The sequence below is a fragment of the Sporosarcina sp. G11-34 genome (assembly GCF_026931025.1).
In genome coordinates this window covers 1-57,671 of the sequence record NZ_JAHNZW010000005.1, presented here as the reverse complement: position 1 = coordinate 57,671, position 57,671 = coordinate 1, and the positions used below count along the sequence as shown (strand labels likewise).

49 protein-coding genes (1 of these 49 running past the window's edge) are annotated in these 57,671 nt (G+C 37.9%); 40 read left to right on the top strand and 9 right to left on the bottom strand.

Annotated elements, in window-relative coordinates:
* The 7 genes from KSU66_RS08380 to KSU66_RS08350 all read left to right on the top strand — a co-directional run.
* Positions 1–358: the final stretch of a carbohydrate ABC transporter permease gene (locus KSU66_RS08380; protein ID WP_269050992.1), read on the top strand. Its footprint begins 539 nt before the window's first position; only the last 358 of its 897 coding nucleotides appear in the window; its start codon lies beyond the left edge, outside the window; the stop codon is at positions 356–358.
* 114 nt (positions 359–472) lie between these two features.
* Positions 473–2,062 (top strand): extracellular solute-binding protein, encoded by a 1,590-nt coding sequence (locus KSU66_RS08375; RefSeq protein ID WP_269050991.1) that lies wholly within the window; start codon positions 473–475, stop codon positions 2,060–2,062.
* A gap of 279 nt (positions 2,063–2,341) precedes the next feature.
* Positions 2,342–2,959, top strand: a complete 618-nt coding sequence (locus KSU66_RS08370) for a YesL family protein (RefSeq protein ID WP_269050990.1) — start codon at positions 2,342–2,344, stop codon at positions 2,957–2,959.
* 187 nt (positions 2,960–3,146) lie between these two features.
* A complete protein-coding gene (locus KSU66_RS08365) occupies positions 3,147–4,229 on the top strand; it encodes a Gfo/Idh/MocA family protein (protein WP_269050989.1) in 1,083 nt (360 codons plus the stop codon).
* A gap of 139 nt (positions 4,230–4,368) precedes the next feature.
* Positions 4,369–5,352 carry a Gfo/Idh/MocA family protein gene (locus tag KSU66_RS08360; RefSeq protein ID WP_269050988.1) on the top strand — a complete coding sequence of 328 codons (984 nt, stop codon included), beginning with the start codon at positions 4,369–4,371 and terminating at the stop codon, positions 5,350–5,352.
* A 209-nt stretch (positions 5,353–5,561) separates the two neighbouring features.
* The gene (locus tag KSU66_RS08355; protein ID WP_269050987.1) at positions 5,562–6,614 is read left to right on the top strand and encodes a Gfo/Idh/MocA family protein; all 1,053 of its coding nucleotides are present in this window, start codon (positions 5,562–5,564) and stop codon (positions 6,612–6,614) included.
* Between the two features lie 33 nt (positions 6,615–6,647).
* Positions 6,648–7,406, top strand: a complete 759-nt coding sequence (locus tag KSU66_RS08350) for a sugar phosphate isomerase/epimerase family protein (RefSeq protein WP_269050986.1) — start codon at positions 6,648–6,650, stop codon at positions 7,404–7,406.
* A gap of 89 nt (positions 7,407–7,495) precedes the next feature.
* Here the strand turns inward: KSU66_RS08350 and KSU66_RS08345 are convergent, their stop codons facing one another.
* Positions 7,496–8,479, bottom strand: coding sequence for a LacI family DNA-binding transcriptional regulator (locus tag KSU66_RS08345; RefSeq protein ID WP_269050985.1), 984 nt, complete (start codon positions 8,477–8,479; stop codon positions 7,496–7,498).
* Positions 8,480–8,849: 370 nt separating this feature from the next.
* Here KSU66_RS08345 and KSU66_RS08340 point away from each other — a divergent pair, with 370 nt between their 5' ends.
* From KSU66_RS08340 to KSU66_RS08310, 7 genes are all read left to right on the top strand, one after another.
* Positions 8,850–9,935 (top strand): Gfo/Idh/MocA family protein, encoded by a 1,086-nt coding sequence (locus KSU66_RS08340; RefSeq protein WP_269050984.1) that lies wholly within the window; start codon positions 8,850–8,852, stop codon positions 9,933–9,935.
* A 202-nt stretch (positions 9,936–10,137) separates the two neighbouring features.
* A complete protein-coding gene (locus KSU66_RS08335; RefSeq protein ID WP_269050983.1) occupies positions 10,138–11,106 on the top strand; it encodes a sugar phosphate isomerase/epimerase family protein in 969 nt (322 codons plus the stop codon).
* 182 nt (positions 11,107–11,288) lie between these two features.
* Positions 11,289–12,155, top strand: coding sequence for a sugar phosphate isomerase/epimerase family protein (locus tag KSU66_RS08330; protein WP_269050982.1), 867 nt, complete (start codon positions 11,289–11,291; stop codon positions 12,153–12,155).
* A gap of 379 nt (positions 12,156–12,534) precedes the next feature.
* Positions 12,535–12,750: a hypothetical protein gene (locus KSU66_RS08325; protein ID WP_329958797.1), complete on the top strand. Its 216-nt coding sequence runs from the start codon at positions 12,535–12,537 to the stop codon at positions 12,748–12,750.
* A gap of 45 nt (positions 12,751–12,795) precedes the next feature.
* Positions 12,796–14,070, top strand: a complete 1,275-nt coding sequence (locus KSU66_RS08320; RefSeq protein ID WP_269050981.1) for an alpha-L-fucosidase — start codon at positions 12,796–12,798, stop codon at positions 14,068–14,070.
* Positions 14,071–14,224: 154 nt separating this feature from the next.
* Positions 14,225–15,223 (top strand): Gfo/Idh/MocA family protein, encoded by a 999-nt coding sequence (locus KSU66_RS08315; protein ID WP_269050980.1) that lies wholly within the window; start codon positions 14,225–14,227, stop codon positions 15,221–15,223.
* Positions 15,220–16,203: a Gfo/Idh/MocA family protein gene (locus tag KSU66_RS08310; RefSeq protein ID WP_269050979.1), complete on the top strand. Its 984-nt coding sequence runs from the start codon at positions 15,220–15,222 to the stop codon at positions 16,201–16,203. Before KSU66_RS08315 ends, KSU66_RS08310 begins: the two co-directional genes overlap by 4 nt.
* Positions 16,204–16,572: 369 nt before the next feature.
* Here the strand turns inward: KSU66_RS08310 and KSU66_RS08305 are convergent, their stop codons facing one another.
* Positions 16,573–17,511 carry a Gfo/Idh/MocA family protein gene (locus KSU66_RS08305; protein ID WP_269050978.1) on the bottom strand — a complete coding sequence of 313 codons (939 nt, stop codon included), beginning with the start codon at positions 17,509–17,511 and terminating at the stop codon, positions 16,573–16,575.
* A 398-nt stretch (positions 17,512–17,909) separates the two neighbouring features.
* Between KSU66_RS08305 and KSU66_RS08300 the strand changes: the two genes are divergently transcribed.
* The 6 genes from KSU66_RS08300 (at position 17,910) to KSU66_RS08275 (ending at position 25,003) form a co-directional block, all read left to right on the top strand.
* On the top strand, positions 17,910–18,932 hold the full coding sequence (locus KSU66_RS08300; protein WP_269050977.1) for a substrate-binding domain-containing protein: 1,023 nt from the start codon (positions 17,910–17,912) through the stop codon (positions 18,930–18,932).
* Positions 18,929–20,359 (top strand): sensor histidine kinase, encoded by a 1,431-nt coding sequence (locus tag KSU66_RS08295; RefSeq protein ID WP_269050976.1) that lies wholly within the window; start codon positions 18,929–18,931, stop codon positions 20,357–20,359. The genes KSU66_RS08300 and KSU66_RS08295 overlap by 4 nt, the downstream gene beginning before the upstream one ends.
* Positions 20,359–21,783, top strand: coding sequence for a response regulator (locus KSU66_RS08290; protein WP_269050975.1), 1,425 nt, complete (start codon positions 20,359–20,361; stop codon positions 21,781–21,783). Before KSU66_RS08295 ends, KSU66_RS08290 begins: the two co-directional genes overlap by 1 nt.
* A 95-nt stretch (positions 21,784–21,878) precedes the next feature.
* Positions 21,879–23,162 carry an ABC transporter substrate-binding protein gene (locus KSU66_RS08285; RefSeq protein ID WP_443028959.1) on the top strand — a complete coding sequence of 428 codons (1,284 nt, stop codon included), beginning with the start codon at positions 21,879–21,881 and terminating at the stop codon, positions 23,160–23,162.
* Positions 23,163–23,243: 81 nt separating this feature from the next.
* Entirely contained in the window at positions 23,244–24,182 is a 939-nt protein-coding gene (locus KSU66_RS08280) for a carbohydrate ABC transporter permease (RefSeq protein WP_269050973.1), read from the top strand.
* Complete coding sequence (locus KSU66_RS08275; protein WP_269050972.1) at positions 24,182–25,003, top strand: carbohydrate ABC transporter permease; 822 nt, start codon at positions 24,182–24,184, stop codon at positions 25,001–25,003. The genes KSU66_RS08280 and KSU66_RS08275 overlap by 1 nt, the downstream gene beginning before the upstream one ends.
* A gap of 129 nt (positions 25,004–25,132) precedes the next feature.
* On the opposite strand, the gene KSU66_RS08270 is transcribed toward KSU66_RS08275, so the two are convergent.
* From KSU66_RS08270 to KSU66_RS08255, 4 genes are read right to left on the bottom strand one after another with little or no spacing between them, the layout of a single operon-like run.
* Entirely contained in the window at positions 25,133–26,170 is a 1,038-nt protein-coding gene (locus KSU66_RS08270) for an aldose epimerase family protein (RefSeq protein ID WP_269050971.1), read from the bottom strand.
* Positions 26,167–27,660 carry a UDP-glucose--hexose-1-phosphate uridylyltransferase gene (galT, locus tag KSU66_RS08265; protein WP_269050970.1) on the bottom strand — a complete coding sequence of 498 codons (1,494 nt, stop codon included), beginning with the start codon at positions 27,658–27,660 and terminating at the stop codon, positions 26,167–26,169. The genes KSU66_RS08270 and galT overlap by 4 nt, the downstream gene beginning before the upstream one ends.
* A complete protein-coding gene (gene galE, locus KSU66_RS08260; protein ID WP_269050969.1) occupies positions 27,660–28,661 on the bottom strand; it encodes a UDP-glucose 4-epimerase GalE in 1,002 nt (333 codons plus the stop codon). The genes galT and galE overlap by 1 nt, the downstream gene beginning before the upstream one ends.
* On the bottom strand, positions 28,662–29,843 hold the full coding sequence (locus KSU66_RS08255) for a galactokinase (protein ID WP_269050968.1): 1,182 nt from the start codon (positions 29,841–29,843) through the stop codon (positions 28,662–28,664).
* Between the two features lie 154 nt (positions 29,844–29,997).
* On the opposite strand from KSU66_RS08255, the gene KSU66_RS08250 reads away from it, so the two are divergent.
* From KSU66_RS08250 to gndA, 7 genes are all read left to right on the top strand, one after another.
* Positions 29,998–30,969, top strand: a complete 972-nt coding sequence (locus KSU66_RS08250; protein ID WP_269050967.1) for a Gfo/Idh/MocA family protein — start codon at positions 29,998–30,000, stop codon at positions 30,967–30,969.
* Positions 30,970–31,217: 248 nt separating this feature from the next.
* Positions 31,218–32,402, top strand: a complete 1,185-nt coding sequence (locus KSU66_RS08245; RefSeq protein WP_269051216.1) for an ROK family transcriptional regulator — start codon at positions 31,218–31,220, stop codon at positions 32,400–32,402.
* Positions 32,403–32,431: 29 nt separating this feature from the next.
* On the top strand, positions 32,432–33,346 hold the full coding sequence (locus KSU66_RS08240; protein WP_269050966.1) for a DMT family transporter: 915 nt from the start codon (positions 32,432–32,434) through the stop codon (positions 33,344–33,346).
* 58 nt (positions 33,347–33,404) lie between these two features.
* Positions 33,405–34,415, top strand: coding sequence for a Gfo/Idh/MocA family protein (locus KSU66_RS08235; protein WP_269050965.1), 1,011 nt, complete (start codon positions 33,405–33,407; stop codon positions 34,413–34,415).
* A 193-nt stretch (positions 34,416–34,608) separates the two neighbouring features.
* Positions 34,609–35,454: an ATP-dependent sacrificial sulfur transferase LarE gene (gene larE / locus KSU66_RS08230; protein ID WP_269050964.1), complete on the top strand. Its 846-nt coding sequence runs from the start codon at positions 34,609–34,611 to the stop codon at positions 35,452–35,454.
* 233 nt (positions 35,455–35,687) lie between these two features.
* On the top strand, positions 35,688–37,085 hold the full coding sequence (uxaC, locus tag KSU66_RS08225) for a glucuronate isomerase (RefSeq protein WP_269050963.1): 1,398 nt from the start codon (positions 35,688–35,690) through the stop codon (positions 37,083–37,085).
* 57 nt (positions 37,086–37,142) lie between these two features.
* Positions 37,143–38,552, top strand: coding sequence for an NADP-dependent phosphogluconate dehydrogenase (gndA, locus tag KSU66_RS08220; protein WP_269050962.1), 1,410 nt, complete (start codon positions 37,143–37,145; stop codon positions 38,550–38,552).
* A gap of 62 nt (positions 38,553–38,614) precedes the next feature.
* Here gndA and KSU66_RS08215 read toward each other — a convergent pair whose 3' ends face one another.
* Positions 38,615–39,814, bottom strand: coding sequence for an ROK family protein (locus tag KSU66_RS08215; protein ID WP_269050961.1), 1,200 nt, complete (start codon positions 39,812–39,814; stop codon positions 38,615–38,617).
* Positions 39,815–39,953: 139 nt separating this feature from the next.
* On the opposite strand from KSU66_RS08215, the gene larC (KSU66_RS08210) reads away from it, so the two are divergent.
* The 6 genes from larC (KSU66_RS08210) (at position 39,954) to larC (KSU66_RS08185) (ending at position 46,386) form a co-directional block, all read left to right on the top strand.
* Positions 39,954–40,733: a nickel pincer cofactor biosynthesis protein LarC gene (larC, locus tag KSU66_RS08210; RefSeq protein WP_269050960.1), complete on the top strand. Its 780-nt coding sequence runs from the start codon at positions 39,954–39,956 to the stop codon at positions 40,731–40,733.
* A 440-nt stretch (positions 40,734–41,173) separates the two neighbouring features.
* Positions 41,174–42,442, top strand: a complete 1,269-nt coding sequence (locus KSU66_RS08205) for a lactate racemase domain-containing protein (protein WP_269050959.1) — start codon at positions 41,174–41,176, stop codon at positions 42,440–42,442.
* A 21-nt stretch (positions 42,443–42,463) separates the two neighbouring features.
* Positions 42,464–43,234, top strand: coding sequence for an SDR family oxidoreductase (locus tag KSU66_RS08200; protein WP_269050958.1), 771 nt, complete (start codon positions 42,464–42,466; stop codon positions 43,232–43,234).
* Between the two features lie 107 nt (positions 43,235–43,341).
* Positions 43,342–44,814 carry a gluconokinase gene (locus KSU66_RS08195; RefSeq protein WP_269050957.1) on the top strand — a complete coding sequence of 491 codons (1,473 nt, stop codon included), beginning with the start codon at positions 43,342–43,344 and terminating at the stop codon, positions 44,812–44,814.
* A 343-nt stretch (positions 44,815–45,157) separates the two neighbouring features.
* Positions 45,158–45,913: a nickel pincer cofactor biosynthesis protein LarB gene (gene larB / locus KSU66_RS08190; RefSeq protein ID WP_269050956.1), complete on the top strand. Its 756-nt coding sequence runs from the start codon at positions 45,158–45,160 to the stop codon at positions 45,911–45,913.
* Positions 45,914–45,915: 2 nt separating this feature from the next.
* Positions 45,916–46,386, top strand: a complete 471-nt coding sequence (gene larC / locus KSU66_RS08185) for a nickel insertion protein (RefSeq protein WP_269050955.1) — start codon at positions 45,916–45,918, stop codon at positions 46,384–46,386.
* Between the two features lie 121 nt (positions 46,387–46,507).
* Here the strand turns inward: larC (KSU66_RS08185) and KSU66_RS08180 are convergent, their stop codons facing one another.
* Positions 46,508–47,374 (bottom strand): Cof-type HAD-IIB family hydrolase, encoded by an 867-nt coding sequence (locus KSU66_RS08180; protein ID WP_269050954.1) that lies wholly within the window; start codon positions 47,372–47,374, stop codon positions 46,508–46,510.
* 226 nt (positions 47,375–47,600) lie between these two features.
* Here KSU66_RS08180 and KSU66_RS08175 point away from each other — a divergent pair, with 226 nt between their 5' ends.
* The 6 genes from KSU66_RS08175 (at position 47,601) to ptsP (ending at position 55,354) form a co-directional block, all read left to right on the top strand.
* Positions 47,601–49,334 carry a phospho-sugar mutase gene (locus KSU66_RS08175; RefSeq protein ID WP_269050953.1) on the top strand — a complete coding sequence of 578 codons (1,734 nt, stop codon included), beginning with the start codon at positions 47,601–47,603 and terminating at the stop codon, positions 49,332–49,334.
* A 33-nt stretch (positions 49,335–49,367) separates the two neighbouring features.
* Positions 49,368–50,669: a glucose-6-phosphate isomerase gene (locus KSU66_RS08170; RefSeq protein WP_269050952.1), complete on the top strand. Its 1,302-nt coding sequence runs from the start codon at positions 49,368–49,370 to the stop codon at positions 50,667–50,669.
* A gap of 243 nt (positions 50,670–50,912) precedes the next feature.
* On the top strand, positions 50,913–51,803 hold the full coding sequence (locus KSU66_RS08165) for a PucR family transcriptional regulator (RefSeq protein ID WP_269050951.1): 891 nt from the start codon (positions 50,913–50,915) through the stop codon (positions 51,801–51,803).
* A gap of 146 nt (positions 51,804–51,949) precedes the next feature.
* Positions 51,950–53,047 (top strand): ABC transporter ATP-binding protein, encoded by a 1,098-nt coding sequence (locus KSU66_RS08160; RefSeq protein WP_269050950.1) that lies wholly within the window; start codon positions 51,950–51,952, stop codon positions 53,045–53,047.
* Positions 53,048–53,372: 325 nt separating this feature from the next.
* Positions 53,373–53,639 carry a phosphocarrier protein HPr gene (locus tag KSU66_RS08155; protein ID WP_269050949.1) on the top strand — a complete coding sequence of 89 codons (267 nt, stop codon included), beginning with the start codon at positions 53,373–53,375 and terminating at the stop codon, positions 53,637–53,639.
* The gene (gene ptsP, locus KSU66_RS08150) at positions 53,639–55,354 is read left to right on the top strand and encodes a phosphoenolpyruvate--protein phosphotransferase (protein WP_269050948.1); all 1,716 of its coding nucleotides are present in this window, start codon (positions 53,639–53,641) and stop codon (positions 55,352–55,354) included. The genes KSU66_RS08155 and ptsP overlap by 1 nt, the downstream gene beginning before the upstream one ends.
* Before the next feature lie 300 nt (positions 55,355–55,654).
* On the opposite strand, the gene KSU66_RS08145 is transcribed toward ptsP, so the two are convergent.
* On the bottom strand, positions 55,655–56,257 hold the full coding sequence (locus KSU66_RS08145) for a GNAT family N-acetyltransferase (RefSeq protein ID WP_269050947.1): 603 nt from the start codon (positions 56,255–56,257) through the stop codon (positions 55,655–55,657).
* A 603-nt stretch (positions 56,258–56,860) separates the two neighbouring features.
* On the opposite strand from KSU66_RS08145, the gene KSU66_RS08140 reads away from it, so the two are divergent.
* Complete coding sequence (locus KSU66_RS08140; RefSeq protein ID WP_269050946.1) at positions 56,861–57,091, top strand: hypothetical protein; 231 nt, start codon at positions 56,861–56,863, stop codon at positions 57,089–57,091.
* Positions 57,092–57,671 lie beyond the last annotated feature (580 nt).

Genomic DNA, 57,671 nt, shown 5'->3' with positions numbered 1-57,671 from the left:
TGCCTCAATATTTTATTTCTTTGCTAAAGTTGTCTTACCATTATCAACACCGATTATTGCGGTTATGGCTTTATTTTACGGCGTGGATCACTGGAACTCTTACTTTAACGCTATGATTTATATATCGGATATAAGTAAATATCCATTGCAATTAGTTTTACGTGAAATTCTCGTATTACAAGAGATGTCCACAAGTGTGAATAATTTAGATGGTGCAGCACTTCAGAACCAAGCTAATATTGCGGCAATTATGAAATACGCAGTTATGTTAGTTGCCACATTACCCTTGATTATTGTATATCCATTCATGCAACGCTTCTTTGTTCAAGGCGTTATGATTGGTTCAGTAAAAGGTTAAATAAAAGACATAAAGAGAAAGTGTGAAAACAAAGGAAAGGGGGTGATAAGAGGTAGGGGTGAAAGCTGTTCTTTTGGTTTTAATAACTTTGAAAAATAGAGGGAGTGTATCAAATTGAAAAATCTTAAATTTTTAGCTATATTCGTTTTACTGATTGGCTTATTAACGGCTTGTAATTCGGATAAAGAAAAGAAAGAAGAGGTCTCTGTCGAGCCAGACGATAACTTCAATGCTGAAGGTTACCCAATTGTAGATGAAAAAATTACAATCTCGATGTTTGGTACAAAAGTAGGGGATACGGATTGGAAAGACATGGAGTTTTTCAAAGCTATGGAAGAAAAAACGAATATTAACTTTGAATTTAGAACTCCCAATTTAGATAGTCTCGCTACACAGAAAAACCTAATGTTCGCCAGTGGTGACTATAGCGAAATTCTATTTGCTGCTGATTTATCCAATGAAGAGCAAATTAAAAATGGCGGTCAAGGAACATTAATTCCATTAGAAGATTTAATTGAAAAGTATGCACCAAATCTTACAAAATTATTTGAAGAAAATCCAGAAGTTAAAAAATCAATTACGGCAAGAGATGGTCATATTTATGCTTTACCACAAGTTGCACAGGGTGAAAACTGGTACCGTGGTCCACTATGGTATAACGCAGCATTTTTAGATGCACTTGATGTAACTGAACTACCCGAAACAACTGATGAAATGTACGAATTATTAAAACGTTTTAGAGATGAGGATCCAAATGGCAACGGTAAAGCAGATGAAATTCCGCTTACTGCCAATGGGATGGATGATGTTAGACAATTCTTCATGGGAGCATTCGGTGTACTTGATAGTTCTACCGGTGCTTACGTAGTTGATGGAAAGGTTCAACATAGCCGAAACCAACCAGGTTACAAAGCGTACTTGGAATACATGAAGATGTTATATGATGAAAAACTTTTCGACTCAGAAAGTTTCTCACAAACAGATGAGCAGAAAAAAGGTAAAGGTGGAGAAAATCGGGTTGGATTATTTGCCGATTGGTTCCCGTTCTTTACATTAGGAACGCCTGAAAATGGAACTGAAAACCCAATGATGAAACCTATTAAGAGCGATTTAGTCGATGAGCCAACGATTCCAATGGGATCAGGTATCACGCCGGGGACATTCGCAATTACAGATAAAAATAAATACCCAGCAGCAAGTATTCGTTGGATTGATTTCTTCTATTCAGAAGAAGGTTATGCGGTACTCAACATGGGACCAGAGGGTAACTTCTGGGATTGGACAAATGATGAAAAAACAATTAGAACGCAAAATGACACACCAGCTGAATTCACTTCTGCTGAAGATTGGCGCGGATCACTTACGCCAGATTATGGAATTGCAACGCCGAAATTATCATTCGATTTGGATTTTGATAAAGAAAACTTGTTCTCTGATTGGATAAGAAAAGAAACAGAAGAGAAAATTCATCCTGTAGGACATGTACCGCTACCACTCTTGTTCTTGACAGATGAAGAGCAGAAAGAAATTAATAGAATTAGAACTGACATCGATCCTTATGTAGAACAAATGGAAGCGAAGTTTATCGCGGGACAAGAGCCAATGGAAAACTGGGATAAATATTTAGAAACGCTTGAAAAAATGAAAGTTGATAGACTAGTTGAACTATACGATGCAGCTTATCAAGACTATAGCTCAAACTAATTATTAAAATCAGTTCAATTATGCTTTGGCACTTAGGGTTGTCTTAGGTGGGAAGACTGACAGTAATGAACTATCAGTCTTCCTACTACCACTACTTGAAATAGGTCTTTATGAAATACTTGTAAACTAAACAATTTGGTTGTTGACTATAAACATTCAGTAGTGCATGTATCGAAATTCATGCTTATCCGGTTGTAATCTTGACAAAAGATGAAACTATTTTTATGATAGACAAGGTTCAGATAATAATATCATCATCATTTTGGGAGTGTAATCACCATGATTAACAATATTGTTGAACGGATTCTTGGGATTGGCAACTGGTGTGCTCGAATAATTTATCTTCAGCTTCTTTGGATTGTTTTTACTATATTAGGACTCGTACTATTTGGAGTGATGCCGGCAACAACCGCAGTGTTTTACGTGATACGGAAATGGATGGAAGAAGATATAGATGCCCCCGTATTTGAAAACTTTTACAAGGGTTATAAAAATCACTTTGTAAAATCAAATATTCTTGGCCTTGTGCTCCTTGGTATTGGGATGTTACTCTATTATGATTTTAGTATTTCAAAACTTGAAATCGGAATTCCTTTTCTTCATTTCATCATAATGGTTATTGGATTCTTTTATTTCATTATGCTGTTATACTTTTTCCCGGTGTTTGTTCGTTATGAGTTTAAGTTGTTTGAGTACTATAAAAAACCATTTCAACTAGCACTTGGACGACCGTTTGAAACTTTCGCAATGATTATTAGTTATGTTTTATTGTATTATTTCTTTCATATTTTCCCGTTGTTCTTTGTCGTTGCAGGTGTCCCGCTACTTGCCTATCCTTCCATGTGGTTTGCACATAGAGCCTTCTCACAGATAGAGGCAGGGGCCAAAGCCAGTTAAGACGGCCTATTATATAGGAGAGTAAAGGGAATATAAATTGTTCACTATGTTGGGATTATTGAATGTAAATTCCCTAAAGAGATAGAAAATGTCTGACATAGTGAGCTATTATTTTTTTTAAAGTATTAGTTTCAAATTGTAATCGTTTACACTTAATATATTAGATCTAATAATAGGAGGAATTTAAATGACTAAGAGTTTAAAGTTAGGTATTATCGGCTGTGGAGGAATCGCGAATGGTAAACACCTTCCAAGTTTAAGTAAATTAAAAAAGGTTGAACTTGTTGCGTTTTGTGATATTGAAGTAAGTAAGGCCGAACAAGCGGCAAAACAATACGGGACTGTAGATGCAAAAGTCTATGAAGATTATAGAAATCTATTAAGTGACGATTCAATTGATGTTATCCATGTTTTGACACCTAATATTTCTCACGCTGAAATTTCAATTGCAGCAATGGAAGCTGGTAAACACGTTTTGTGTGAAAAGCCGATGGCAAAAACATCAGCAGAAGCGAAAGAAATGCTTGAAGCTGCAGAACGTACGGGTAAAAAACTAACAATAGGCTATGACAACCGTTTTAGACCAGATAGTCAACACTTACACAAAATCACAAGCCGTGGTGATCTTGGTGAGATATACTTCGCTAAAGCGCATGCAATCCGAAGACGTGCGGTGCCAACATGGGGAGTATTCTTAGATGAAGAGAAACAAGGTGGCGGTCCACTAATTGATATTGGTACACACGCGTTGGATTTAACATTATGGATGATGAACAACTACAAACCAAAATCGGTTATGGGTTCTGTTTATCATAAATTAGGAAAAAATGAAAATGCAGCAAATGCATGGGGACCATGGGATCCAGAGAAATTTACAGTTGAAGACTCTGCATTTGGATTCATAACAATGGAAAATGGTGCAACAATTAGCTTAGAGGCAAGCTGGGCACTAAATACACTAGATGTTGATGAAGCAAAATGTACCCTAAGTGGTACGGAAGGCGGAGCGGATATGAAGGATGGTCTGCGCATTAACGGGGAAGATATGGGTAATCTCTACACCACGAAAGTGGAGCTGGGTGCAGGAGGGGTTGCTTATTACGAGGGCGCATCTGAGAGTAATGCAGATCTTGAAGCGCGACTATGGATTGACAGCATCATAAACGATACGGAGCCAACTGTAAAACCTGAACAAGCTTATGTTGTAACGCAAATTTTAGAAGCAATTTATGAATCTGCTAAAACTGGAAAAGCCGTTTATTTTGACTGATTGATTATACTAAGGTTTATTTTTAATAATTAACAAAGGTGCTAAAGAGGGAGTTCACTTTAGCACCTAGTATTGTTGGTAAGATTATTTATTTCAACCTAGATAGCCACAAAAAATTAATGAAAAGTGAGTGGTATAAATGATTAAAGTAGCAGTATTAAGTAGATGGCATGTACATGCGGATGATTATGCGCGGGATATTAAAGAGAACACCGACTTATCAATCGAAATGGTTTGGGATGAGGAAGTTGAGCGCGGAGAGGGATGGGCAAAAGAACTGAATGTCCCATTTGAAAACGATTTAGAAGCAGTTTTATCGAACCCAAACATTGATGCAGTCGTTGTCAATACGCCAACAAACATGCATAAAGAAGTTATCATTGCGGCAGCAAAGCATAAAAAACATATTTTCACTGAAAAAGTTTTGGCATTTACAGTAAAAGATAGTGAAGAAATTTACGCGGCTGTTAAAGAAGCTGGGGTTGAGCTTATGGTTTCTTTACCAAGACTGACAGATAACAACTTCCTATACGCTGAAAAATCAATCAACGAAGGTTGGATTGGAAAATTAACAATGGTCCGTTGTCGCTTTGCACATAACGGTGGTGTTGCTCCTGAAGGACAAGCCAATGGATGGTTGCCAAAACGCTTCTATGATAAAGAACAAGCGGGTGGAGGCGCAATGATGGATCTTGGGGCACACCCAATCTATCTGACAAACCGCCTAGCAGGAAAAGCAGCGGGCGTATATGCACGTCTTCACAAAGAAGGTAATACCTCTGTAGATGATAACTCTGCTCTTCTAGTAGATTATGAATCAGGTGCACTTGGAATTATTGAAACCAGTTTTGTGTCTAACGGAAGCCCATTCCAGTTAGAAGTTTACGGAACTGAGGGAACATTACTAATCAGTGATGATAAAATCCGTATTAACAGTGCAAACGTTGAATCACAAGATCTAACTGAAGTTTTACCTGGACTACCAATACCAATGGTGCAGTGGGTAGAGTCAATTAAAACAGGGGCAACGCCAACAATTACCAAAGAGGATGTTATCAATCTAACAGCAATTAATGAAGCTGCATTGAAATCCCATGAAGAAGGCCGCAGAATTGAGCTATAGGACTGGTTAAAACAAAGAATTCAACTAAAGTTTTGTGGAGCTAAAAAGAGCGAGCTTTCATTATATAGATATTCACCTATATAATGAAAGGAAAGTTATACTATATGATGTATTAGCAGCTATGGCCAGCACATTTGATTATAAACTATGTTTATAAGGATCTTGCTGGTCTTATTACATTTTTATCTATATATAAAGGAGTAGATCATATGTTAAAAGTTGGAGTCATTGGGGTAGGATCGATTTCTGAGATGCACATCAAACCTTATTTAAACAACAAAGAAGTAGAATTAGTCGCATTTTGCGATATTCACGAAGAACGCCTGGCAGAAAAAGGAAAGTTATTTGGAGTTGACCAGCTATATAATAGCCATCAGGAGCTCCTGGAAAATCCGAATATTGATGCGGTAAGTATTTGTACGTGGAATAATAGCCATGCGAAGATTGCTGTTGCGGCACTTGAGGCTGGTAAGCATGTCTTGGTCGAAAAACCAGTGAGTATGACTGTTGAGGAAGCACTAATGGTTGAAGAGGCAGCTAAAAAATCAGGTAAAATTGTTCAAGTTGGTTTTGTAAGAAGACATGCTGATAATGTGAAAATCCTGAAGAAATTTATCGATAATGATGAACTTGGCGAAATCTATTATGCAAAAGCATCCTACCTAAGGCGACTGGGAAATCCCGGGGGATGGTTTAGCGATCAAAAAAAATCGGGTGGGGGTCCACTCATCGATCTCGGTGTGCATGTAATAGATATTGTTTGGTACTTAATGGGGAAACCACGTCCAGTGTCCGTAAGCGGTAATACATATCATAAATTGGGTAACCGCAGTCATATTGAAAATTTATCCTCCTATCAAGCGGCAGATTATGATCCGAAGCTAAATGATGTAGAAGATTTAACGAATGCACTGATTCGTTTTGAAAATGGTGCATCTCTCTATGTTGACGTGAGCTTTACACTACATGCAAAAGAGGATGAAACAACGGTTAAGTTATTTGGTGAAAAAGGTGGTGCTGAAATTGAGCCGGCATTGGCACTTGTTTTAGAAAAACACAATACAATCTTAAATGTTGCACCTCAAATTGATACATTAGGTTTTGATTTTGCGAAAACATTTGCAAATGAAATCAACCACTTTGTTGAATGCTGTCTATCAGGTGACGAAACAATCGCGCCGATTGCTGATGGGGTGGAAGTAATGAAAATGCTAAATGCAATTTATGAATCTGCAAAGACAGGAAAAGAAGTTTATTTATAATAATAAACATATAAATTAAAGGAGGAAAAAATAATGGGGAAATTAGGAATACAATTATATTCAATTAAAGAGGAAGCCGAACGGGATTTCCTAGGTGTGCTGGATAAAATCTCTGGGATGGGCTATGAAGGTGCCCAGTTTGCAGGTTTCTTTGGTCATACCGCACAAGAAGTTAAAGCTAAAATGGATGAGGTCGGTATTAAAGCGGCAGGTGCACATGTTCCGATTGAAGATTTCCAAGGAGGACTTGATGATTTGCTGAGCTATCACGACATTATTGATAACCGACTTCTTATTTGTCCCTGGCTATCAGAAGATATGCGTACAACAGCAGATGATTATAAACGCACAGCTGAATTATTCAACAAAGTCGGTGAGAAAGTAGCAAAAGAAGGGTTTTCATTTGGCTATCATAACCATGCATTTGAATTTGATTTATTTGATGGGAAGTCTGGTTTTGACATCCTATATGAAAACACTGATCCAGAGTATGTGAAAATGGAATTAGATTGTTTTTGGGCTGTACATGCGGGCTATGAGCCAGCAGAAATTATTAAGAAATATGCAGATCGCTGTATATCACTGCATATAAAGGACCTTAAATTAGTTGAAGGGAATCCTGTATCTACAGAACTAGGTGCAGGAACGATTGATATTGGCCAATTGATAAAAGCAGGTAACGAACATAAAGTGGATTGGTTCGTTGTTGAACAAGAAGATTTTATAGGTGACCCAGTAGAGAGCGTAGCACAAAACGCAAAAGCGTTAAAGAGAATTATCGAGTCAGTTTGAATATGAAAAAGACCTTAAGGCCAAAGTGGCTTTAAGGTCTTTTTCATATATACTTTCGGACTTCCCACTTCTTGGTGTTTCCGTTACTCCTAGGTAGAGTCACGAATGACTAATTCATGATCTAAAATAATACTATCCACAGGTATCCCTTTAATTTTATTAATAAGCATTTTTGCGGATGTGAAACCCATTTTATATCCTGGTTGAGAAATCGTAGTCAATGTTGGATGTGTCATGTTTGAAAAGCTGATTTTATCAAATCCGATAATTGCCATGTCATTGGGTACATGTAATCCATTTATATTAATTTCCTTTAGGGCACCAATCGCAAGAATATCAGAGACGGCAAATACGGCTGTTGGTTTTTCTGGTAAGGTAAGAAGCTGGCGCATTGCCAGTTGCCCATGTTCAAATCCCAAATCATCCGTATTATAAATCCAATCCGGATTTACAGCTAGGTTAGATTCGTTCAAAGCCTTTTCAAAACCTTGGCGACGTTCCCGTGCATATAAAAACTTATTATGCGAATTAAGAAGGGCAATTTTTGTATGTCCAATTTTAATTAAATATCGGACTGCATGGTAGGCTGCTAGTTCATTATTAATGGACACATAAGAAATATTACCACCTTCATCATATTCGCTACATTGAACGACAGGATATTTATCTGCAAGCTCGAGTAATTTAGCTCTGTCAACAGTGGGATCCATAGAAATGATACCGTCGGCAAGCCTGCTTCTTAGTAAATTAAAATAAATTTTTTCCCTTTTTGGATCAGAACCTGTTTCACAAAGTAGAATATTATAACCTTGTTCAATGGCAGCATTTTCGATACCGTTAATAATTTCTGTGTAAAAGGGGTTGGAGATACTTGGAATAAGTGCTAATAGTATTCTACTCTTAGCAGTTCTTAAATTACGTCCAAGTACGCTAGGCTCGTATTTTAGTTCTTCAATAGTCCGTTCGACTTTTAATCTTGTCGCCTCTTTTACAACACTCGGATTATTAAGGACTCGGGAAACGGTAGCAACTGAAACACCTGCTTTTTTGGCAACCACTTGTATTGTGGGCATAGAATCATCTCATTTCTTATTTTAATTAATTTAGTAAACGATTACATTTTGAGGAAATTGATTATATAAGTAAATCTTATGATTTTATCCGAAATCTATATAAGAAACCTTAAACAATTGGGAAACCCCAAATTGTCGTAGCTAATCTAATATGAATATCTAATTCAGTATTTATATAAAAGAATACCCTACCTCTATTATAGAGAATAAATAAGGAAAGTGTTAGATTTATCTAAAAGTATTTTATAAGTGGTTTTCAAAAGTATTATTCTGAAAGTTGGGCTACTACTGGACATTAAAATACTGTACAAGTAAACTAAAAATAGTAAATAAACCTATAACTATGCAATTTTATTTGGGGGAATAATTAATGATGAAAGTTGTTAAAATTGGAATTATTGGTAGTGGTGGAATTGCTGGAAGCCATGCAAGCGCGTATTTGGCAATGGAAGGTGTTAAAATTGTAGGGGTAGCAGATGTTGTACCGGGAAAAGCACAGAAGTTTATTGATGATTTGGGCATTGAAGGTGCCGAAGCATTTGAAACTCATCAGAAAATGCTTGAGTTAGATATAGATGGCGTCAGTATTTGTACGCCAAATGTATTCCATCATTTAACGAGTATTGACGCTTTACGTGCAGGCAAACATGTCCTAGTGGAAAAACCGTTGGCAGTTACACTTGAACAAGGAATTGAAATGGTGCAAGTTGCGGAGGAAACCGGTAAAATGCTTTCTGTTGGTTTTCAACCTCGCTATGACCCGAATATGCAAAAAGTAACAAGCATTGTTCAGTCGGGAGAGCTTGGTGACGTATACTATGTAGAAGTAGGTGGTGGACGTCGTCGTGGTATGCCGGGTGGAACGTTTATAAATAAAGAGTTGGCAGGTGTAGGCGCTATGGCCGATATTGGAACGTATTCGTTAGATCTGGCTTTAAATGCATTAGGGCATCCAAAGCCACTAACTGTCTCGGCATATACATCGAATTACTTTGGTACAAATCCACAGTATCATCCTGAAGCAGATAAGTTTGAAGTAGAAGACTTTGGTGTTGCGATGATTCGCTTAGAGGGTGGCATCATTCTAAACTTTAAAATATCTTGGGCAATGCATATGGACACTTTAGGGCCAACGATTTTCCTAGGAAAAGATGCAGGTCTAAAGCTAACTTCAGCTGGTAACGGACCATGGAGCGGTGTTTGGGATGGTGGAATTGGATCAATGAGCATGTTCCATGACGTGGATAATGAGCATACAGAAACAATGATACCTATAGTAGAGCATGAGCTTAACATTTTTGATGAAAAAGTACAGGACTTCGTTGTCGCGATTAAAAAAGGTAAGCCAGCTCCTATCCCAGGGAAAGAAATCTTAATTAACCAGGCAATAATAGATGGTATATTTAGGTCATCTAAAGAGGGAAGAGAAGTCGATATTCAACTACCAAAATTTTAACTTTATCAAACTGCTTCATCCGGGAAACACCGGGTGAAAGCAGTTTTTTTTCTAGGGTTAATTCTGGATGCTTTCAGATAATGCACGGAACATAGGTAAGTAGAAATATTGCAATTAAAAGTTATGTAAACGATTTCAATTGACTGTGAAATGAAGTATAATAAGGACTATATTTGATTTGAAAACTGGAGGGAAAGTAATTATGAAGTTAGGTGTATTTACAGTATTATTTTCAGAAAAATCGTTTGAAGAAATGTTAGATCATGTTCAAGCATCTGGATTGCAGGCAGTAGAAATTGGAACAGGTGGGTATCCGGGTAGTGCGCATTGTAATTTGGATGAATTACTTGCAAGTGAAGAGAAACGGAAAGCATATCTTGAACAAGTGCATTCACGCGGATTAATAATAAGTGCATTTAGCTGTCACGGCAATCCGATTTCACCAGAGGCTGAATTTGCAAAATCCTCAGATGATGCATTAAGAAAAACAATTAAATTAGCCAAATTACTAGGCGTGCCAGTTGTAAATACATTCTCAGGAACACCTGGGGATCACGAAGAAGCAAAATATCCGAATTGGCCTGTAACCCCATGGCCAACGGAATATAGTGAAATTTTAACGTGGCAATGGGAAGAAAAACTGGTGCCTTATTGGAAAGAAATTGGACAACTTGCTGAAGAAAATGATGTTAAAATAGGATTGGAATTGCATGGGGGATTTTTAGTTCATACGCCGCATACAATGCTCAAGTTGAGAGAATTAACTTCACCTGCAATTGGCGCAAACTTGGACCCAAGTCATTTATGGTGGCAAGGAATCGATCCAGTTGCGGCGATTAAAATATTAGGGAAAGAAAATGCCATTCACCATTTCCACGCCAAAGATACATATATCGACCCAGAAAACGTCAATATGTACGGTTTGACGGATATGCAACCTTACGGCAATGTGCAATCACGCGCATGGACATTCCGATCTGTCGGATGTGGTCATAGTATCCAGGAATGGTCGGACATGATGAGCGCTTTACGCACATATGGCTATGATTATGTTGTCAGTATAGAACATGAAGATCCGTTAATGTCGATAGATGAAGGATTTTCACGTGCAGTTACTAATTTGAAGTCAGTGCTAATAAATGATCAACCTACTGACATGTGGTGGGCGTAAATATCGTAATATTTAGTAAAGAAGACTACTAATAACTCCCAGAGGCTAGGGAGGGAGTGTGTGATATTACACTCTCCCTCTATGCCTTAAGGATGTATCCGTTAGATAACATGGAATCATAATTTAAAACGTATATATTATCAAAAACTTAAGAAATCGGTTTAGTAAAGGGGGACAAATAAATGAAGCTTGGTTTAAGTTCTTACAGCCTTTTAGGTGCATTAAACAGTAAAGAAATGTCGATTATCGATGCAGTCCAGTGGGTGGCAGATCAGGGTGGGGAGCATGTTGAAATCGTTCCTAATCTTGGGTTTAACTTCGAAGAGGATCCAATGTTAATAGATAAAGTTCGTGAAAAGGCTGCAGAAGTAGGAATCGATATTTCCAATTACGCAATTGGAGCTAACTTTATTACTGACAGCGATGAGGATTTTCAGGCGGAAATCGAGCGAGTTAAGAAAGAAGTTGATATTGCGAATCGTCTTGGCGTAAAATTCATGCGTCATGACGTGGCATCCCGACCGATTCCAGAAACGACAATCCAACAATTTCAAGCTGATTTACCTAAATTGACAGTTGCTTGTAGGGAAATCGCTGATTATGCCAATCAGTATGGAATTATAACGAGTGTTGAAAACCATGGTTATTATATTCAAGCAAGTGACAGGGTGCAAACTTTAGTTAATCACGTAGACCGCCCTAACTTTAAATCGACATTAGACATAGGGAACTTTTTATGTGTAGATGAAGATCCAGTAGTTGCCACAAAGAATAATATTGCATATGCTTCCGTAGTGCATTTTAAAGACTTTTTCCATCGCCCTGCACATCTTAACCCTGGCGAGGGATGGATGCAAACTGCCTCTGGAAATTATTTAAGAGGTACGATTGTTGGGCATGGGGATATTGACATAAGAGAAGTGATTAAGGTTGTCAAAGCGGCTGGATTCGATGGGTATATCTCTGTTGAATTTGAAGGAATGGAAGAATGTAAACAGGCATCGAAAATAGGTATGGCAAATGTTCGTCGATTATGGGATGAGGTTTGAAGGGAATTAAATCATAAGTTCAACATGTTTTATGTAAACAGGCATCGTTCCCTCGAAAAATGAGCGAATGATGCCTTTTGAATATATCTATTGAGGAGGGATACATGAAGAGCAAAGATTAAGTTTTAATGATATTTGGCGTTTTCAAAGAGAGTTGGAAATCGATAATAAAATGTACAAAATCCCAATCTAAAAGATTGATCCTAGCGACAATTAATTTTCCACATGACTTGAGTATCGAGTTGGACTTCAATCCGAATACGTTGGCTATTTAGATAGTGGGATTGGTTGGTATCGGAAAATATTTATCACTCCTTCCACTATGAATGAAATAAAAAACTATCAATTATGACGAGGCCTACATGATTATTTCAAACATATTATCGAGAAAAGACTTGGAAAACCTGCAAGAATCCGATTAACTGTTGATTGGGATGTACTTAAAGTTGATGGGAAAGAAGTATCTTTTATTACGAATGATGTTATGGACGGTGAGGGGTATATTGTTCCAACTGCTGGCAACTTAGTTATGTTAAGTCTACCGGCAGCAGGTGAACTGATAGGTGTCGACAATGGGAATGCAACGAGTATTTAAAACCTTAATAAAAGGATTACTTAAAGTTCACTGTGGAGGGAATACGTGGAAACCAAACAAAGAGTTAAGCCTACAGATAGGCAACTTGAATTTCAAGAGTGGGAGTTTGGATTATTTGTTCACTTTGGATTACGGACTTTTTACGAAGGATATGTTGATTTTGATAAAAAGCCGATGTCACCAACCAAATTTAATCCGAAAAAATTGGATTGTGAACAATGGGTAAGAACTGCCAAGGAAGCTGGGATGAAATATGCAGTTTTAACTGCGAAGCATCATGACGGTTTTTCAAATTGGCCTTCAAAGTACACAGACTTTTCAGTGGCACAGTCCCCATGGAAAGATGGCAAGGGTGATATTGTTCAAGAATTTGTAAGTGCATGCCATAAAAATAGTATTAAACCGGGATTATATTATTCACCTTTTGATGGTGCATCGGATTTTTATAATAATAAAGATGCAAAAGCGTATGATAATTATTTTATCAATCAAATAACAGAGTTGCTAACGAATTATGGTGATATTGACATTCTATGGTTTGATGGAGCTGGGTCTGAAGATCATGAATATGATTGGAAGCGAATCATTGGAGCAATTCGTTTATTACAACCCAAAATACTGATTTTTAATATGGCTGACCCAGATTTCAGATGGGTTGGTAATGAAGATGGTATCGCACCAATCCCATGCTGGAATACAGTAGCTAGTGTTGAGTTTTCTGTTTACGCTGCTGAAAGCGAAAAATTAACTGAGCGTCTGTGGTTGCCAGCAGAATGTGATGTGCAAATGAGGGGAAACTGGTTTTATAGTGAGAATGATGAACATACGGTAAAGAGTTTGGAAGAGCTAATGGGCATTTACTATTATTCTGTAGGTAGGGGAGCTAATTTATTACTTAATATCGGTCCGAATCGGGAAGGGTTACTGCCAGAAAAAGATGAGAAACGATTAATAGACTTTGGTCGAGAAATAAAAAGACGTTTTAATAATCCATTAACTACGATTAAAGAATGTGAATTACAGGAAGAAAAGTGGACCTTTCAGGCGAAATATCCGCAGTTGGTAGATCATATTATCATACAAGAAGATTTATCAGACGGCGAGTGTATTCAAAAATTTAGAATTAGAATAAATACAGCCAAAACAGGGCGGGTAATTACAATTTATAAAGGAATAAACATAGGACATAAAGCAATTATAAGAATCCCACCGGTAAGAGTTAATGCTATTACCTTAGAAGTTTTGAAGAGTGATGGAAAGCCGAATATTAAAGCGCTATCATTTCATCATGTGGGAAATGACTGTACTAAAAATGTTTAATTCATAGTGGAAAACCCATAACCCTGGGAGGAAGAGATGAAACCTTTAGGATACTCTAAATTATTCAACGCTGTATTAGGATTTGGATCGATAAGTTTAAAAAATATTGCAAGATTTTCTTATATAAATTAGAAATACGAGGGGAATGGATTAGGTGAAAATTGCAGTTGTAGGGATAGGGATTTTAGGACAAAGACATTTGAAAATTTGGGCACAGCTTAAAGGTGTTGAAATTGTAGGTGTTATAGGCCGTAATCAGGAAAAATTACAATTGGTTGGAGAACAATATGGGGTAAGGACTTTTACAAGTGTTGAAGACCTACTATTAGAGCAAGAGGTTGAGGCTTTTGATATATGTACACCAACGGACACGCATTTGGGATTTGTAACTCAAATTGCCGAAGCGCGCAAACATATAATTTGTGCGAAACCGCTTGGCGTAACGAGCGAAGAAGCGGAGAAAATGATTGCTATTTGTGAGCAGAATCATGTTCAATTGCTCGTCAGCCATACACTGAGGTTCTTCCCAGAATATGCAAATGCAAAAGAGCAAGTTGCTAATGGTGCGATTGGTCGTCCCGGCGTGATTCGTATGTCGAGGGGTGTTCCTCATCCATCAGCGGATAGGGAATGGTATACGGATGAAATGAGAAGTGGTGGTCTTTTCCTTGATTTGGGTGTTCATGAATTTGAATGGATCCAGTCAACATTTGGAGAGGCACATCGAGTGATGGCAAAGCATGTAAAACATACTGAAGCGAGTGGAAGGTCAATGGAGTATGGTCTTGTAATAATTAGAATGGTCGATGGAACAGTTGTCCATGTTGAATTGTCTTGGGCTGAAACAGAGTTCCGTTCATCATTTGAATTGACCGGAAACAAGGGCATGATTACTTATAATCATGACGAGACAAACCCTGTAATTCTTAAAGTTCATAATGAGGAATCATCAGTAGAATTTCCGAAAAGTATGCTGAGAAGGGATCCATTTGTACGCCAATTGGAACACTTTTTAGATTGTCTTAATGGGAAAACAGAACCTGTTGTTTTGGCTACTGATGCGTTAGCAGCAATACGTATTGCTGAAGCAGCGAGAAAATCAGCTTTAGAGGGACAACCTGTCGTTTTAATTAAAGGGGGACGTGGGAAATGAAGATTGGGATAATTAGTTTTGCTCATATGCACGCATTAAGTTATGCAGAAATCCTTCATAATGGAACTGATATAGAGTTATCATATATTTGGGATGAAGATGAGGTAAGAGGAAAAGAAATGGCAAGCAAATATAATTGTAAATATATTGCCGATTTGAAAGAATTTTTACAAACAGATGTAGAGGCTGTTGTCATTTGCTCTGAAAATATTAATCATAAAGAACATGTTATAGAAGCAGCTAGGGCTAAAAAACATATCTTATGTGAGAAACCGATTGCAACAGAAGTCAGAGATGCAGAAGAGATGATACAAGCTTGTGAAGAGGCAGGTGTGATTTTACAAATTGCTTATCCAGTTCGATTTTCACCCGTAATTGAAAATGTAAAAGAAATGATTCAAGAAGGAGCAATTGGAGAAGTACTTGCGATAAATGCAACAAATCATGGTTTAATGCCAGGCGGCTGGTTTATCGACAAGGAGCTCTCAGGCGGTGGATCAGCGACCGATCATATTGTTCATATTATGGATGTGATTCGTTGGATTTTCAAAGATGAAGTGAAAAATGTATATGCTGAATTAGACACAAGGTTTTATGATATTAATGTAGAGGACTGTGGTATGGTGTCTCTTGAACTTGAGTCTGGAATGATAGTATCTATAGATCCAAGCTGGTCAAGACCAAAAACATATCCAACTTGGGGGAATGTTGTCATGCATTTCGTTGGTTCAAAAGGAAATTTAAGTGTAGATGCCTTCAAACAACACTCGCTATATTATAATGATGTTGAAGAAAACGTTCAGGAATTGCCATGGTCGGAAGATATGAATGTTGGTTTAATAGAGGATTTTATCGACTGTGTTAAATCTAATGGTAATCCATCAATAACTGGTATGGATGGTTTGCGCACACTAGAAGTTGTGAAAGCTGCTTATGAATCAAATGAGCTTAAAAAAACAATAACGCTTGAGCGTGTGTAACTAGCGAAAAACTCACGACTGCAAAGCAATCTAAATTCCCATCAGCTTCGGAGTTATTTGGATGACTATGTGGTAAGCCTGGCATTAACTCGAATATATATAGGTTAAGCTTACTGTTTTTTATTTTATAATGAATATAGAAATATAAAGTATTGACCTGATAATCCCGAATAAAAAAGCATCAACCCCAATCTATTTATACTTGTAGAGTAAATTTAGTTATTAGTTATTAGTTATTAGTTATTAGTTATTAATACGAAATAAAAAAACAGAATCCATATATAATGGATTCTGTTTTCGATTTGAATTAAATTAAATTGTGAAATCACAAACTTTATTTCGGTCCCCAAATAAGTGTTGAATACATATTTAAGACAATAATTTTGTTACTTGACGAGAGATCTCATGCGTATTAATCGTAGACTCTATCTGCTTGTTACTTACGCATTTAATAAACTCATCCAGCTCATAATACATAGTATCAAACTCATGATATATAGAAACATCTTCTGTTTGACCATCTTTATATTTAATAATTACCTTCTTAGGGTCACTAATTCTATCGATTTCCATGACGCCATTTTCACCTTGTATTTCACTTGGTAAATGGGAATCAGAAATCTTTGAGTACATAATAACAGCTTCAAATTCATCGTAATTCAATATCATACTGCCTTGGCCATCTGCGCCTGTGGATAAAAGGTAATGACTTTTTAGAACTGATTTCGGTTCGCCAACTAAATGGATAATAGGTGCGATACAGTAAACGCCTAAGTCTGTTTTTGCGCCATTTCCGAGCTCGGGTTTAAATGCATTTTCAATAATACCCTCTTTATATTTATCATAACGAGAAGAGTATTGATTGTAATGAAAGACGAATCGTCGGATAGGTCCAATCTTATATAAGTTCTCTTTCAGGTTCAGAAACGTAGGTGTAACAGTGGATTTCATAGCTTCCATAAAGGTAATCTGATGCTTTTCAGATGCTGAAATGACTTGTTCCATTTCATTTACAGAATTCACTGCAGGTTTTTCACAAAGCACATGAATTCCATTTTCCATTGCTAAAATACTTTGCTCAGCATGAAAGGAATTTGGGGAAGCAATGTAAACCGCATCAATATCACCACTGCGGAACATCTCTTCCATATTAGTGTATACATTTTTAACGTCATATTTCACTGCGAAGTTTCGACCGTTTTCTTTTGTTCTTGAATAGATTGCTCCGATAGAAAAGCCAGAATGTAGTTTTGCTGCTTTGATAAATCGGTCAGTGATCCAGTTTGTTCCAACTATTCCAAACCTCATAATATTATCCCCTTTTACTAAAAACGATGGTAATATCCCAACTACAAACCTATTGTACACATAATAATGAAGGAATAATATATAAAAGAATTGTTTATAGTCTATTTACTAGTGAAATATATATTTTTACACTGTCTCTATCGAGATAGAATAATTGTATAGGAGGCTAAGAATATATTTACCATAGATATTATCTAATAAAAATAAATCGGATTTGGGATTACAAGAGTGCCTTCAAACTTTAAGTTAAAGGAAAAATGATAGTTGTATTGATGAGTGGCCTGCACTTCAGACAGTTATGTTACAATTATGTGAAATTGATATAATAGGAGATTAGAAGGGGCAAGTTAGATAGCTACTTTAAACCCAAAAAGAACTTTGAATTGTTAAATAAACTAATGTATATCATAATAAAAAAAGTTGGTGACCAGTTGAAAAAATCCACAAAAAGAATTATTTATAGTATTGGTTTCGCTATTTTTCTAGTGAGTTTTATCGGAATGATTTATTTTGGTTATAAAACTTTTTATATTGAAAAAGAATCGGATTCAGCAATTGAATATGCCTATCATTTTGTTTTGATTGCAGAAGAAATTGACAATGAATATTGGCGTCTAGTCGAACAAGGAGCGTTAAAGGCTGCGGCAGAACATGAGGTATACTTAGAATATTTAGGGCCGCCCAAAGCGGATAATGTCCAGTTGCTCAAGCTGTTTGATCGAATGATATCTGCCCAAGTAGATGGCATTATTATACAAGGAGCAGAAGGGCAGAAGTTTGTTGATTTAGCATTTAAAGCTATTGAGCGGAGAATCCCAATTATCACGGTAGATACGGATGTTAAGAGCAGCTTGAGAAATGCTTACGTCGGAACAGATAATTATTATGCTGGTCAACTAGCAGGAAAAACTATTATTGAAAACACGATAGGTGAACAATATGTAGGCATTGTGATGGGTCGTTTTGATTCAATAAACCAACAAGAAAGACTGGCAGGCTTCAAGGATGCAATTGAAGCAACTGAACGCATCCAGATTGTCGGAAGAAAGCAATCGAATATTACTCAAATTGGGGCTGCCCAGGCAACTTATTCCTTATTGAAAGAGTTTCCTTCTATAAATACACTTGTCGGAACTAGCGCGCTAGATGGCATTGGAATGGTTGAGGGATTAAGAGAAATTGCGCCGAATAAAGATATTTATATAACTGCATTTGATGTTTTGCCCGAGACGTTGAAGTTAATTCAAGAAGGAAAAATTAACACAACGATAGCGCAGTATCCAGCAGAAATGGGTTATGAAGCGATTAAATTGATGATTGACTTTCAACAACATGATGTTTTGAACAAGGAAGTCTTTACGCAGACCAAAATTGTTGATCAAAATGATGTTAATAGGTTTCGAACTGGTGAGCTAAAATGAAAACAATACGCGGAAAGTTATTAATGTACTTTTTCGTTTTTATCATTCTTTTTCAAGTGACTGCAATTTCAATTTTCGTCAGTTCTAATGAATTAACCAACAAGTACAATCAAAGTTTTCAACGTTTTTTATTGTTAAACTCCATTTCCCAAAAGTCAGATGAACTCTATGCGTTTACAAGAGTATATGTATTAGAGCCGGATGAGGTAAATGAAAATAGCTATTTCAATAAGAAAGCTGAACTAAAAGCTGAACAAGAGAATTTAAGAGCGATTTACTCGTTTAATGAAAATATTAAAATTAATAACTATATTAATCTGGTTGAAACATTTATACATGAAAGTGAACTTACCGTAGGGTTTGTGTTGAAAGAAGATATTGAACAATATACAAAGCATCTTGAAGAAGTCAGGTTAGCTTCTGGCTATATTCAAGAGTCTGCGCTTGAGTTAATAGATGTTGAATTAACAGCCTATCAAACTTATTACAAAGAGTTGCAAGAAAGAAATGGACACTTCATTACTTTCATCATCTTTTTGTTTATAACGACGATTGCGATAGCAATATTTTTTGCTATATGGTTTTCAAGGGGAATTACAAGACCACTTCACAAATTATCTCTTGCAGCAAAGGAAGTTTCGAAGGGAGATTTATTGGGCGAAGCTGTGGAAATTCAATCCAATGATGAGCTGCGTTTACTAGGTGAAGCGTTTAATAATATGCGCTCTAATATACATAATTTGGTGAAAGAAATTAAGGATCAATCGGAGCTTGATCAATTGTTAAAGGAAATGGAATTAAAGCATTTGCAAAATCAAATTAATCCACATTTTTTGTTTAACACTTTAAATACAGTTTCAAAGATGGCTTATTTAGAAGATGCGAATTCAACTTCAAGATTAATCGAATCAGTGGCTGCTTTATTGCGTCACAGTTTAGGTAATATCAATGATCAAGTCACGTTAAAAGATGAAGTAAATATCGTTCAAGATTATTTCAGAATACAACAAACACGTTTTTCAGAGAGAGTCCAATTCATTACGAAAATTGATGAGTCATCACTGGATATCGAAATCCCACGCTTAACGCTTCAGCCATTGGTTGAAAATGCATTTATACATGGCATTGAAGAGCGTGAAGAAGGGGGAATTATTTCGATTAAGATTGAACAGACGGATGAATTCGTAGTTATTGAAGTAAGCGATGATGGAGAGGGTATTGATAAGGAGAAAATCGAACAATTGTTATCCTTATCAACTGTAAAAGATGACCATGTAGGACATTCAACGGGTATAGGTTTGACCAATGTAATTCGTCGTTTACAACTTTATTATCAGATGAAGAATGTCGTTGAGATTGAATCGGAAAAAGGGCAATGGACTACGATTCGGTTATTATTACCTAAAAGTGGTAAGGGGGCTATTTAATGAGGATCTTAATTGCTGAAGATGAATTACTAGAAAGAAAAGCGATGAAGAAATTTTTACAAGATAATTTTGAAGATATGATCGTCGTTGGCGAGGCTGTAAATGGTCGAAAAGCCATTGAGTTGGCGAAAGAGCTAGAGCCAGATATTATTTTTATGGACATTAAGATGCCAGGTGTTAATGGTTTAGTGGCGGTAGAAAAGATTCACGAAATGTTGCCGAGAACTAAATTCATATTAGTTTCGGCCTATGATACGTTTGACTATGCCAAGCAAGCAATGCAATTTGGAATTAAAGATTACATATTAAAACCAGGGAAAAGGGAGGAAATCACTACTGCACTCTTTCGTCTTAGAAAAGAAATCTTGAATGAAGAGAGATTGGAAGAAGAGAAACAGCAGTCTGAAAAGCTTTTGAATGAGAGTTTTATTCGGAAACTGATGAAACAGCCCCTAGAAGATGATGCTCATGTATTGCAAGGCCAAATATATCCGCTTATGAAAGCTGGTTACTTTTTTGTGGTGACATCCGATAACATACTGGAAGAAAAGAGGGCCACCGATATTTTTAAAAAGTATGTGCCGGATTTTCATATAGTCTTTAGAGAAAATAGTGTTTTTACTGTGCTCATGCTTGTTAATGATTGCGTGAATAAAGCAGATCAGTTATTAGTAGCCCGAAAGATTCAGATAGAACTAGGAGAAGATGTTTTTATTGGAATTGGGCATATTGTGGACTCCCTTGAAAAACTATCGACATCTTACCGAGAAGCTTATACTGCAAGCTTTCAACTTAAGACAGCAAGGAAAAGCAATCATGGGTTCATGCAAAAACCAGATGATAAACATGAGAATATTGTTTCAAGCATTGTTCAAGAGATTGAAAAGGGAAAGCGTAATGACGCGATTGCTATATTTAAAGATCATGCCTTGCAATTGACAGCATCCGATAAAGAAAGCTTATATATGTCAATTCAAACTATGCTTACAAAGAAAAGAATAGCCATTGTAAAAGGTGCTGTATTCACTTTATGGTCAAATGAGGATTGGGTTATATACTTGAATGACTGTTGTAATAAAGTAAATGAATATTATCAGTCTAAACAATCGATGACAATTGCGAAAGAATATATAATGTCGCATTATATGGAGTCGATTTCGCTTAAAGATATTGCAGAGTTGGTTAATTTAAGTCCAAATTACTTTTCTAACATATTCAAAGAAGAGTTTGGTGAAACGTATATTGAATTTTTAACGGAAATTCGAATGGAAAAGGCTAGAGAATTAATTGTTGAAAATACATATTCCTTAAAAGAGATTAGTTCAATTGTGGGGTATAAAGATCCAAACTACTTTAGTCGTGTATTTAAAAGGTATTATCATTCATCGCCGAAGCACTTTCATGACAGTATCGTTGAAAAGTGAAGGTATACGTAAAATAATGCGGATATTCAATTACATCAAATGATTGAATTGTTTTAATATAATAGTGAAAGCGCTAACAAATTAGGGAGGGAAGAATATTGAAAAAAATAGTTGGATTTTTATTATTAGCACTCGTACTTGTTATTTCGGCCTGTAGTTCAGATACCGATACTGGAAAGGAATCTGACAAGAAGGAAGAAAATGCAGATGGTGCAGTTGAAATCTTTAGCTGGTGGACCGGTGCCGGTGAAGAGGATGGTCTTTTAGCTTTAATCGATTTATTTAACGAAGTGCACCCGGATATTGAAGTTAAAAATGCAGCTGTAGCTGGTGGAGCTGGAACTAACGCGAAAGCAGTTCTAGCGACAAGAATGCAAGGTAATGATCCACCCTCAACATTCCAAGTACATGGTGGAGAAGAATTGAACAAAAGTTGGGTTGCCGCAGATAAAATGGCTCCCCTGAATGATTTGTATGAAGAAAATGAATGGATGGACAAATTCCCCGAAGCGTTGATTGACCTAGTTAGTAATGAGGGCAACATCTATTCGGTTCCTGTAAATATTCACCGTGGAAACGTCATGTTCTACAACAAGGAAGTTTTCAAGGAACACGGAATTGAAGTACCTACAACAATAGATGAGTTTTTCACTGTTGCTGAAAAATTGAAAGATGCTGGCGTTACGCCATTAGCATTGGGCGATAAAGAGAGTTGGGAAGCAACTCAAATCTTTGAAAACGTGCTAGCTGCCGAAATGGGTACAGAAGATTATATTAAACTATTTTCTGGTGAAATCGATTTCACGGATAGTAAAGTAGTTAGTGCTGCTGAAAAGTTTGGAAAAATTCTTGATTATGTGAATGAAGATCATGCTTCCCGTAACTGGCAGGACTCTGCACAGCTAGTAGCAGAAGGCGAAGCCGCAATGCTTAACATGGGAGACTGGGCAAAAGGTTATTTCGTGAATGATCTGAAGCTGGTTACCAATGAAGATTATGGTTACTTTGCATTCCCAGGTACTGAAGGTGACTTTGCTGTTATCACGGATACATTTGGATTACCAAAAGGTATTTCAAATGTCGATTCTACGAAGCAATTCTTAACGGTTCTTGGTTCTGTTGAAGGTCAAGATGCATTTAACCCGTTGAAGGGATCGATCCCGGCACGTATTGATGCAGATCCTTCGAAGTATGATGATTACGGAAAAGATACAATTGAAGATTTCAAGACCGCAAAACTATTTCCAAGTCTAGCTCACGGATCAGCCGCATCGGAAGGTTTTGTGACGAAAGCAAATCAAGCTGTCAATATATTTGTAACACAAAGAGACGTCGATAACTTTATCGATTCTTTGCAAAATGCAGCACCTGATATGTAAAAAAAGTATGGGGCAGCCTCTAATAGCGGCCCCATCTCTTTTATATAATAGGAAGAAACCTCAAACTGAGGAGGGGTAAATTTGGAGAAAGAAATACCAGTGCGAAAGAAAAGAAAATTATCAAATGATCATTTAACAGCTATTGCTTTCTTAATTCCGTCCATTATTTTAATTTTAATTTTTGTTTACGGATTTATAAGTTGGACGGGCTATCTATCATTAAGTAATTATAATACGATTGTTCCGGATTTTTCCTTTGCCGGACTAAAAAACTACATTTATTTATTTAACGATTTCCGCTTTCAGGCAGATTTACGAAACACTTTATTCTTCACGATTTTCTTTATAGGGATTGTCATTTTACTAGGTCTAGGACTTGCGATTTTATTGGATCAAAAACTAAAAGGTGAATCCATCTTTAGGAATATCTTTTTATTTCCAATGGCATTGTCATTTATCGTTACAGGGGTTGTATGGCAGTGGTTATTGCACCCATCAACCGGGTTCAATAAGTTTTTAATTCATTTTGGAATTGAACCAAAATGGTATACAGATACGACAATACTAGCAGGATTTAAATGGGGAAGTATTGAGTTCGGCTTGCCAGTAGCCATTATCGCGGTCGTTATCGCGGCTGTTTGGCAAATGACCGGTTTTTCATTAGCGATGTATTTAGCGGGATTACGTGGAATTGACGAGGAATTACGAGAAGCCGCAAGAATGGATGGAGCTAACGAGTTCCAAGTTTACGTAAAAATTGTTTTACCAATACTTATCCCAATTACAATGAGTGTTGTCATTATTATGGCGCATATTTCATTGAAGATATTTGATTTAATTTATGCGATGACAGGCTCTGGCGCAAACTTTGTTACAGATGTACCAGGACTATACATGTTTGAAACTACATTTAGAGGAAACTATTATGCAAATGGTGCCGCGATCGCAATTATCATGTTACTGTTAGTCGCCGTATTTATTGTCCCTTATTTGTGGAATAGTAGAAAGGGTGAGAGTTAATGGCGAAATTACGAATAGGCACCGTTGTTAAATACGGATTACTAGTTTTTATATCAATTCTATTTTTAACGCCGGTTTATGTAATTATTATTACAAGCATAAAACCGCTTGATCAAGTTTCGCTTTCACAAATGTGGGCTTTGCCGACAGCAATTGATTTTAGTTCGTATAAGATGGCATTTGAAAGCTTAAAACCTAATCTATTAAATAGCTTGTATCTAGTAATACCTGCGACATTACTATCAGCATTGTTAGGTGCTATGAACGGATATATTTTATCGAAATGGAAATTTAAAGGGTCCGATCTTATCTTTACGTTTATCTTATTCGGTATGTTTATCCCTTATCAAAGTATTTTGATCCCAATGATTCAATTTTTACGGAATATTGGACTGTATAATACAATTCCCGGATTAGTGCTCGTCCATGTTGTTTATGGACTACCTATCACGACGCTCATGTTTAGAAACTTTTATGCAAGCATTCCAGATGAGATGATTGAGTCAGCGCAAATAGACGGCGCAAACTTTTTGGGTGTATTTAAGAATATTATCGTCCCATTATCGATTACTGGATTTGTCGTCGTAGCCATTTGGCAATTCACAAATATTTGGAATGAATTCTTATTTGCTGTTACGATTACAACGGGTGATAAACAGCCAGTTATGGTCGCTTTGCAAAACTTATCAGGAAGTCAAATTGTACAATGGAACGTACAAATGGCGGGGGCATTACTCGCAGCATTACCGACATTAATCGTCTATATTTTCCTTGGAAAGTATTTTGTTAGAGGATTATTAGCAGGTTCAGTAAAAGGATAAGCATGCGGTATTTAAGTTCATGTAAGCGATCAGAACTTAGTAATAACGTAAGTATAGAAATCAATTAAAAATCCATGGGAATGAAACAATTCCCATGGATTTTATTATGTTTTATGAGGAAAAGAGTCTTTATGCTTCTGAACTAAATGAAAAAACTGTTTGTTTTTCATATATTTCATCGGCATTCAGCACGACCGTTGGAAAGCCTTCATGGTGTAGTGAAGCTGGTGAGGCTTGTGTTTCAAAACAGACACCTAGATAAGGTTTTGAATAACCTTCTGCTAACTCAATACCCTCATTAAGGGTGTTGGCAGTGTACATAACAAGCCCAGGCTGATTGGATTTAATCGACATGATGCGTCCACTAGTCTCCTCCTTAACCTCAACATTTTTTTGCCCCTTTTGATTGAAAATAAAATAATGATCGTATCCGTGATTAGCGATTAAGTTTTGATTGGATGTTGAGCTAATGCCGTCAGCAAGATATCGTCCACTACGTAAATCAAAGGGGGTATTAGCCACATGAATCTTTTTACCGGTGGGGATTAGGTCTTTATCAAGTTCAATAAACTCATCGGAATCTATTGTTACATGATGATTGTGTATCGTTTCGGCTAAATCGCCACTTAAATTAAAATAAGAATGATTGGTTAGTGAAAGTGCGGTTGATTTATCAGTTGTTGCTGAATAATCAAGGATGAGCTCATTTTTATTAGTCAAAGTATAGGTAACAGAAACCTCTAGATTACCTGGATATCCGCCTTCACCATCCGGGCTTGTATGCGTTAATCTAACGCCAACTGTTTCAGCTGTTTGAAATGGGTGAGCGGTCCAAATTACTTGATGAAATCCAACGGAGCCACCATGAATGTGATGGACACCTTCGTTAGTTTCCAATGTATGTGTTTTACCGTCGAGTATAAATGAAGCGTTTTGAATTCTTCCGGCAACACGCCCAACAATCGCGCCTAAATAGTTGGGGTTATCTACATAATCGGAAATGTTTTTATAGCCAAGCACAACGTTTTCGACCTTTTTATTTCGGTTAGGCACACTAATATTTGTAATAATACCTCCAAAGTCTAGTAAGCTTACACTCATGTTGTGATCATTGGTTAGTGTATATAGGGTCCAATTGTTTATTATTTCTCGCGATTCTATGTTCATATAACTGACCCCTGTTTGTTTAAGGTCTTAATAAATCGTTCACTTGCATTTTGTTCTTTAAAAACACCAGCATCGCGAAGAACTTTGGCAAACTTATCTGCGAGTTCCTTTTCGATAATCGAGTCAATTTGATCTTGCCCGGAAAGGTCAGCGTATTTATCTTTCATCTGCTCTGCCCATTGTTGATGGTAGGGGGCTACTTCTTCAGTTCCACCGATTAAGAAATTCTTTATCTCAGCTAATTCATCTTTAAGACGCGCAGGTAACACAGCTAGTCCCATGACTTCAATGAGTCCAATGTTCTCTTTCTTTATATGATGAACATCGGCGTGTGGGTGGAAAATACCTAGTGGATGTTCATCAGTTGTTCGGTTGTTTCGTAAGACGATATCAAGTTCAAACTTGTTGTCGCGCATTCGGGCAATCGGCGTAATTGTATTGTGCGGCGTATCGTCACTAAATGCTTTGATATTTGCCTGCTCGTCACTATAGTTTTGCCACGTTGTGAATACATGTTCCGCTGCTAGCACTAAGGAGTTTATGTCTTCACTTTGTAGGCGAATGGTTGTTAACGGCCACTCTAGGACAGCGGCTGAAATAGTAGGGAACTCATCTATCGTAAATGAAAATTGATTTTCCGCGTTGGTCATTGGGAATACGTATCTTCCCGCTTGGTAATGATCATGGCTTAAGATTGAACCGCCGACAATTGGTAAATCAGCATTTGATCCGATAAAGTAATGTGGGAATTTATCCACAAAAGTAAGCAGTCGTGTGAAGGTATCTTTGCCAATCTTCATATCGCGATGCTCTCCGGAGAGTAAAATGCTGTGCTCATCATAATAAACATAAGGTGAGTATTGCAAATACCAATCTTCGTTTCCAAGTGGTACTTGAATGATTCGGTGATTGGCGCGAGCTGGATACCCGGTTCGACCTACATATCCCTCATTTTCGACGCATAATAAACATTTGGGATAATCGACATTGCTTTTCAATTCTCGTTCCCTTTTAATTTGTTCAGGATCTTTTTCGGGTTTTGACATATTAATCGTAATATCCATTTCACCATAAACTGTATCGGCCTTAAAGTGGATGTTTTTCTTAATGCGGTTCATTTGAATATAATTACTATTTTTACTTAACTCATAAAAGTAATCCGTTGCTTCGATGGGTGAATTCTTATATTTTGTTTGGAAAGTCTCATTAATAACGGAAGGTCTGGCGACAAAGCAATTCATAATATTGGCAGAAAGTATTTCTTTATCATCAAAAACATTTTCAATGACATTTGATTCTATTGCATAGGCAATTATTTTTTCGAGTATGTTTGGAATCGTATCATCTGTCACTTCCTGAGTTGTTTGAGGAAAAGAGTCTAGGCCCAAAAGTGCGAGTACTTGGTTACAAGCGTAAATTCGGTCTGATTGATGAATTAGTTCAGTATCAATTGCTTTTTGAATAAGTCCGTTTATATCTTGGAAAATCATTAGTTAGCCACTTCCTTTTGATAACCATATGGGTTTTTACTATGCCAGTTCCACGCATCCTGAATAATTTTATCAATCGAAGTTCGAGTGGGCTGCCAACCTAATATGGTGGCGGCTTTCTCTGAACTTGCGATTAGAACTCCGGGATCGCCTGCACGACGTTCACCTGATTTTGCGGGAATATCTTTACCAGTCACAGCCCGTGCAGTTTCAATCATGTCTTTTACTGAAAATCCTTGACTGCTGCCGAGGTTAAACACGTCACTCTTTCCACCGTCATTTAAATAGTTGAGCGCCAGAAGATGCGCGTTGATCAGGTCTTCTACATGCACATAATCACGGATACAGGTGCCATCAGGTGTGTCGTAGTCTTCTCCGTAAATGGTGATATGTGGGCGTTGCTCGAGTGCCGCCTCAAGAATAATTGGGATAAGGTGTGTCTCGGGGCTATGATCTTCGCCAATTTCTCCAGATTCTCTGGCACCGGCAACATTGAAGTAGCGCAAAGAAACATAACGAGTCCCGTGTGCCTGTTCACACCACTTCATCATTTTTTCCATCGTTAGCTTTGTTTCCCCGTAAGTATTCGTAGGGTTGGTCTTCATATCCTCCGTAATAGGAACAGAATCAGGTTCGCCATAGGTTGCGGCAGTTGAAGAAAAGACGATTTTCTTTACATCAAATTCTGTCATGACTTGCAATAAAACCTGTGTACCATAAACGTTATTATCAAAGTACTCGAGTGGTTTTTCCATAGACTCACCAACAAGCGAATTTGCCGCAAAATGGACGACAGAATCAATCGTTTCCTGTTCGAACACTTGTCGCATAAACGCAATGTCCCGAATATCGCCTTCATAAAACTTGGCATCTGGATGGATTGCAGCTCTATTTCCAGTTTGAAGATTATCGATAATAACAACTTCTGATCTTTGGTCGATTAGTTGATAGACTGCATGTGAACCAATATATCCTGCGCCACCTAATACCAATACACTCATTTACGCCATCTCCTTAGTAATTTCTTTAGCACCGTCGCCAATTGCTGCTGTATAAAACGAAGCTTCATAACCAATCTTTTCTGTATAGATTTTATTCACATTTTCTTTGAAGCTATCGATTTTATCTTTTTCTACTATCGCAATTGCGCAACCTCCGAAGCCAGCACCAGTCATGCGGGCACCTATAACACCTGGTTGGTCCCTAGCTGCTTTGACGATTGTATCAAGTTCAAGGCCCGTCACTTCATAATCATATTGAAGGGACTTGTGTGACTCATTCATCAACCGTCCAAATTCGGTTAGTTCACCCTGTTCTAATTTCTCTAGTGCCTCTAAAGTTCTTTGGTTTTCATAGACTGCATGTTTTGCGCGTTTTTGGTTGATTTCATCTGTAATGAGGTGCTTATGTTGTTCAAATTGCACGTTTGTTAAATCACCAAGGCTTTCTATTTCTAGTTCAGTTTGTAATTCTGCCAATGCTTGTTCACATTGCGTCCGGCGTTCATTGTATTTTGACCCCGCCAAAGTTCTTTGTTTATTTGTGTTGATGATCATAATCGCATGATCATCAAGTTCGATAGGGGCATAGCGGTAAGTCAACGTTTGGCAGTTTAATAAAATAGCATGATTTAATTTCCCTTTACCAATTGCAAATTGATCCATAATCCCGCTATTGACGCCGATATAATCATTTTCTACTTTTTGACCAAGTTTAATCATATCAACGCGGTCGATGACTAAATCGAATAATCCCTCTAACAATACGCCTGTGACCATTTCAATTGAAGCAGAAGAGGAGAGGCCCGCGCCATTTGGAATGTCCCCGTAAAATAGGATATCCATACCAGTTGAAATGTTGAATCCACTCTCACTCATGTACTTAATCATACCTTTGGGGAAGTTCGCCCAGTCATGAGTCGCATTATAAGTCAAATCGCTAAGGTCAGCTTCAATGATTCCACTGTCTGGGAAGTTCAGCGAGTAAAAACGCAATTTCTGATCATCCCGTGTTTGTGCAAGTGCATATGTCCCAAAAGAGATAGAGGCGGGGAAGACATGGCCGCCGTTGTAATCGGTATGTTCACCAATCAGGTTGATGCGCCCTGGCGCAAAAAAGGTGCGTGGTGTTGCGGTACTTTTAAATATGGATTGAAATTCATTTAGTAAATGTATTTTTGACAAAGGATATAGCCTCCTGATAAACTTGGTTAATTAACTTTATTAAGTTAATTGTACACCACTTTGAAAGAATTTTCAATCCTTTTATAGTCTGATAACGATGTGAAACAAAGTGAATAAAATACAAAGATTAATGCATGTAAAAGGAGGAGTTAAATTGACGATTAGAATAGGGATTATTGGAACCGGTTATTTCAGTATGTTTCATGCAAATATTATAACGAAATTAGCAGGGGGCAAATTAACGTCTATATGTGGGACAAGCTTAGAAAAGGCAGAACGAATGGCTTCGAATTTTACGGATGTAAAAGGGTACGATCAATTGGATGATATGCTGGATGCGGAGCAATTGGATGCAGTCTATATCTGTGTTCCACCGATGGCGCATGGGAAAATAGAGCTGGAGTTAATCAAGCGGGGAATACCATTCCTAGTAGAAAAACCATTGGGGAATGATGTTGAATTACCAACAACTATTTTGGAGGAAATTAAGAAGAAACCACTGATTACCTCAGTAGGCTATCATTACCGCTATAGTGAATCGATTGCCAAGTTGAAAGAATTAATAAAGGGTCAAAATATTGGTATCGTTCTCGGACAATATATGGGGGATATGCCAAAAGTCCAGTGGTGGAGAAATCAAGCTAGTTCTGGCGGACAATTCGTCGAACAGACGACGCATATTGTGGATTTATTACGATATATTTGCGGGGAAGTTGATGAAGTGTATTCAGTATTTAGTAATCAAATACTCTCTTCGAAAGATGAATCTGTTACGGTAGCGGACGTGGGAACAGTAACTATGAAGCTGCGTAATGGTGTTGTAGCTAATATATCAAATACTTGTATACTACCCGAAAGTATAGGGAAATCAGGCATTACTTTATTTACGGATCAAGGGTTGTTTGAATGGTCACCCGGAAAGTTAGTAGTGACTATGAAAGATTCCACAAGCGAGTATATAGATACCGTGAATGCATATGAGAAGGAAAGTGAAGCATTCATTCATGCGGTACGAACAGGAAATGCATCAGGAATACTGTCTGACTACGAGGATTCTTATAAAACACACCAGGTGACTTCTGCTGCGCTAAAATCAGCAACAGAAAAATCGCTAATAAGATTATAGATATGGTAGATACTGCTGTAGGTTAAATCACATCAAGCGAATAAAACTGGTGCATATGATAGGTTTGTATATGAATTGTCTGTAAACTGCCCATCTACAAAAGAATTGAAAATGTACAATATAAATAATGCAAAACTACTGATATAGGTGATCTTTCAAAGAGGAAAATAGATGGTATAAAATCTTTGTTTTCAAGAATAATCATTTGAAGGGCCCAACTTTATTCGGTGTTATGTGGAGGTGTAGATATTCGAAGAGGAACATTTGAGTGGATGAAATCGGTCAACCGATCAATCATTCTTAATAGAATCCGTACAGAATCGCCCATATCACGGGCACAAATAGCGAAGGATACAAAGTTAACCCCGCCAACGGTTAGTAGTAATGTGAAGGCGCTAATCGAACAAGGGCTTGTTATAGAAAGCGTACTTGGCGAATCACAAGGTGGACGAAAACCAACGATGTTGTTAATTAATAACGAGGCTTTTTATGTTATTGGGGTGGATGTGGGACCGCAGGAGATTGATTATGTTATTGCGGATTTAGCAGGAAATATCGTGACTAGGACAGAAAGAAAGTTGCCGACACCGATTACAAATTCTGAGTTCCTTGTGATACTTAAGGAAGGTGTCAATGCGGTAATAACGGATACTACGATTGAACTGGAAAAAATCATAGGAATCGGTGTGGCGATGCACGGCGTTGTAGAGGTAGAGACAGGTACTTCACTGTTCGCACCGAATCTTGGCCTAACCAACATTCCAATTAAGGAAGAGCTCGAGAAGGAGTTTGAACTGGAAGTAAAAGTTGAAAACGATGCAAGGGCTATGGCGCTTGGTGAATCATGGTTTGGCAATCATGGTGAACTAGATAGTATGCTGGTCGTGAATTTAGGTCGTGGTGTAGGTGCTGGTCTAGTGATCAATGGGAGACTTTACCACGGTGCACAGAACATAGCCGGTGAAATTGGGCATATGACGATTGATATCAACGGTGCAATTTGTGAATGTGGAAATCGTGGCTGTTTACAGACATTCGCAACGGGTTCAGCGATTACGAAGCAGGCTAGAAAAGTATTAAAAGAACATCCTATAAAAGATATTGAAGCTAGCTCGATTACTGGTGAAAAAGTATATGAAATGGCGCTTGCAGGTAATCAAGACTTTGTGAAAATACTGGAGAATACCGGTGGAATTCTTGGGATAGGTCTAACAAACTTAATTCATATTATTAATCCCAATAAGATTGTTTTAGGTGGTGGGGTGACCAAGTCAGGTAAGTATATTTTACCTGCTGTTCAGACAGCGATAGAACAACGAGCATTGACGCCAAAATCTAAAATGACTGAAGTTACGCTTTCTGAACTTGGAGAGGATGCAACGATAATCGGAGCAATCGCCTTGCTCTTAGAAGACCTTTTTGATCCAGTATAGTTTTTTAGACTCAGGAGATGACCTATACAATGAAGAAGTACTTGACGAAAAAATGGTCAGTCATTAGTATTGCCATTTTTTGTTCGATTTTATGGGGGAGTGCATTTCCTGTATTGAAGGTAAGTTATGAAGAATTACAAATGGTACCAGAAGATACAATTGCCAAGGTTGTATTTGCAGGTATGCGTTTTCTTTTGGCCGGCTTAATCTTATTGGTAGGCCTATTTTTTGTTAACCGAAAGTCATTATTCGTGTCTCGAAAACAAATTCCGGTCCTAATTTTATTTGGATTTACGCAAACTGCATTACAATATTATTTCTTTTACAATGGGCTCGCAAATACTACAGGAATGAAAGGTGCAATCCTTGCATCTAGTGGTACGTTCTTTACAGTTATGTTGGCGCATTACTTCTATATAAATGATAAAATGAACTGGCAAAAGACAATCGGTTTAATTGCGGGATTTGCGGGCATTATTGTCGCCAATTGGGGTCAAGACTTTCAAATGAGTTTTCAATTCACTGGAGAAGGTTATATGATCCTAGCTGCATTGACTGGCGCGATTGGGACAATCATGGCGAAGGAGATGGCCGTTGGTATTCACCCATTTGCTTTAACAGGCTGGCAACTAACAATAGGTGCTTTGGTGATGTTAATAGTGGGATTACCACAATTACAAGAAGATGCAATGACGTTTACGCCGTTAGGATGGGGACTCTTTGTTTATTCAGCATTACTTTCTGCGGCAGCATTCGGACTTTGGTACTCACTACTTAAATATAATAAAGCTGGGGAAATAAGCATTTATAAATTTGCAACGCCCGTGTCTGGAGCGATATTGTCGGCATTGTTTATACCAGGAGAACAATTAACATTATTTGTAGTTGCGGCATTGGCCCTTATTGCAGTCGGATTTGTGGCGATTAATTATAAACCGAAATAGATCTGGAAAAATAAAGTTATTATAGTGAAAGCTATTCATAATAATAGGGGGAATACAAATGAAAAAAGTTCGTTGGGGCATACTAAGCACCGCTGGGATTGCACAAAAAGAACTGATACCAGCCTTTAAACGTGCAACAAACGCAGTCGTGACAGCAATTGCGACAGGTAGTGGGATAGAAAAGGCAAACGATGTAGCAGAGCGGTTTTCAATCGATAAAACGTATGACAGCTATGAAAAATTGCTAGCAGATCCCGAAATCGATGCAGTGTATATTCCGTTACCAAATCACTTGCATAAAAAGTGGGTAATAGAGGCTGCCAAAAAAGGGAAGCATATACTATGCGAGAAACCAGCCGCGATAAATGCCGATGAGTTTAGAGAAATGGAACAGGCTTGTAAAGAACATGATGTTTTATTTATGGAAGCATTCATGTATCACTTCCATCCACAACATGAGCGCGTGAAGGAAATCATCGAATCAGGTGAAATAGGTGAAGTTTCCTATATGCAAGCAGGATTTACTTTTTACTTGGAAGAGGAACGCCGAGGAAATAATATCCGGATGAGTGATCAAAAAGGTGGCGGCAGTATTTATGATATTGGAAGCTACGCAATACACTCGTTAAGAAATATTCTAGGGGCAGAACCCGAATCGGTCCACGTTCATGCAATTACGGATCCTGATTATCATATAGACACAGATGTTGTTGGCTATTTAACATTTCCAAATGGTATACGAGCCTCATTCGATTCAAGCTTCAATTTGGCTATGCGCAATGAATATAGAGTGTTTGGTACAAAGGGCAGCATCGTTGTTCCGCGGGCCTATCGACCGGATAACAACGGCGGAGACGGGCTAATCATAGTTGAAACAAATGGCGTATCAAGAACAGAAACGTTAAACGGTGACCAATATCGCAACGAGATAGAACATCTGTCACAAGCGATATTAGAAGGCAATCGTCAGCTTAACCATGACTCTTCGAATACGCTAAACAATATGCGTGTAATTGATGCTTGTTACGAATCAATTAAAACAGGTAAACGGGTTACGTTAGCGCAGTGAGCAGGTTATTCTGGAGGAAATCCAGTTGACAATTTAAGCGATAGAAAGTAAGCTAAAAAAAGGGACCATTATAAAAACTCCCATTGATATTACTTATTATTTGATAATAATATTGCATTTAAGATACAGGATTCAATGATCATAAAGCAGTTTAAAAAACCCTTCGATTAGGGGAAAGGTGAGGCGAAAAGACATGAACGAAAAAATTAATAACAAAAACCAGAAACTTGGCGAAATACTTACAGATATGGGCCGTGTAATGGTTGCATTTTCTGGTGGCGTTGACAGTGCTTTGGTATTAAAGCGTGCACAGGAGGAGCTTGGAGACCAAGTCTTAGCGGTGGTTGTAGCGTCGGAATTGTTCCGTAAACAGGAGTTTGAAGATGCGGTACAATTTGCTGAAGACATGGGTGTTCAAGTTTACAAAACGGAGATTAAAGAACTAGAAAATCCAGAGATTGTTGCGAACAATCCTGAGAGTTGGTACCACAGTAAGAAAATGCTTTATTCACACCTCAATGAATTAGCACAGGAGTTGGGCTATCCATACGTTCTAGACGGAATGATTATGGATGATTTGGAGGACTTCCGTCCAGGTTTGCGTGCAAGAACAGAACAAGGCGCTCGTAGTGTTTTACAAGAAGCTGACTTATATAAGGATGAAATTCGTCAACTTGCAAAGCAGCTAGACCTCCCAGTTTGGGACAAACCAGCGTCATGTAGCCTTGCGTCAAGAATTCCATATGGTATTGAAATTGACAAACGTAAAATTGAACAAGTAGATCAAGCAGAAATCTTTTTAGCTCAACTTGGATTCAATCAAGTTCGTGTACGTCATCATGAAAATGTTGCCCGTATCGAGGTAACACCTGAGCAAATCACCGAGCTAATGAAGCATCGTGAGAAAGTCGAACTAAAACTTACTTCACTCGGTTTTGCTTATGTTTCGGTAGATTTACGTGGATACCGCACAGGAAGTATGAACGAAGAATTACCAGAAAGTCTATTGGACACAAAACTAGAAAAAGTAAGCGTTTAATCAAACGAATTACATCCCCTCTACAACAAGAAATAGTAAGTGTGTTATTTTAACCTAAGAGGGGAATTTTACTTTTACTATAATAGTAAATATCTTTTCTTAAAAAGCCTTGAAATAAATCTATATCGCAATTACTTATATAGGTGTATTTAATTTGTCCGCCAAACAAACTAAACTATAATAAATTATTAAAGTTTCCTACTTTTAATCAAGAAAAGGAAGCGTTGCTAACTATGAAAACATTTATTACAGAGGACTTTTTACTATACAATGAAGCAGCAAAAGTACTGTATCATGGAACTGCCAAGAATTTGCCAATAATCGATTATCATAACCATTTAAATCAACAACAAATTCTACAGGATAAGAACTTTACGAACCTGTCTGAAATTTGGTTAGGCGGGGACCATTATAAATGGAGAGCCATGCGTGCAAATGGAATCGATGAATCTTATATTACTGGAGAGAAAAGTGATTACGAGAAGTTTTTAGCCTGGTCTAAAACGGTACCGAATACATTAGGGAACCCCTTGTATCATTGGACTCATCTTGAACTACTCAGATACTTTGATATTGATGAGATTTTGGATGGAAAATCAGCACCCGCTATTTGGGAAGAAGCGAATAAGAAACTAGCTACTAAAGAAATGTCGGTCAGATCCCTGCTCAAAAAGAATAAAATCGAATTTGTGGGAACAACAGATGATCCAACAGACGATTTGGCAGCACATATTGAATTACATAAAGAAGGATTCAAGATTAACGTTTCCCCTTCTTTTCGTCCTGACAAAGGGTTGAATATCGAAAAAGAAGACTTCATATCGTGGGTAGAAAAACTTGAACTGGCAACAAACTCGTCTATTGAAAGTTATGATTCTTTTTTAACTGCTTTAGCCAGTCGAGTTGAATATTTCGACGAGCATGGTTGTCGTAGTTCGGACCACGGTATAGAAAAAATGTTTTATGAGCAGGCAACAAAGTATGAAGTAGCAGCTATTTTCCAAAAACGCCTTCAAGGTAGGGCATTAACAAAAAAAGAAGTCGAACAATATAAGACGTATACGCTACTTACTTTGGGTGAATTGTATGCTGAAAAAGGTTGGGTAATGCAGCTTCATTTAAGTCCGTTAAGAAATAATAATACAAGAATGTTTAAGCAGCTAGGTTCAGATAGTGGCTTTGATTCTATTGGAGATTTTCAAATAGCAGAAAAACTATCAGGCTTTCTAGATGCATTAGATGTAAATGATAAACTGCCAAAAACAATCTTATATAGTCTAAATTCAAATGCTAATAATGTTCTTGCTGCAATGGCGGGAAATTACCAAAGTTCAGAAGTAGCAGGAAAAGTTCAATTAGGAACTGCCTGGTGGTTTAATGATACAATTGACGGCATGGAAAGCCAGATGAAAACGTTGGCTAATATCGGCTTAATTAGTAACTTCATTGGTATGGTAACGGACTCAAGGAGTTTCCTTTCGTTCCCAAGACATGAGTATTTTAGAAGAATTTTATGTAATTTACTTGGTACATGGGTAGATGAAGGTAAAATTCCTAAAGATATGGCATTATTGGAGAAGTACGTTAAAAATATTTGTTATGAAAACTCAAAGCGGTATTTTGACCTTTAAGGTTCAGAAACCCTAATTAGTATGATAAAATTCAAAGAACGGAAAGGAAATGACAAAATGACAAAACAACAAATTGGTGTAATTGGTTTAGCAGTAATGGGAAAAAACTTGGCATTAAATATTGAAAGCAGAGGGTATTCTGTCGCTGTTTTTAACCGTACTGTTTCAAGAACAGAGGAGTTTTTGGAAAACGAGGCAGCAGGAAAAAACTTTTTCGGTGCAACAAGTATTGAAGAATTTGTAAACTCATTGGAAGTACCACGTAAAATCCTTTTGATGGTTCAAGCAGGGGCTGCAACGGATGCAACAATTTCATCTTTAATGCCTTATCTCGACAAGGGTGATATTTTGATTGATGGTGGAAATACATTATTCGAAGACACAAATCGTCGTAACAAAGAACTAAGTAAAGCAGGTATTCATTTCATCGGAACGGGCGTTTCTGGTGGAGAAGAGGGTGCGCTTAATGGGCCTTCGATTATGCCTGGTGGACAAAAAGAGGCATATGATTTGGTAGCACCTATCTTTGATGCAATTGCAGCAAAAGTAGATGGGGAACCTTGTAGTACATATATTGGACCTGAAGGTGCGGGGCATTATGTGAAAATGGTGCATAACGGTATTGAGTATGGCGATATGCAATTAATTGCAGAAGCATATGCTATTTTGGATCATGTCCTAGGCTTAGATGCTCAAGACCTTCATGAAGTATTTTCAAAATGGAATGAAGGCGAATTGGATAGTTACTTAATTGAAATTACAGCTGAGATTTTCACAAAAGTAGATGAAGAAACAAATCAACCAGTAGTGGATGTTATCTTAGATAAAGCAGGCCAAAAAGGAACAGGTATGTGGACAAGTAAAAACGCGCTAGACCTAGGCGTACCGCTACCGTTAATTACTGAGGCAGTATTTGCACGTTGCATTTCTTCGATGAAAGAAGAACGTGTGAGAGCGAGTAAGGTGTTAATAGCGCCTGAAGTTGAAGAGTTTGAAGGTAATAAAGAAGAGCTGATTGAAGCAATAAGAAAAGCTTTGTATATGAGTAAAATTTGTTCGTATGCACAAGGCTTTGCACAAATGCGCGCTCATTCTGAAGAAAACGGCTGGGATCTACACTACGGAGATATTGCAAAAATCTGGCGTGGCGGTTGTATTATCCGTGCTCGATTCTTACAAAATATTACAGATGCATATGAAAAAGAACCAGGTTTGGAAAACTTATTATTAGATACTTACTTTAAAGATATTGTTGGCGAATACCAATCTGCATTACGTGAAGTTGTATCGGTAGCTGTTAAACACGGTATTCCGGTTCCAACATTCTCAAGTGCAATTTCTTATTACGATAGTTACCGTACAGCAAATCTACCAGCAAATCTAATACAAGCACAGCGCGATTACTTTGGTGCGCATACGTACGAAAGAAAAGACAAAGAGGGATCATTCCATACGAACTGGTTCTAATGTTGAAAGAAAAAATAGAACTCCCTTTTCAGGGGAGTTCTATTTTTTACCTAAATCTTAAATTATTTACTACTAGCCAATTTATTAGATGGGATAGAGTTTTCAGTTAACGTCAATATAAGTTGAGGAACCTCTAAGAAACGCTGAATGGCAAGTGCACATGCGCCCATGACACATGATTTATTATCAAAATCTGATAGAACTAAATCACGGTACTGGCTTACTGTGAAATTTAAATTATTTTTTATTTCATCCACAGCGTTTGGATACAGTTTTAATATCTCACTTGATAAAACTAATGTTTCTGGGTTGTACATATTGATGATGTTATTAAGTCCAACAGATAAATCAATAATAAATTGGTCCATTAGTTTAATCGCGATAGGGTCCTGTTTTGCAATCAAATTGGCTACATCATCATAATTTATATTGGGAATGTTCAACTGATTGGATAACCGTGCAAGCAGGGTTGGTTCCGATGCGTATTGCTCCCAACAACCATTGTTGCCACATGGGCATGCTTCACCGTTCCGGGCAATAATCATATGGCCCATCTCGCCGGCATAGCCGTCAAAACCTGTGTGGAGTTTTCCATCAATCATAATACCTGCGCCAATTCCAGATGATAAAATGATGCACAGTAAATTATTGCTTTCATGATGTTTATATACACGCTCTGCATAAGCAGACAAATTTGCGTTATTTTGGATGGAAATATCGATGTCTAGTTCTTTGCTAAGATCAGACTTCAAGGATTTATTTTTCCATTGATAGGTCGGGACAAAATTGATTTCATCCTCATTATTGACAGTACCATGGATCCCGATGGTTACACTGACCATTCCATAACGACAATTTGCATAAGTATTTTTATAGGCCTTAATATGTTTAGTGAGCAAGAGGACAATATCTTCATAATGAAGGCTATCCAAGGTCAACGAATCATAGCAGACTGGATTACCGCCTAAGTCAGAGACTAAAAATCTAATCATATTATAATCGATATCGATTCCTAATACGTAACCCGCGTTTTTGTTAACGGATAGCATGATTGGTCTTCTACCAACAACGTTATGCTCTAACTTTGTTTCATAAATCAATTCTTCATTTAATAAGTCGGCAACCTGCACTGATATTGTTGCTTTGTTCAGTCCCGTAATTTTGGATAAGTCTGCCCTGGAGATCAAACCGTACTCTATTATTTTACTTAAAAGCAAATTCCTGTTAATTTTTTTTATGTATGCTCCATCACCAGTGATCATTTGTGTGTCCCCCTGTATTAATAAAGTTAATAAAGTTATACTCGTTCAAGGAATTCCCAAACATTATTTAGATTGTTTAGCCACCGAAGAAACATTACATTGAATACATTATAGCATAGCGTAGAGAGGGATAATTAAAATGAAAATACTATACTTTGACTGCTTTTCCGGAATTAGTGGGGACATGGTTATTGGTGCTTTAATAGATGCAGGTGGAGATTCGGACAACTTAGTACAAGAATTGAAAAAACTTAATATAAAAAATGAATACGAATTAAAATTCGATAAAGTAATTAAAAATGGGATTACAAGTACGAAATTTGATGTTTTATTGACTCATGAAAAGCATGAAGAAGGACACGAAGACAATCACAAACACGACCATGATTTAGAAGAACATGAACATCATGATCATCGATCGTATAAAGATATTGTGAAGTTGATTAAGGCAGCCGAATTTTCTGAGGAGGTACAAAGTACTGCAATTAATATCTTTAAAAGAATTGGCGTAGCGGAAGGTAAAATCCATGGCGTGCCACTTGACGAAGTTCATTTTCATGAGGTGGGAGCAGTGGATTCGATAATTGATATTGTCGGGACGGCTATATTACTTAATCAGCTAAATATAAAAATGATCAAATCATCACCTATTCCTGTAGGTTCTGGAAAAATACATATTGATCATGGCGTATATCCAGTACCTGCACCTGCTACATTAGAAATTTTACGTGGAATCCCGATTGCCAAAAGTGATTTAAGTGGTGAGTTAGCAACGCCAACGGGGGCAGCAATTGCGGGTGAACTTGCAACGGAATTTTGTACAATTCCAGCTATGACAGTAGAGTCAATTGGCTACGGAGCTGGTACGAAGAGTTTTCCAAATCATCCAAACGTCCTGCGGGTTATTATTGGGGAGTGAGATAAACCCTTCAATGACAGGAAAAATGGATTATAACTATTGATAAGTATTTATAGAACGGGAAAGATAGATATCCCGTTCTATGGTCCGAAAATCTTACCTTATATTCATCTTATCGAAAGAACAATGACTCCAACAAACCTCTCTATTGATGATTATTGACGAAAAAACGGATGAATGATATTCTGTAATTAAGCATTTGTTTGGACGATAAACAAACTACATGTACTTTGAGAATTAGATTGATACAATAGCAATTGCAAGGGCTTTCAATTGTTTGGAAATTAAATAAGGGACCCGTAGGAATTCCAAGGGTTTTTCAGGTTTTGTTATAACAACGGAAATAATATTACTAGGAAGACTTTATAAACATAACTGTGGCTGAGTTATAGCTTAAGGGCTTGCCAATCGAAAAAATATTAAATAGGAGTGGATCATTTATGGGGATTATTGAAGAGCTTTTAAAGGATATTCCATTGCCGAAAATGACGAAAGTTCGACAGTCATTTGCCAATGAAAAGTTGGATAATGTCGACGCGGCATTACAGGAAGCATTGCAAAGAGAAGAGATTCGAAAAACTGTAAAACCTGGTATGGAAATAGCGGTAGCTGTAGGCAGTAGGGGAATTGACCAACTTGTCGAAGTTACGGCTCGCACGATTAATTTCTTACAAGATCTCGGCGCAAAACCATTTATTGTCCCAAGTATGGGAAGTCACGGGGGAGCATCTGCAGAAGGCCAAACTGCGGTATTGGCACATTTGGGTGTAACTGAAGAAACTGCTAATTGTGAAATCCGTTCGTCGATGGAAGTTGTGGAGATTGGAAAGTTACCGAATGGCCTACCTGTTTATGTTGATAAACTTGCTTCAAAGGCAGATGGGATTGTCGTCATCAACCGTGTAAAGCCGCATACTGCTTTTAGAGGTACTGTTGAAAGTGGCGTTATGAAGATGATCGCCATCGGTTTAGGTAAACAAAAAGGTGCTGAAGCCTGTCACCAATTAGGATTTGAGCATATGGGCAAGCATATTATCCAGATGTCTAACATGATTATTGATAAACTGCCTATTCTTTTCGGCGTTGCGACAGTTGAAAATGCTTTCGATAAAATTGCACACATCGAAGTGCTGTTACCGCACGAAATTGAAACGAAAGAAACAGAGCTTCAAAAGTTAGCGAAAGAACTCTTACCAAAAATTAACTTCGATAAAATCGATGTGTTAGTCATCGATGAAATTGGTAAAAATATTAGTGGGGATGGCATGGATCCAAATATTACGGGACGTTACCCCACCCCTTATGCGCACGGAGGACCTGAAGTTAATAAGATGATAGTGCTGGATTTAACTCCGGAAACAGAAGGCAATGCGAACGGTGTAGGTACAGCTGACTTTACAACGCAGCGCCTAATTGACAAGACGGACTGGGCAGCGACTTATGCAAATGGACTCACATCAACAGTTGTCGCACCAACAAAGGCTTCAACGACGTTGGCTAATGATCGACTGGCATTAAAAGCAGCGATTAAAACGTGTAATATTTTTGATTTCACTAAAGTAAAAATGGTTCGCATTAAGAATACGCTGGAACTGAGCGAGATCGAAGTATCGGAAGCTTTACTGAATGAAGTAGTAGCGCATGATTATTTAACACAGATAACAGACTTATATGAGTTGAAGTTTGATGATGAAGGAAATTTAGCTTAATACTACTAGGGGGAAATTAGTGTGAATAACTTATTTGATTTGACTGGAAAAACAGCAGTTGCTATAGGCGGCAACGGTGTCTTAGGTTCAGCAATGGTTAAAGGGTTAGCAAACCAAGGTGCACAGGTAGCTATTGTCGGCCGTAATATTGAGACTGCTGAGCAAGTTGCAAAGGACATAATAGACGGCGGTGGCTTAGCCAAGGCATTTCAAGCTGATGTTGTTTCAAAAGAATCACTTGAAAATGTTGCGAATGAAATTGAAGCGTGGTCAGGCGGATGGGATATCCTAGTAAATGCACCAGGAACGAACAGTCCTACACCGTTCTTCGACATAGCCGAAGATGAATGGGATCATATTATGGATGTTAACCTAAAAGGAATTGTATTAACAACGCAAGTATTTGCAAAAAGAATGATTGAACAAGAACGAAAAGGAAGTATTATTAATATATCATCCGTTTCTTCTACAACGCCATTGTCGAGAGTATTTACATATTCTGTTTCAAAAGCAGGCGTTAATAACATGACACAATTCTTGGCGCGTGAATTCGCACCTCATGGTATTCGTGTAAATGCAATTATTCCAGGATTCTTCCCAGCGGAGCAAAACCGTAAAATTCTGAGCGAAGATAGAATTGCATCAATCATGGGCCATACACCTATGAACCGATTTGGGGATCCAGAAGAATTGGTTGGAACGGCAGTTTGGCTTGCGTCAGATCGTGCATCAAGCTTTGTCACTGGAACGCTAATTCGCGTAGATGGTGGATTTGGAAGTATGACAATTTAAGTATCGTCATGCCTTCTGCTTAGTAAATAGAAAGAGCTTTGGAGGAGATTCCAAGGCTTTTTCTATGTTAACGCAAGTATTTTTTACATATAGAAAGGAAGATATAGATGTCTAGGGAATTAGTAATCGCACTCGATATAGGTACGACAAGCGCAAAAGCAGTTATTTTTGAGTTAAACGGGAAATTAGTGGCTGAAGCGGAAACAATGATTGCATCATATTATCCACAACCTGGGTGGGTCGAACAGGATCCTGTTGAAATTGAAAGGTCATCCGTAGGCGCAATCAGGGATGTTATGGAGAAGGCGCAAATAAAACAAGATGAGCTGTTAACATTGGGTATTTCTTGTGCGATGCATTCGCTTATTTGTGTAGACAATAACTATAAGCCTTTATCCAAAGCGATTATTTGGTCCGATGGTAGAAGCAACGAGCAAGCAAAAGAACTTAGGCAGATAAACGGTAAAGAAATCTATGAAAGAACAGGGCTACCCAATCATCCAATGTCGCCGTTTAGTAAATTACTGTGGATGAAGGAAACGAATTTTGAGCCATACAATGAAGCGACGTATTTTATTTCAGCAAAGGAATATGTCATTCAAAAGTGGTTTGGTCAAAGGCTGATTGATTATTCGATGGCATCGGCTACGGGCTTATTTAATATGAATACATTCGATTGGGATGAAGAAGCGCTGGCACTTGCAGGTGTTAAGAAGAATCAGCTGTCTCAGATTGTCCCACCGACGGAAATACTAACAGGTATAGATAAAGGGATTGCCGATGAGATGGGCATTTCGAGTGATATGCGATTCGTAATCGGTTCCGCGGATGGGCAATTGGCGAACCTAGGAAGCGGCGCAATTTCACCAGGAGAAGTGGCAATATCTGCCGGTACAAGCGGGGCAATTAGGCAAATGATTAGCGGTTTTGAGGTAAGTGAAAACCAGGAAACATTTTGCTATGCGTTTACAAAAGAACTATCAATAATTGGTGGGCCAACAAATAATGGTGGGATTGCATTACAATGGCTGAAGGAACTTATAGAATATGAAGGCAGTTTTGAAGAATTAACTGCGGAAGCAGAGCAAGTGGCACCTGGTGCAGAAGGATTGTTATTTCTGCCTTATATAAACGGGGAAAGAGCGCCAGTTTGGAATCAGGAGGCTAAAGGAAACTTCTTTGGACTGTCAATTACGCATAAAAAAGAACACTTAGTTCGTGCTGTATTGGAAGGTATTACGTATAATCTATACCATATCGGACAAGCTCTCGAGCGCCAAGCGGGCGAACCGGAGAAAATCTTTGTCAATGGTGGTTTGGCTAGATCCCCATTATGGGTTCAGATGTTAGCGGATGTATTTGGCAAGGAAGTTTATCTCTCAGAAAGTCATCATAGCGCAGCTTGGGGCGCAGCATGGACGGCACTCGTTGCTATTGGAAAAGTAGATTCATTTGAAGAAATTAAGCAGAATATCCCAATTGAAGCAATCATTAAACCTAATGAAGAAAATCATGAAATCTACGCCAAGGCGTTTGTAAAGTACGAGCAGATAGCCAGGGATTTAGCTAAGTACTTTTGATATATATGTCGATCTAAAGATTCTAGCTCAAATAAGCCGTTGATTTGCGTTCCAATCGGACAGTGCGGAAAGTTACAGTTCAATCTTTCCCTGACGCTTTCCGTGAGGCCACTGAAAAAGTCCGATTTGCTTCAATCACGTAGGTTTCCGTTCCAATCGGACGCTTTCCGCGGGCACGGCTTCAGTCTCCTCGTCGCGAAAATCGCGCTCCTGCGGGGCCTTCAGCTCGCGCTGTTCCCGCTGGAGTCGCCGATTTACACTCCAACCAACTAAATGTCGGATTCTTTATTTCAATATATATAGCCTACAGCATCAAGTATTAAAGGAGCAAGGAGAGTGACTATTGATGGAAGAAATTCTGAAGCAGGTCCAACAAGGTTCATTAAGTGTTGAGAGTGCAAAGGAAAAATTAGCAACATACGAAAATCTAGGCTTTGCGAAAGTCGATCATCATCGTGAGAAGCGCCAAGGTTTCCCAGAAACGATTTATGGTGAAGGGAAGTCTGCTGAGCAAATCACTGCCATTATTAAAGCAATTAGAGCGAATGGTAATGAAGTATTGGTCACACGAATCTCGAAGGAAAAATCGGCAGTTGTGCTTCAAGAACACCCCGATTTGATTTATAACAGTCAAGCAGAAATCCTGTTTTCTGAACGAACAAAAAAGGAGAATCCTTATACAGGATACATCGCAGTTGTTTGTGCGGGTACATCTGATTTACGTGTGGCGGAAGAGGCTGTAGTTACTGCGGAGGCGTTTGGTTGTGAAGTGCGTCGTTTTTATGATGTAGGCGTGGCAGGCATTCACCGCTTACTGGATAATATTGAGGAAATCCAACAAGCTACGGTTACTATTGTAGTAGCCGGGATGGATGGTGCACTCCCAAGCGTCGTAGGCGGGCTGGTCTCGCATCCCGTCATTGCAGTTCCAACAAGTGTTGGCTACGGAGCAAGTTTTGGCGGTGTGGCAGCGCTACTGACAATGTTAAATTCTTGTGCATCGGGCATTAGCGTCGTGAATATAGATAATGGATTTGGCGGGGCGTACAATGCTGTACTGATTCATCGTTTGGCACAACCAAAAGATGAGGAGTGTTGACGATGACTCTCAAGCATCCTCCAAACAATGAACATATAGATCATGAAATGTTTAAAATGGAAGTGAATTTTGACGATATTTCAGGGGAATTACTTGGGTATCTGATGAATTTATTGATTGAGTCTGGGGCAAATGACGTTTATTATACCTCTATTCATATGAAGAAAAACAGGCCTGGGATATTACTTCAATTACTTTGTTCCCGTGACAATCTTGATAAAATGAAACAATTAATATTTAAAGAAACAACAACTTTAGGTATACGTTACTATCCTTTAACTGTTCATCGTGCTGAGCGAAGGTTTCGCGAAGTAATTACGGAATGGGGCACGGTAACGGTTAAGGAAGGGATTCTTGAAGGACAGGTCATTCAGAGTTCCCCAGAATTTGAGGATTGTAAGAAAATCGCCGAGAAGTACAATATTCCGTTGAAAAAGGTCTATGAACAAGTGTGGAAACAATTGATGGGGTGATTCATCAATAGCGGGTTCAGAGTGCAAGGGATTATTTGTAGAGAGATACCTATTTTAAGTGGCTACAGAAAAGTCCTCCCTAATTTGCTAGTTCAAATTAGGGAGGACTTTTTTTATAAAATTAATTTTGCGGTTGTAGAATTGCTTCTATGGCTAATCCAACGCCGTCTTCTGCATTTGATGTTGTAACCTTAGTGCAAGCTGCTTTAATTTCATCTGGGGCATTGCCCATAGCAACAGAGTGTCCTGCACGTTCCATCATTGATAAGTCATTGTAGTTATCGCCGATGGCCATGACATTTTCCATAGATAAGCCTTTGCTCTTAGCAAGCTTTTCGACAGCAATCCCTTTTTGTGCATTGATATTTGTAATTTCCAAATTACCTGCGCCGGATGAGCTAATCGCTAGTCCAGGTATCTGTTGAAGGGCTTTTCGAGCTTTATCTAGATCTGGCATATTAAAGGATGTTCCAAAAATTTTATATATTTCATTTCCTCGTTGGTTGATCAAATCATCGAACGAGTCAATTTGTTGAAGAGTTCCTAGTTTTACTTGTTTCATAATATCTTTGCGAATTTCTTCTACTGGAGGGTTTTGACCAGCTTCCCTGGCAAGTTGAATGAATGCATTTAGCGGGCTTTCGATATCTCTTGTATAAACAATCGTGTCAATAAATAATTGGTATTCGATTGCTTCAGCATCTAAAATTGAGGTGATCTTTTCAATGTCACTTTCAACTATATGAGTTGCTGAAATCAATTCTCCAGAAGAATCTCTAACTTCGGCACCGTTAAGACAAATATAAGGCACTTTTAATCCCGCTTCTTTAACAGGGATAAGGGCCTCAGAGTAACTTCTTCCTGTAGCAATAACAACTTCAATTCCTTGTGACTGCGCATCTAAAATCGCTTGTTTATTTTTTTGACTAATGGAATGGTCAGGATTTAATATTGTTCCATCCATATCAATTGCTATAAGACTAATCATAATAATCTCCCATCTTTATATATCGGTAGAGACTGATGTTACCAATGAAAACGTTAAATATCAATAAGTAGGCTCGATAGCAAAAGCTCATTGTATTAAACTAGTGAAGTATTCTGTTAGAATTGAGAGAAAACAAATTATATATGATATAATATAAGTTTAAACACCTAGCCGAAAGTAATAGGGCATTATATTTGTAAACTTTGATCTTTGGAGGTTGTTCATATTGAGTTGGAAAACTGAAGCAGCTAAATGGCTTACGAATCAAAATCTTGAAACCACATTAAAACAACAACTTTTACTTGAAAAAAATAACAATGGATTAATGGAAGATAGTTTTTATCGAAACCTTTCATTTGGCACAGCTGGTCTGCGCGGTGAATTAGGATTTGGTACGAACCGAATGAACATTTATACGGTTAGGAAGGCAGCACTAGGACTTGCATTATATATTAGGAGTTGTGGAGACGATGCTGTAAATCGTGGCGTTGTCATTGCCTATGATTCGAGGCATCAATCCCCAGAATTCGGTCTAGAAGTTGCGAAGGTCCTTGGGCATAATGGCATTCGTACTTTTTTATTTGATGAACTTCAATCGACGCCGTTATTATCTTTTGCAGTGAGAGAGTTAAATACATTTTCGGGAATTGTAATTACCGCTAGTCACAATCCTTCGGAATACAATGGGCTAAAGGTGTACGGAGAAGACGGCGGACAAGTTGCGTCAGAAGCCGCAAATGAAGTTACAAGTCACACTGAGGGTATTACTGATCTATTTTCGGTAGAGGTCAAAGAAGAAGCAGAACTCTTAGAGGAGGGGCTACTTACTTATTTGGGCCATGAAATGAGCGACCGATATGTAAAACATTTGGACGAGATTTTATTAGAAGGAAAACTTGATAAAAGTCTATCTATTGTTTATACACCGCTTCACGGAGCTGGTGGGAAATTAGTGCTTAGAGGTCTTGAAGTAGCGGGATTCGAAAACGTAACTGTTGTTAGTGAACAGGCAATTCCGGACCCTGACTTTACGACCGTCAAATATCCGAATCCAGAAGAGTCCCAGGCTTTTGAAATGGCGCTGACATATGGTCATAAAGTAGAAGCAGATATACTTCTAGCGACGGATCCAGATGCAGACCGAATGGGCGTAGCAGTACGAGATTTAGATGGCGAATATGTATTTCTAACGGGCAACCAAATCGGCGCATTATTAGTCAATGCATTGTTGGAAGATAAGTTGAATCGTAATGTATTACCGGATAATGGTGTTGTCGTAAAAACAATTGTTACATCAGAACTTGGTCGGGCAATTGCAACTAAATATGGTGTTAAAACACTTGATATACTGACAGGATTTAAATTTATTAGCGAGAAGATTTTAGAATTTGAAAAGACGGCAGAATCTACCTTCCTCATTGGTTATGAGGAGAGCTATGGCTACTTGATCGGCGATTTCGTGCGTGATAAAGACGCTGTCCAGGCTGCAGTAATGATTGCCGAAGTGGCGGCTAATTATAAAGCAAACGGTCAAACATTATTGGAAGGTCTCAATGCATTGTATGAAGAGCACGGATTCTATCAAGAAGATTTGGAATCCATAACGCTCAAAGGAAAGTCAGGCATGGCGAAGATTAAGGAAACGATGAGCTATTTCCAATCGGACACCTTTGTAAGTGAGTTTCCAAAGCCACTCTCTGTGGTTGAAGACTACGCGCTTGGTCATTCTATTAACTTTGCATCAGGAGAGAAGCTTCCGCTCGAATTACCTATTGCAGATGTGCTAAAGTTCAAATTAATGGACGGCTCATGGTTTGCGATACGTCCATCTGGAACAGAGCCGAAGATTAAGTTTTACTTCGGAGTTAAAGCTAAAACGAAGACCGAAAGTGATGAACTCTTATCGGCATTAAAAGATACTGTCATGGCAATAGTAGAGAAGGTAACATCTAACTCATAATGAGATAAACTATTTGAAATGGGGAACGATAAAATGGGATTACCGATAACACTTAAACAGGCGCATATTTCGAATGCTAAACTCGAGGAACTTTACGGAGAACAAGTAAAAAAGATACACAGTGAAATGGCAAGCGGAACAGCTGTCGGTGGCGAGTTTTTAGGATGGAAAAACCTTCCGAATGAAATTCCGACGAACGAATTAGAGGAAGTCCTAGAAGTCGCAGCACGATTACGAAAATCTTCAGAGGTCGTTATCGTTATTGGTGTAGGAGGTTCCTATCTAGGTTCAAAGGCAGTTATAGACGCGCTGTCTCCGTATTTTGAAAGGAACTCAGACGATCCGGAAGTTATCTTCGCGGGACAGAATTTAAGCGGAACATATATGAAACAATTATTGGCTCATATCGAAGGAAAAGAAGCAGCAGTTATCGTCATTTCAAAATCAGGAACAACGACTGAACCTGCTATTGCTTTCCGAATTTTGCTTGAGTATATGGAAAACCGTTACGGTTCGTCAGTAAATGAGCGAATCGTAGCAATTACGGATAAATCAGAAGGTGCTTTAAGAGAAATGGCTGTCCGCTCAGGATTCACAACATTCGTTGTACCAGACGATGTTGGCGGTCGATTTTCAGTTCTTACGCCAGTGGGACTTCTTCCAATCGCAGTTGCTGGAATCGATATCGAGCAGCTAATTGCAGGCGCGAAGGATGCAGTCAGTGAGCTTTCTACCGAAGATATTAGCGCTAACAATGCCTACAAATATGCGGCATTACGGAATCAGCTGCTATCAGAAGGCTACAATGTGGAGATCCTAGCAAGCTTCACACCACGTTTCGCGACATTCCACGAGTGGTGGAAGCAGCTATACGGAGAAAGCGAAGGGAAGGACGGGAAGGGTATTTTCCCAGCGTCAGTTGCTTATCCAACTGATTTACATTCACTTGGTCAATACGTTCAAGATGGACAGCGAATGCTTTTCGAGACATTCGTCCAATTTGAAGAATCCGTTGAAGACTGTGGAATCCCAACTTCGAAAGATAACCTAGACGGACTCAATTATCTTTCTGATAAAACAATGAACGAAATTAATGAAGTAACTTTACGTGCGACAATGCAAGCGCATGACGATGGGGGAGTACCTCTTATCCATCTCACTGTTGGAAAGCATGATGCTTACCATATTGGTTATTTAATTTATTTCTTTGAAATTTCATGTGCTATGAGTGCCTATTTACTCGGCGTAAATCCTTTTGATCAGCCAGGCGTTGAAGAGTATAAGAAAAATATATTCAGAATGCTAGAGAAGCCAGGGTTTGTTGAAGAGAAGTAAAATTGACAGTCCCTTACGTCTGTTTATTGCGACGTAAGGGGCTTTTTTAATTATAATTAATAGAGAGTGATATGTAGATTTTGAAAATGCTTAAAGTATCATCAAAATTAAGTGTTTAGTACTTTGTTATAAAAAGTAGGCTTGAATGGCGGACAGGGCAATCGATGTCCGCGTGAATATTCAGGCGGTCTGTATTATAATGAATGACAATAACGAGTTTTTTTCTGAAGAAAGAGGGATTCTATGATCAGTCAATTACGAAAAATCTATCCGTCACTCCTAATCTATGCGGAAGGAACGGATAATTTAAATCATCACTATAAATGGTTTGTGACAGATGCGAACGTGGTTATTGGGATTCATGAAAAGGAAGTCACACCCAAAGATTCTTTATTATTAGCCACTTTTTTATCACCATATAGTATAGAGTTCCCAATACTGACGGCTGAGGAGCAAAGATGGCAGAAAGTAATCCATATAACTGAGCCAAATGCTGAGATGGTATTTACATTGGATAACCCCTATCGTTTTATCTATTTTTCAATTAATAAAAACCAAATCACCCCTATATTATTCAAGAGTGCAATCCAAGAATTATTTGGGAAGCAAGTGCCGATACTTTGGGAAAATGAGCATCAGGGAATTATCATAGAAGAACTGTCCACCCATGAAGAAAGTACTTCATATGAACAAATTATCGATATACTAATGAGTGATTTGTATGTAAAAATAAAATTTTATGTGGGTCCTTTTCAGAAAGACCTTAAGGATGTCAATCAATATTATCAATCAATCACTGGGGCGACAAAAAAGGTTTTCACTTACTCGAATAAGACTGTCGTAACTTATATTGACGCTGTGCCTTATTTGCTCATTGACCAAACAGAGCAAGGCATAAGGAAAAAAATGAGTGAAACTGTTTTACAGGAATACATCAATGATGCTGAAACCTTGAAAATGATTGAAACGTTTGTCCAATGTAATTTAAATATTTCTGAAACAGCAAAAGAACTGCATATGCACCGCAACAGCCTCCAGTATAGATTGGATCGTTTCCTTGAGAAAACGGGGATTGATATCCGTCAATTCCATCAAGCGATGACGGTGTATCTCGCTTTGTTGGCTAGAAAGTGACTCCCAATCTCGCGGATAAATCCTTCTAGCAAAGGTGCACGAAGACTATCTAATACTTTGTGCATCTTTACCATTACTTAAATAGTGGAATAATTGTATGATTACATTAATAAATGAAAGCACTTACATACCTTGGAGGGAATAGAATGGCAGACTTAAGATTAGTAAATATAAGAAAAGTATATGATAAAGATATTGTTTCAGTAGATAACTTTAACCTAGAAATTAGAGATAAAGAATTCTTAGTATTGGTTGGCCCGTCAGGTTGTGGAAAGTCGACGACACTTAGAATGATTGCTGGTTTGGAAGAAATCACAGATGGTGATCTATATATTGGGGATAAGCGCGTTAACGATGTGCCACCAAAAGATCGCGACATCGCAATGGTGTTCCAAAACTATGCGCTCTATCCACATATGGATGTATACAATAATATGGCATTTGGTTTGAAACTTCGTAAATTTAAAAAAGATGAAATTAAAAAACGCGTTAACAATGCAGCCGAAATTCTTGGACTTGAAGATATGCTTACCCGTAAACCAAAAGCTCTTTCAGGTGGTCAGCGCCAGCGTGTTGCGTTAGGCCGTGCTATTGTTCGTGATGCTGAAGTATTCCTAATGGATGAGCCGTTATCCAACTTGGATGCTAAATTACGTGTTCAAATGCGTGCAGAGATTCAAAAATTACACAGACGTCTACAAACAACAACTGTTTATGTAACTCATGACCAAACCGAAGCAATGACAATGGCAACGCGTCTAGTTGTTATGAAAGATGGGCTTATCCAACAAGTTGGCGAGCCAAAAGAAGTTTATGATGAGCCAAACAACGTTTTCGTTGGTGGATTTATTGGTTCTCCGGCGATGAACTTTATAAACGGTAAATTGGAAGGGAATTATTTTGTAACAGGGGATGTAAAAGTATTAGTTCCTGAAGGTAAAATGAAAGTTCTTCGTGAGCAAGGCTATGAGGGGAAAGACATCATTCTCGGAATACGTCCAGAGGATATTCATGATGAGCCGTTATTCATAGAATCATCTCCAGAAACAAAAATTCGCGCGTCGATTGAAGTTGCCGAATTAATGGGGGCAGAAATTGTTCTATATTCTAAAGTGAACGGCCAAGACTTTGTTGCACGTGTTGATGCACGATTCAACGTTGAAGCTGGTCAAACAATTGACCTTGCATTTAACTTATCTAAAGCACACTTTTTCGATATCGAAACAGAATTAAGAATTAAGTAAAATCAGCAAACCATAAAAAACTGCCAAAAAGGAACATTTGATCCTTTTGGCAGTTTTTTTATTAATTAAGGAAGGAATCATTTCGCAAGCTTGAACCAGTTATTCCGGTTGGAAATTGTTCAACATTTGAAATGGACATGCTATAATTAATTAGTCGTGAGAATTATATTCTATCCTAAATAAGGTTAATCTGCGAATGCGTGTTATGAGGAGATTTGTGTTAGAATATAAAAGACTCGATGCACCAACATAGCACTGGAAATGGTCTATCTGTAGACAAATATAACAAAAACTAAAACAATAAAATAGAAGGAGTTTGATTAATATGGTTGAAAAACAATTTACAATAATAGACGAAGCGGGGATTCATGCACGTCCAGCAGCAACGCTAGTAAGTGTAGCTAACAAGTTTACATCAGACGTAAAATTGGTTCACAACGAAAAAAATGTTAACTTGAAATCGATTTTAGGTGTTATGTCATTAGGTATCGCTCTAGGTGCAGAGTTCACAATTACTGCTGAAGGAACGGACGAACAAGAAGCGCTAAATGAACTTGAAAAAACATTAAAAGAAGAAGGTTTGGCTAAATAATGCGCTTATTAGAGGGAATTGCCGCATCGAGCGGAATTGCGATTGCCAAAGCATATTGTTTAGTTGAGCCAGATTTAACATTCACGGAAAAGACGATTGAAGACGTTCAGAAAGAAGTTGAACGCTTTCAATCTGCTTTAACTATTGCTAAGGGTGAATTGGAGGCAATTCGAAAGATTGCCGATAAGGAACTAGGTGCCGATGAAGCTGCAATCTTCAACGCGCATGTTTTAGTTTTGAACGATCCGGAGTTAATTGCTCCAATCGAAGATAAAATTAAAACTGAGAAAGTTAACGCTGAACATGCACTTAAAGAAACGACAGATATGTTTATTACAATGTTTGAGCAAATGGATAATGAATACATGCAGGAACGAGCGGCAGATATTCGTGATGTAACAAAGCGAGTGCTATCTCACTTATTAGGTGTTAAAATCGTGACCCCTAGTACGATTTCCGAAGAGGTAATCATTATTGCGGAAGATTTAACACCGTCCGATACGGCTCAGCTGAACCGTAAATTTGTAAAAGGTTTCACTACAGACATTGGTGGAAGAACATCCCACTCCGCAATTATGGCCAGATCGTTGGAAATTCCGGCTGTTGTTGGAACAAAAGACTCAACAACGCTTATTCAAGATGGCGATATCGTCATTGTTGATGGATTAAGTGGAAAAATACATATTAATCCTACTGCTGAAGTAATTTCTCAATACGAAGCAGAACAGCAGAAGTTTGAGGAACAAAAAGCAGAATGGGCTAAGCTAGTGAATGAGGATACGATTAGTGCTGACGGGCATCAAGTTGAGTTAGCCGCGAATATAGGTACTCCAGAAGACTTAGAAGGGGTTATCAATAACGGCGGAGAAGGAATTGGTTTATACCGTACAGAATTTTTATATATGGGCAGAGACCAACTTCCAACTGAAGAAGAGCAGTTCGTGGCCTATAAAAAGGTCCTTGAAGGAATGGAAGGTAAGCCAGTCGTTGTAAGAACACTTGACGTTGGTGGCGATAAAGAACTTCCTTATTTAAATCTTCCAACTGAAATGAATCCATTCTTAGGTTTCCGTGCAATTCGCTTATGTTTAGAAGAACAGGACATTTTCCGTACGCAATTAAGAGCTCTATTAAGAGCAAGTTCTTTTGGAAACTTGAAAATTATGTTCCCGATGATTGCTACGCTTGAAGAGTTCAGAGAAGCAAAAGCTATTTTGGAAGAAGAAAAACAAATGTTACTCGCCAATGGCGTGGTTATTTCCGAAGACATTGAAGTAGGCATCATGGTGGAAATTCCATCTACTGCAATACTGGCAGATCAATTTGCAAAAGAAGTTGATTTCTTCAGTATCGGCACAAATGATTTGATCCAATATACAATGGCTGCAGATCGTATGAACGAGCGTGTTTCATATTTGTACCAACCATGTAACCCAGCAATATTACGTCTTGTTAAGATGGTAATAGATGCTGCTCATAAAGAAGGAAAATGGGCTGGAATGTGTGGGGAAATGGCTGGAGATGAAATCGCAGTACCGTTGTTGCTTGGTTTAGGTCTTGATGAGTTCTCAATGAGTGCGACATCAATATTAAAAGCTCGCGCACAAATTCGTCAACTGAATAAAAGTGATATGGTAGAGCTAGCAGCAGAAGCTCTTCAGATGGGGACTGCAGAAGAAGTAGTGCAGGCTGTTACAAATCGCTTGAAGAAGTAAAAAATGCTAGGCATAAAAGCAACATCCTTGAACTTTGTTAAAAGTTCAGGGGTGTTGCTTTTTGAATTCCAACTAACCATAGAGAGGGGGAGTCTCTACTGTCACTGGATGTTCCGCTTACAACTTTAAACTTAATACCTAAATCCATCTCGGCTCTTTCTTCTATATTTGTCCAATTAAATATCCATTAACCTCAACTTCAGTTTAGAACCGAATAACCGCGGAGGTTTATATACTTTGGAACTAAAGTTGAATACGAAAAAAGATCCTGTTATAAATTCACAGAATCCTTTAAGGGTATTAATTCGTCTGTTTGACTGCTTGCATTTGGTTCATTAATTGTTTGATGTGCATTTTAACCATTGGCCACTCTGGACGAATAACACTAAATATTACAGTGTCCCGAGGCGTGCCGTCTTTTCGTACCATATGATCACGTAGAATACCTTCTTGCGTAGCACCAATCCGTGCAATTGCATTTCTTGAGCGTTCGTTTCTTACATCCGCTTGGATTTGAATGCGGTTAAGATCGAGTTCTTCGAAACAATATTGCATTAATAAATACTTGCAATTCGAATTGATGGGACTTCGCCAATAGGCAGGAGAAATCCATGAAAAGCCAATTTCGATACGTTTATGATAGTGGTCTAGATTCATGAGTTTCGTTCCACCAATAATGCGGTTTGTTGTATTGTCAATAATGACAAATGGATGTTCCTTGCCTAAATCTTTATTAAGCAAAGATTGTTCAACAAATCTTGCGGCATCTTCACGACTTTGAATCGTAACAATTAGGTGCGTCCAAATCTCACTAAAATTTCCGGCTTCATAAATAGCATCGATATCTGTAAGTTGCATTGTTCTCAATGTAACAATGTCATTTACCAAAACAATATTGTTCATCACAGGACTCCTTTTTATGGTTCGTATTTTTAAAAGCTTTAAGAAATTAGATAGTGCCATTCCTAATTAAAAAGGGGAGGGAATAGACGGGCTTAATCATAACTTAGGTCAGTAATCTAATTAGCACTTTCACCATCGTGATATTCTTGTACTGATATTATTATAAGGGGAAACGTCATAAAAATGAAGAGAAATTTTGTGGGAAATAGATGTATATTTTATTTATCTTGTATTATTTTGAAGTTATTTATCCACTCCAAGACTTAGGAGTTAACCAGAATATATCGGACATGATATCACAAAGGATAATACACCTGAGGCAGTAAAAAAAGTAGCAAGGCATGTTACGAAAGATGTAGACGATGATGGTATTGCTTGTGGATTGAAAATCGGCGGATTGTGTTTATGAAGACGGCAGAACTAGACTGATTCGTGAATGGGTTAGTTTTTTGTTCTTTTAAACTACTAGTTATGATTGTAGTGGGACTTTGGGTAATTGAAAAGTGTCACTTTAGAATTGTGTAAAAAGTTATCATTTTGCGCTATGACTTTTATACTATTTATGATATAGTAATGATATAATTCTACTGGGAGATGAGAGAAATGAGTCGATTTGACAGGCAATCAGCAATCCATCTAAGTAAGATATTGAGTGTTTTTTCAGCGAAGTTTGTGGATGTTCAGACGTTATCTGATGAAGAGCTTGAAGAGTTCATTAATGATATGAACAAACATTTCGATGATGAAAAGTTTGATTTGAATTATCTCATCTATGAAATGAAGAGTTTTATCACAGCAGTAGAATTGAATAGTGTATCAAAAGTAAATCACTGATGTGACTATAAAGGGCAGTCTGTTCTTCAGTTAGATTAGGACTGGATTTAGAGACTATATTAATAACATTAAATAATAATATTTGCATGACCGACAACCTCATAATAGAAAGTGACGATATTTGAACATGAAAAGTCCTCTTAAATTCGCTTCCGCACTTTAGGGAAAGATAGGTTTAAAACTTTCCGCACTTTAGGGAAAGATAGGTTTAAAACTTTCCGCACTTTAGGGAAAGATAGGTTTAAAACTTTCCACACTTTAGTAAAGCCTCTCGCAAATGGTTAGTAAAGTTGCTGCTAGTTTTTTGGTGGTTTTGTAAACACTCCTGTAGTACTTCAGAAACTCTATGACTATGACCTTAATAATATCTTTAGAAAAACTGAAAAGAACACACGGAAAGAAATTCTGTGTGTTTTTTTGTGTGCGCCCAGCATGGGCGTAATCTATAGGGTGTAAGTCCCGAACTGTGAAGGTAGAAGTAACAGTTAGCTTAACGCAAGGGTGCCCATGGCGACATGGAATCTGAAGGAAGCGAGCGGCAAACCTCCGGTCTGAGGAACACGAACTTCATATAAGGCTA

Bases quoted from the DNA above. Each gene is read 5' to 3' on its own strand.
- KSU66_RS08370 (WP_269050990.1), top strand. From the start codon at position 2,342: ATGATTAACAATATTGTTGAACGGATTCTTGGGATTGGCAACTGGTGT.
- KSU66_RS08365 (WP_269050989.1), top strand. From the start codon at position 3,147: ATGACTAAGAGTTTAAAGTTAGGTATTATCGGCTGTGGAGGAATCGCG.
- KSU66_RS08360 (WP_269050988.1), top strand. From the start codon at position 4,369: ATGATTAAAGTAGCAGTATTAAGTAGATGGCATGTACATGCGGATGAT.
- KSU66_RS08355 (WP_269050987.1), top strand. From the start codon at position 5,562: ATGTTAAAAGTTGGAGTCATTGGGGTAGGATCGATTTCTGAGATGCAC.
- KSU66_RS08350 (WP_269050986.1), top strand. From the start codon at position 6,648: ATGGGGAAATTAGGAATACAATTATATTCAATTAAAGAGGAAGCCGAA.
- KSU66_RS08345 (WP_269050985.1), bottom strand. From the start codon at position 8,479: ATGCCCACAATACAAGTGGTTGCCAAAAAAGCAGGTGTTTCAGTTGCT.
- KSU66_RS08340 (WP_269050984.1), top strand. From the start codon at position 8,850: ATGATGAAAGTTGTTAAAATTGGAATTATTGGTAGTGGTGGAATTGCT.
- KSU66_RS08335 (WP_269050983.1), top strand. From the start codon at position 10,138: ATGAAGTTAGGTGTATTTACAGTATTATTTTCAGAAAAATCGTTTGAA.
- KSU66_RS08330 (WP_269050982.1), top strand. From the start codon at position 11,289: ATGAAGCTTGGTTTAAGTTCTTACAGCCTTTTAGGTGCATTAAACAGT.
- KSU66_RS08310 (WP_269050979.1), top strand. From the start codon at position 15,220: ATGAAGATTGGGATAATTAGTTTTGCTCATATGCACGCATTAAGTTAT.
- KSU66_RS08305 (WP_269050978.1), bottom strand. From the start codon at position 17,511: ATGAGGTTTGGAATAGTTGGAACAAACTGGATCACTGACCGATTTATC.
- KSU66_RS08300 (WP_269050977.1), top strand. From the start codon at position 17,910: ATGTATATCATAATAAAAAAAGTTGGTGACCAGTTGAAAAAATCCACA.
- KSU66_RS08295 (WP_269050976.1), top strand. From the start codon at position 18,929: ATGAAAACAATACGCGGAAAGTTATTAATGTACTTTTTCGTTTTTATC.
- KSU66_RS08290 (WP_269050975.1), top strand. From the start codon at position 20,359: ATGAGGATCTTAATTGCTGAAGATGAATTACTAGAAAGAAAAGCGATG.
- KSU66_RS08275 (WP_269050972.1), top strand. From the start codon at position 24,182: ATGGCGAAATTACGAATAGGCACCGTTGTTAAATACGGATTACTAGTT.
- KSU66_RS08270 (WP_269050971.1), bottom strand. From the start codon at position 26,170: ATGAACATAGAATCGCGAGAAATAATAAACAATTGGACCCTATATACA.
- galT (WP_269050970.1), bottom strand. From the start codon at position 27,660: ATGATTTTCCAAGATATAAACGGACTTATTCAAAAAGCAATTGATACT.
- galE (WP_269050969.1), bottom strand. From the start codon at position 28,661: ATGAGTGTATTGGTATTAGGTGGCGCAGGATATATTGGTTCACATGCA.
- KSU66_RS08240 (WP_269050966.1), top strand. From the start codon at position 32,432: ATGAAGAAGTACTTGACGAAAAAATGGTCAGTCATTAGTATTGCCATT.
- KSU66_RS08235 (WP_269050965.1), top strand. From the start codon at position 33,405: ATGAAAAAAGTTCGTTGGGGCATACTAAGCACCGCTGGGATTGCACAA.
- larE (WP_269050964.1), top strand. From the start codon at position 34,609: ATGAACGAAAAAATTAATAACAAAAACCAGAAACTTGGCGAAATACTT.
- uxaC (WP_269050963.1), top strand. From the start codon at position 35,688: ATGAAAACATTTATTACAGAGGACTTTTTACTATACAATGAAGCAGCA.
- gndA (WP_269050962.1), top strand. From the start codon at position 37,143: ATGACAAAACAACAAATTGGTGTAATTGGTTTAGCAGTAATGGGAAAA.
- KSU66_RS08215 (WP_269050961.1), bottom strand. From the start codon at position 39,814: ATGATCACTGGTGATGGAGCATACATAAAAAAAATTAACAGGAATTTG.
- larC (WP_269050960.1), top strand. From the start codon at position 39,954: ATGAAAATACTATACTTTGACTGCTTTTCCGGAATTAGTGGGGACATG.
- KSU66_RS08205 (WP_269050959.1), top strand. From the start codon at position 41,174: ATGGGGATTATTGAAGAGCTTTTAAAGGATATTCCATTGCCGAAAATG.
- KSU66_RS08195 (WP_269050957.1), top strand. From the start codon at position 43,342: ATGTCTAGGGAATTAGTAATCGCACTCGATATAGGTACGACAAGCGCA.
- larC (WP_269050955.1), top strand. From the start codon at position 45,916: ATGACTCTCAAGCATCCTCCAAACAATGAACATATAGATCATGAAATG.
- KSU66_RS08180 (WP_269050954.1), bottom strand. From the start codon at position 47,374: ATGATTAGTCTTATAGCAATTGATATGGATGGAACAATATTAAATCCT.
- KSU66_RS08170 (WP_269050952.1), top strand. From the start codon at position 49,368: ATGGGATTACCGATAACACTTAAACAGGCGCATATTTCGAATGCTAAA.
- KSU66_RS08165 (WP_269050951.1), top strand. From the start codon at position 50,913: ATGATCAGTCAATTACGAAAAATCTATCCGTCACTCCTAATCTATGCG.
- KSU66_RS08160 (WP_269050950.1), top strand. From the start codon at position 51,950: ATGGCAGACTTAAGATTAGTAAATATAAGAAAAGTATATGATAAAGAT.
- KSU66_RS08155 (WP_269050949.1), top strand. From the start codon at position 53,373: ATGGTTGAAAAACAATTTACAATAATAGACGAAGCGGGGATTCATGCA.
- ptsP (WP_269050948.1), top strand. From the start codon at position 53,639: ATGCGCTTATTAGAGGGAATTGCCGCATCGAGCGGAATTGCGATTGCC.
- KSU66_RS08145 (WP_269050947.1), bottom strand. From the start codon at position 56,257: ATGAACAATATTGTTTTGGTAAATGACATTGTTACATTGAGAACAATG.
- KSU66_RS08140 (WP_269050946.1), top strand. From the start codon at position 56,861: ATGAGTCGATTTGACAGGCAATCAGCAATCCATCTAAGTAAGATATTG.